Source organism: Streptomyces sp. NPDC005303 (genome assembly GCF_040607335.1).
In the GTDB taxonomy this organism is placed as follows: Bacteria; Actinomycetota; Actinomycetes; order Streptomycetales; family Streptomycetaceae; genus Streptomyces.
The window spans coordinates 1-53,056 of sequence record NZ_JBEXGM010000045.1; the positions used below are offsets into that span (position 1 = coordinate 1).

The window sequence follows — 53,056 nt, forward strand, 5'->3', positions numbered from 1 at the left end:
GCCCCGGCTCCCTCCAAGGGAGCCGGGGCCCACGTCATGCGGTTCAGCCCTTCCAGGCCCGCGCCACGCGGCCGTCCTTCACCTCGAAGTTCAGCCGGCCGGCGCGGTACTCCATCGTGATGATCGCCCCCGGCGGCAGCGATCGGACCGTCGACCAGCCCCGCTCACGCGCGAGCCGCTCGGCGGCGTCGGAGTCGAGTCCGACATAGGTGTCCGGGCTGTCCTGGGGTTCGGCGGGCGGTGTCGGAATGGGTGCCATACCGCCACGCTAGGCCCTGCCCGACGGCCGTGGAAGTCCGGATCCCGCACGCCTCCTGTCACACTTCTGCCACAGCGACCCGCCACCCGTTTCCCTCGCGCTCCGTCACACGAACGGGCGTTTCCCTAGCCCTTCAGCGCGTATTCGAACGTAATTCCCGTGTGTCGTACGGCTTCTCCGAATGACCCATGAGAAGGCTTGTCCGAGAACTGACTCGTGCCCCTTTGCCCGGCGGCGAATCGGACACGGCCAGGCAGCTGACACCACGTAGGAAATACACGGTTCCAGCACAGAATCCCCTTACGCCCCCTGTCGCCGCGCACGACGACGCGAGCATCATGGCGTGAGCCGAGCGAAGGGGCGAGCAATGGGGACGCAGACCGCGCAGGCGACGGCACGACCCGTGCGGACCAAGCGGCACGGGCGGCTGATCGTGGACTGGCTGACCACCACCGACCACAAGAAGATCGGTCACCTCTATCTGATCACGTCGTTCGCGTTCTTCCTGATCGGCGGGGTCATGGCCCTGCTGATGCGCGCGGAACTGGCCCGGCCGGGGCTGCAGATCATGGACAACCAGCAGTTCAACCAGTTGTTCACGATGCACGGCACGATCATGCTGCTGCTGTTCGCGACCCCGAGCTTCGCGGGCTTCGCCAACGAGCTGATGCCGCTGCAGATCGGCGCCCCGGACGTGGCCTTCCCGCGGCTGAACATGCTGTCGTACTGGTTCTTCCTGTTCGGCGGCCTGATCGTGCTGGGGTCGCTGTTCGTGCCGTCCGGACCGGCCGCCTTCGGCTGGTTCGCCTACGCACCGCTCAACAACTCCGCGCACTCCCCCGGCGTCGGCCCCGACCTGTGGATCATGGGCCTGGCGCTGGCCGGCTTCGGCACGATCCTCGGCGCGGTCAACTTCATCACCACGATCATCGGGATGCGCGCCCCCGGCATGACCATGTTCCGGATGCCGATCTTCACCTGGAACACGCTGTTCACGTCGATCCTGATCCTGATGGCGTTCCCGGTGCTGGCGGCCGCGCTGCTGGTCCTGGAGGCGGACCGGCGCTTCGGCTCCCAGGTCTTCGAGGCGGGCAACGGCGGGGCGCTGCTGTGGCAGCACCTGTTCTGGTTCTTCGGGCATCCCGAGGTGTACATCATCGCGCTGCCGTTCTTCGGGATCATCACGGAGATCCTGCCGGTCTTCAGCCGCAAGCCGCTCTTCGGCTATCTGACGCTGGTCGCGGCGACCATGGCGATCACCGGTCTGTCGATCGTGGTGTGGGCGCACCACATGTTCGTCACCGGCGCGGTGCTGCTGCCGTTCTTCTCGTTCATGACGTTCCTCATCGCCGTCCCGACGGGCGTGAAGTTCTTCAACTGGATCGGCACCATGATCAAGGGCTCGCTGTCCTTCGAGACGCCGATGCTGTGGGCGTGCGGCTTCCTTGTGACCTTCCTGTTCGGCGGCCTGACCGGGGTGATCCTGGCGTCGCCGCCGCTGGACTTCCACGTCTCGGACACCTACTTCGTGGTGGCGCACTTCCACTACGTCGTGTTCGGCACGGTGGTCTTCGCGATCTTCGGCGGGCTGTACTTCTGGTGGCCGAAGTTCACCGGGAAGATGCTCGACGAGCGGCTCGGCAAGATCCAGTTCTGGACGCTGTTCGTCGGCTTCCACACCACGTTCCTGGTGCAGCACTGGCTGGGGGCCGAGGGCATGCCCCGCCGTTACGCCGACTACCTCGCGGCCGACGGCTTCACGGCCCTGAACACCGTCTCGACGATCGGCGCGTTCCTGCTCGGCGCCTCGACGCTGCCGTTCCTCTACAACGTCTGGAAGACCGCCAAGTACGGCGTGAAGGTGGAGACGGACGACCCCTGGGGCTTCGGCCGCTCCCTGGAGTGGGCGACCTCCTGCCCGCCGCCGCGGCACAACTTCACGACCCTGCCCCGGATCCGCTCCGAGTCCCCGGCGTTCGACCTGCACCATCCGGAGTACGCGGCGCTGGCTCCGCAGCCCGAGCCGAAGAGCGAGCAAGCGAGCGAGCGAGGCGGTCATGAGCCGTCCTGATCGCCTCGGTCAGCTCGGCAGGCTCCAGCACCTCGAAGTCGAAGCCCGTCATCATCACGTGGATCACCATCACCTCCAGGCTCGACGCCCCGGTACGCAGGATGCAGCTGTCCGGTCCCTCGGCCTCCAGCACCCCCGCACTGGGTGAGATCCGCTCGGCGGCCCGCTCCTTGGAAACCAGCAGGCGCACCACCGCCTGCGAGGCGTACGCGCGCGTGGACACGCCTCGCGAGACATAGGCGGCGAGGTCCTCGGCGGGCGGGGTGCGCGGCGCGAACCGGGGGCCGTGCGGCGGCTTCGGGGTGATCCGATCGACGCGGAAGGTCCGCCAGTCGTCGCGATCCAGGTCCCAGGCGACCAGGTACCAGCGCCGCTCGCTGCACACCAGGCGGTGCGGTTCGACGGTACGGCGGCTGGCGGCGCCACCGTGGTCGCTGTACTCGAAGCGCAGGCGCTCGGCGTCCCGGCAGAGGTTGGCGAGCTCGGTGAGGACGCCGGGGTCGACGGCGTCCGGTTGCGGGCCGCGCAGCATGGGCACGGTGAAGGCGTTGAGGGCGCCCACCCGGCGGCGCAGCCGGCTCGGCAGGACCTGCTCCAGCTTGGCGAGGGCCCGCACCGAGGTCTCGCCGATGCCCTCGATGCCCTGTCCCGCGGCCGTGCGCAGGCCGACGGCGACCGCCACGGCCTCGTCGTCGTCCAGGAGCAGCGGGGGCAGCTCGGCGCCCGCGCCCAGCTGATAGCCGCCGCCGGTGCCGGGGCTGGCATTGACGGGGTAGCCCAGCTCGCGCAGCCGGTCCACGTCCCGGCGCACGGTGCGCGCGGTGACACCGAGGCGGTCGGCGAGGTCGGCGCCCGACCATTCGCGATGGGCCTGCAGGAGCGAGAGCAGGCGCAGGAGTCGTGCCGAGGTCTCCAACATGGGGTCGAGTCTGCCAGCCATTGCGGACAGTAGCTGTCCGCAAGTCTTCCTACCTTGGACTCATGGCAGACAACAGCGTGCACAGCTTCCGGATCGACGTCCCGCAGGCGCAGCTCGACGACCTGCACACCCGCCTCGACCTCACCCGCTGGCCGGACGAACTCCCGAACGCCGGCTGGGAGTACGGCGCCTCACTGCCGTATCTGCGCGATCTCGCCGCGTACTGGCGGGGCGCCTACGACTGGCGCAAGCACGAGGCCGCCCTGAACGAACTCCCGCAGTTCGTCACCGAGATCGACGGCGCCCAGGTGCACTTCCTGCACATCCGCTCCGCCCGCCCGGACGCGCTCCCGCTGATCCTGACCCATGGCTGGCCGGGCTCGGTCGTGGAGTTCCTCGGGGTGATCGGCTCGCTCAGCGAGGACTTCCACCTGGTGATCCCGTCGATCCCCGGCTTCGGCTTCTCCGGCCCCACCCGCGAGAAGGGCTGGAACGTCAACCGGGTCGCCCGCGCATGGGCGGAGCTGATGCGCAGGCTCGGCTACGAGCGCTACGGCGCCCAGGGCGGCGACATGGGCGCGCTGATCTCCCCCGCGCTCGCCCGGATCGCCCCCGAGTCCGTCGTCGGCGTCCATGTGAACGCCGCCTCGGTCGGCTTCATCCCGCTCGGCCCGGTGGACGAGGAGGCCCGGGAGGGACTGACCGACCGCGAGCTGAAGAGTCTCGCGAGCATCGCCGACTTCACCACCGACGGCTTCGGCTACAACGCCCTCCAGTCGACCCGCCCTCAGACCCTCTCCTACGGCCTCACCGACTCTCCGGTCGGCCAACTGGCATGGATCATGGAGAAGTTCCAGGCGTGGACGCACTCCTCGGCAACGCTGCCGGAGGACGCGATCGACCGGGACACCCTGCTGACGAACGTGATGCTGTACTGGCTGACCGGCACGGCCGGTTCCGCGGCCCGCATGTACTACGAGAACAGCCATGTGCCGGACTGGTTCCCCACGCGGACCTCCGGGGTGCCGACCGCGGTGGCCAACTTCGGCGAGGACGTGGCGATCCGCCGCTGGGCCGAGCAGGCCAACACCGTCGTCCGCTGGACGGAGTTCGACCGCGGCGGCCACTTCGCGGCGCTGGAGGCACCCGAACTGCTGGCCGGTGACGTGAGGGAGTTCTTCGCCTCACTGCGGTGACGGGCGGAGGCTCACTGCCGATACGGCAGTTGCGGGACGTCGAAGCACGTGCGGTTCATGTCGCCCTGGGAGACCCAGCCGTGGCCGTCCTGCCAGCGGGCCACCGAGAGGCAGGTTCTGCGGGACTCCGGCGGCTCGGCCAGGCGCTCGAACCGGACGGGAAGGAGCAGACCGTTCGCCGTGTAGTCCTGGCTGCGGTTCATGTAGGCGTCGACGCACGCGCGCGTGATGCCTGCTTGCGCCTTTGCGCAGGACTTCGCGGCGTCCGTGAACCACATCGCGGCCGCCCAGCCCTCCAGCTGCCACTGGGAGTGCGTCTCGAGGTCCTTCGTGGCGTCCCTGAACTCCCGTACGGCCGCGATGCCGGTGTCCTCGAAATTCCGGCTGGATCCGGTGGCCCACAGGGCGTTGCGGCAGCGCGGGGCGTCCTTGTAGTCGTCCTGGACGGTGGACGTCCAGTTCTGCACGTTGGTGACCTTGGCGGTGACCTCGACGCCGGCCGCGTCCATCGCCTCGCACAGCTGGGCGTTGCCATGGCTGTCGACGGCGTCGAAGACCAGGTCGGCGCCCTGCTCCTTCAGGTCGGCCGCCACGGCGCGGAAGTTGGGCAGCGCGAAGTCGACCTGCTCGGTGACGACCTGGTAGCCCTCGGCCTTGAGCCCCTGCTCGACGAGCCGGGCGTAGGCGGCGGAGGCGGCCTGGTTGTAGGAGACGACGGCGGCCGTGCGGGCCCCGTGCTCGCGCTTGAAGTAGCGATAGACCTCGGTGCCGCCGTACTGCTTCCCGCCCCAGCCGGTCGTGCCGTTCCGGGGCGCGAGGCTGCCGTAGATGCCGTAGAGGTGCGGCCAGGTGTCGTAGGCGGCGCCGATGGGCTGGCCTCCGATGTCGGGCACGCGCGCGTGGGAGACGCGGGAGGCTGCCGCGTAGTCGAGGGCGGTCGTCGCGACCAGGGCGACCACCTTGTCCTCGTCGATCAGCCGGTGCACACAGGTGTTGTCCCCGACCCCGCTGCCGCCGTCGTCGCACTCGCGCACCTCGATCCGGCGGCCGCCGACACCCCCGCGCCCGTTGAGCCGCTCGAAGTACGCCTTGGCCCCGTCCCGCGGGCCGGTGAAGGCGCTGCCGCCGACCGGGCTGGTGGCGCTGGTGACGATGCCGACGCGGATCGGGGTGTCGTCCCGGGCGGGGGTCGTCCGCTCCCGGTGCTCGAAGTCGCTCTCCGGCAGCCTGCTGCCGCACGCCGTGGCCGACGCGAGCAGCAGGACCGCGAGGGCGGCCTCAGCAGCCCGGAAGAGCCGACGCCGTGGCATTGCCGCTCAACTGGACCAGCGCGCACAGCGTGTTGACCGACACCTTCCAGGTGCCGTCCTCCTCGACGGCCGTACCCGAGGCGTCCGGCAGGGCGGTGGCGCCGTTCAGCATCAGGGTGTACGTCACGTCGGCCGCGGTCGGCTTTTTGAACACGACCTTGGTGACCGTGGCCTGCACCTGTCCGCCCCGCTGGTCACCGCTGAAGGCCTGGAGCACCGGACCCATCTCGTCGCCGCCCTCCAGGACGGCCTGCTTGTCCTTGGTGGAGGTCTTCGGGTCGAAGAACTTCTCCCAGTTCGCCTTGATCTCCCGCCGGGCGGCCGCCGCGTCGGCCGGTCCGCTCGGCGACGGCGTCGCGGAGGGCGTGGTCCGCTCCACGGAAGGCGTCGGCGGCGGGCTCTCGCTGCCGCCGCCGCTGTCGTCGCTGCACGCCGTGAGGGCCATGGCGAGGGCGAACCCCACCGCCACCAGCCCCCGGCTGCCGTTCCCCCACGTGCGGTCGCTCCCGAGAACCATCTGGCTCACCACCGGGTGTCGGTCCGGGCCACGTGCGCCCGGTGCTTTCAGGGTCAGCTTCCAGAAGGCATAGTGCAAGCGATTGGCTTACATGGACAGGCACACGACATGTGGGAGCCAGAGATGCGGACAGCCCGACTGCGGACCGTGCACCCCGTCCTGTGGGCCGGCTGGGCCGCGCTCGCCGCGGGCGCGGTGCTGTGCGTCCTCGGCTGGTACGGCGTCTCGGGCGAGCGGTACGCCGAGCGGCAGCTGCCCTACCTCGCCTCCTGCACGGTGCCCGGCGCCGCGCTGATCGTCGCCGGGGCGCTGCTCCTCACCCACGGCCGGGGCGCGCTCGCCGCCGCGCGCGTGGAGGAGCTGTACGGCCTCCTGGTCACCGCGGAGCCCGCCGGGGCCGAGGATTCCGGGGAGTCGTCCGGCACCGCGGCCGACGCGCCCCTGGCGGTCAGCGGTGACCTGCTGATGGTGCCCGGCGGCACGCTCTGGCACCGCGCGGACTGCCCGCTGGTGGCCGGAAAGCCGGAGTCGGTCCCGGTGGACGCCAAGCTCCTGGCGAGCGGCGAGCTGGGCCCCTGCCCGATCTGCGAGCCCGTCGAGGAAACCGACTGATGTCGTCGCTGACCTACGACCTCACCCTCGCCGGGTTGTCGGTCGGCAGCGCGGCCGCGCTCACTGGAGTCGGCCTGATCGTGACGTACCGCGCGACCGGCGTGCTGAACTTCGCGCACGGGGCGATCGCGATGGTGTGCGCGTACGTGCTGCGGAGTTGCGTGGTGGAGTGGGGCTGGCCGCTGTGGGCCGGTGCGGTGGTGACCCTGCTGGTCCTGGCACCGGCCCTGGGTGTGGTGCTGGAGCGTTTCGTCTTCCGGCCCCTGTCCGTCCTGGGCGGCGATCCGGCCCAGACCCTGGTGGCCTCCATCGGCGTCTTCGTACTGCTGGTGGGCGGGGCCGCGCTGCTGTGGGGCCAGGGCGCCCGGGACGACGCTCCGGAGCTGGTGCCCGCGGACCCGTGGGGGCAGCTGGCGGTCGTCCTGGTCCTGGCGGTCGGCGTGGGCGCGGTGATCCGCTGGACACGCTTCGGACGGGAGCTGCGGGCCGTCGTGGACGACCGTGAGCTGGCCGTGCTCGGGGGGATCGACGCCGACCGGGTAGCGGCGGCCGGCTGGGCGTTCGGGGCGTTCACGGCGGGCCTGACGGGCGTTCTGCTCGCCCCCTACGTCCGCCTGGACCCGTACGGGCTGCCGCTGCTCGTCATGGAGGTGGTGGCGGTCGCGGTGGCCGCGCGGATGCGGAGCCTGCCGGTGGCGGTGCTGACGGCGCTGACGATCGGAGTGGCCCAGAGTCAGCTGACGAGACTGCACCCGTCCGGCTGGGGCGAGCCGCTGCTCCAGGCGGTGGGGGCGAACCTGTTCGTCGTGGCCCTCCTCGTCACGGCCCTGGCGCTCCCCCGTATCGGCACCCGGGACGTACTCCCGCGCACGGCCACCGCGCGCGTGCCCACGCCGCCGGGCGCATGGATCGTCGCGGTGGTGCTGTTCCTGCTCCCTCTGGGCTTCGCGGGCTCCGACCTGCACACCTCGGTCCAGGTGCCGGCGCTGGGCGTGGTCCTGCTCTCCCTGGTGGTCGTGACGGGCAGGGGCGGCCAGATCTCCCTGGGCCAAGCGGCCTACGCGGGCCTGGGGGCCCTTTTCACGGCCCTGCTGGCGGCGGGCCGCTTCCCGGGCCTCCCCCGCCTGCCGGAACTGGCCGCGCTGGCGCTGGCGGTGGTCCTGGTGGCGCCCCTGGGTCTCCTCACCGGCTGGCCCGCGATCACCCGCCAGGGCCTGGCGCCGGCACTGGCGACCTTCGCGGTCGGCGTCGGCGTGAGCCGTTTCGTCTTCGCCCAGCCGTACGCCACCTCGGGCCTGACCCTGGACCGGCCCGAGGGCTTCGACGGCGACCGCGCGTACTACGTCCTTGAGCTGGCCCTGCTCGCGCTCGCCCTGATGGCGACCATCGCGCTGCGCAGAGGCCGCACGGGCCGGGCCCTGGCCGCGCTGCGTGACCACGAGTCGGGGGCCTCGGCGGCGGGCGTCCGGGTCCCCGCCCTGAAACTCCTCGCGTTCGTCGCGGGCGCCGCCCTGGCCGCGCTGGGCGGCGGAATGCTCGGCATGGGCCTGCGCGCCTTCGACCCGACCGCCTACGACCCCGTCCGCGGCCTGCTCTGGTTCGCCGCGGTGGTCGTCCTGGGCGGCGACAGCACCCTCGGCGCCCTGGGAGCGGCAGCCCTGCTGGTCGGTCTGGACGCGGGAGCGCGGGGAGGGGTGGCAGCAGCGCTGATCGGGGTGCTGGCGGTGCTGGTGGGCCGCTTTCCCGGAGGGCCGTACGAGGCGGTCCGGGTGGTGGCGGGGCGACTGCGGCCGACCAGGCCGGCGGCCCTCACCCCGCTGGGAGCCGAGGTGAAACAACGCCTGCGCCCATCCCTCGGCGCCCTCTCATCAACACCCGCGTCCACGCCCGCACCCGCGAACGACAGCGCACCCGACCACGCAAGTGGTGCGGGCGGTGCGGGTGGGAACACGAACCCGGCCCAGAGCCGGGCAGTCCTTGCCACCCACGACCTGCACGCCCGCTACGACGGCTTCACCGCCCTCGCCGGAGTGGACCTGACCGTCCCGCCCGGAAGAATCACCGCGCTCATCGGCCCCAACGGAGCCGGCAAATCCACCCTGTTCCACTGTCTGGCAGGCACAGTCCGCCCCTCCCGGGGCCAAGTCCGCTACGGCGACCGCGACATCACCCACCTCTCCCCTCACGCCCGCACCCGCCTCGGCATCGCCCGCACCTTCCAGCGACTCGCCGTCTTCCCGACCTTGACGGTCGCCGAGAACGTCCAGGTGGGCGCGGAACAAGGCCACCTCCCGGACCCGACGGCGACGGACCGCGCACTGAGACTGTTCGATCTGAACGGCCCCCTCCGCGATGCCCCCGCCGCCGACCTCCCCACCGGCACCCTCCGCCGGGTGGAACTCGCCAGAGCACTCGCCGGTAACCCGGGCGTCCTGCTCCTGGACGAACCCGCCGCCGGCCTGGACACGGCCGAGGTGACGGCGCTGGCCCGTGTCCTCAGGGCGCTCGCGGCGGACGGCACCGCCCTCCTCGTGATCGAGCACGACCTCGACCTGGTCGCCGACCTCGCGGACGTCGTGCACGTCATGACCGCCGGCCGCATCATCGCCTCCGGCCCCCCGGCCCACGTGCTGGACGCACTCGACGCCCGGGAGACCGCCGTATGACAGCCGTCACGGCCATCTCGCTACGGCACGCACGCGTGCGCTACGGCCCCCTGGAGGCCCTGCACGGCATCACCCTCACCGCCCCGGGCCCCGGTCTCACCGTCCTGCTGGGCCGCAACGGCTCCGGCCGTACGACGGCACTGCGCGCCCTGGCCGGAACGGTGCCGCTCACCGACGGCGGTGTGGTGTGGGACGGCATCGACGTGACCCGCGTGCCGGCGTACGAGCGGGCCCGGCGCGGTCTGTGTCTGGTCCCCGAGCGCCGAGCGGTGTTCGGTTCCCTCACCGTCCGCGAGAACCTCGAACTCGCCGCCCCCGACCACGGCCTGGCCCTGGACGCCTACCCGCAACTGGCCACCCTGCTCCCCCGCCGTGCCGGCACCCTCTCCGGCGGCGAGCAGCGCATGCTCGCCCTCTCCCGTGCCCTGCTGGCACGCGCGCGCGTGGTCCTCGTCGACGAACCCGCGCAAGGCATGTCCCCCGCGGTCGCGGCCCGCACGTACGAACTCCTCGCCACCCTGGACGCATGCGTGGTCGTGGCCGAGCAACGGCTGCCGCCCACGCTGCACGGCCGGACGGCGATCGTGTACGAACTGCGGCGCGGCGCGGTCGTGTTCAGCGGGGAGGCGGCGGAGCTGCGGCCGGGGCGGGCCTGACGGCCCGTATGCGTCGTCCACACGACCGGGGCCCGCCCGGTCGGGAGACCGGACGGGGCCCCGTGCCCGTGGCAGGGGGAGCTATCGGATGTCGAGGCGCTGCCCGGGCACGATCATGTCGGGGTCGGCGCCGATGACGGCCTCGTTGGCGGCGTAGAGCTTCTGCCAGGTGGTCCCGTGCCGGGCGGCCACCTTGCTCAGCGTGTCACCCGGGCGGACGGTGTAGTCGCCGCGGGAGGCGCTGCGGTCGGTGTGGTTCTCCGAACGGGTCGGCGTCTTCGTCGGCTTGGACGGAGCGGCCTTGGTCCCGGACGAGGCCCCCGCCGAGCCGGCGGAGGCCGCCGGCGCGCTGCCGTACGCCCCCGCGCGTGCCGAGCAGGTCGGCCAGGCGCCCCATCCCTGGGCGCTCTGGACCTTGGTGGCGACGGCGATCTGCTGGGACCTGGTGGCCTGGTCGGCGGTGGGCGCGAAGGCCGTACCGCCGTACGCGCGCCAGGTTCCGGCGGAGAACTGGAGTCCTCCGTAGTAGCCGTTTCCGGTGTTGATGTGCCAGTTCCCGCCGCTCTCGCACCGGGCGATGCGGTCCCACACCCCGGTGTCCGCCGCCACCGAGTTGCCGGCCGCGGCCAGCAGCCCGAGCGGGGCGAGCAGGGCGGCCCCGGCGAGGGCCGCGGTGGTTCGGGTCCTACGAGCGTTGTCGCGGGTGGTATCGGCACATTCGGACATGTGATTCCCTCTCGAACGACTCGGGGTCCCCCAAGGCGGAACACGCTCCCGGCACAGGGGCCGGGTGGTCGCGCTCCGCCCCGTCCGCCGGAAGGTGGTGCGAGGTGCTGGCTTCGTGCGTCGGCGGACGTTCCCGAGCGGTGCTCGCTGCACACGGCGGAGGAATGTAGAGAGCCTGTGGAGGCGTCAGCAACCAACTCGTTGTCATTCCAGGCCAGTTCGCCATTACCGCGGGTAGCGGCGTTTTCCGGTCACCCACTTCATTCGTTGATTTCCTGATTTGTCGACCAGCCCCTCTGTCGATCTGTGACCCACTTCACGCAACCAACTTCCTTTGTTATCCATCCACTTGACACTGAGTGCCCGATTCCGTACCCGAGGTGACCCTGCGCGGCGGTCGGTTCGATTCCGTTCGCCCAAGGGCGTGACTCCCGCCACAGTCACCCGTTGTCTTCTTCATGAGCCCGGGACCCACCCGGGCACCACATCCCGAGGGAGCCACCCGTGCCGCGCATGCTCGACGTCAGCGACGAGGTACGCGCTGAGATCGGCGACGAAGAAGCCGACCGGCTGCTCGCCGGAGAGAACGCCCCCGGCAGCTACGACTGCACGTCCTGTCGCACCCAGGGCGACTCCGAACAGGAGCGCACCAGCACCGTCCTGTTCATCGGCGACGAGACCGCCGTCCTGGCCTTCGCCCACGCCACCTGCCTGCCCTCCCAGGTCGTCCAGGTCACCGAGGAACAGCTCCAGGGCGCGGTGAAGTCCATCACCGGCGACTCCGTCGACCTGGACCCGGCCAAGGTCGTACCCGAGCAGGCGGTGCTCGGGGTGACCAGCGGACTCCTCCTGATCGCCGGGGAGCTGCACCCGGCGCTGGTCGTGGAGCCGACCGGGCCGATCGCACGGCCGGGCGCGACGGGAGGCGGCGACGACTTCCTGCCGCTGCTGATCGAGCAGGGGTTCATGCCGCTGACTGCGATCGAGTCGGTGCCGTCGGTGCTCCACGGATGGTCGGTGCTGCTGGCGGTGGGCCAGCTGCACGCCGTGCTCCAGCCGTCGCCGAACGGCGGGCAGCCGGTGGCCTGGTGGCAGGCGCACCAGCCGCTGCAGGTGACGGAGAGCTGGCGGGCCGCCGCCAACAAGCACCAGCAGGTGCTGATGTTCGCCGCGCCGGTGGGCTCCATCGGACGGCAGCCTCGCGAGGACCTGCTGCGCGACGCACTCGACAAGGCGGCGGCGAACGGCAAGCTCGTCGCGGCCGCGATGCCGCTCGCGGGGACGTGAGCACCGGCTGAAGGATCACGCCGAACCGCATCCCCGAGGTCTCGGTGTCGTTTGGACATACGTGCACCCATACGACGCTCCGCGCCGGTTTTCCGGCGGACCATCGGCCACGCCGATCTACGACGCGCTCTACTCCGAGTACGTCAAGACCTTCCGTTCGCCGCCGGGTGACCGCAGCGGCGAGGAGGAGCTGGGCTTCACCGCGTTCGGGAACGTCCCGCACGTCTCGGGCTCGTTCAGCAGCTCGTACAACGCCTACAGCGCGGGGGCGTTCAGCGCCCGCCAGCAGTCGCAGTGGCAGCGGGTGGGACACATCGGGCAGCAGCACACCGGGATGCACCACGTCCCGGCGGCGCTGCCACCCGGACCGCGCAGAGGGAACTGACACATGAGGAAGGGCGGCCCGCTGGGGCCGCCCTTCCTCATGTCTACGTCACTTCTTCTTCGCGCCGCGCTTCTCGCGCACCCGCACCGAGATGTGGATCGGGGTGCCCTCGAAGCCGAACTCCTCGCGCAGCCGGCGCTCGATGAAGCGCCGGTAGCCCGCCTCGATGAACCCGGAGGCGAAGAGCACGAACCGCGGCGGCTTGGTGCCCGCCTGGGTGCCGAAGAGGATGCGCGGCTGCTTGCCGCCCCTGACCGGGTGCGGGTGAGCGGCGACCAGCTCGCCGAGGAAGGCGTTCAGGCGGCCCGTCGGGACGCGCGTCTCCCAGCCCGCCAGAGCCGCCTCGATCGCGGGAACCAGCTTCTCCATGTGACGGCCGGTACGCGCGGAGACGTTGACGCGCGGCGCCCAGGCGACCTGGCCGAGCTCGGTCTCGATCTCCCGCTCCAGGTAGTAGCGGCGCTCCTCGTCGAGGGTGTCCCACTTGTTGTAGGCGAGGACGATCGCGCGGCCCGCGTCGACGGCCATGGTGACGATTCGCTGGTCCTGGACCGAGATGGACTCGGAGCCGTCGATCAGGATGACCGCCACCTCGGCCTTCTCGACGGCGGCGGCGGTGCGCAGCGAGGCGTAGTAGTCGGCGCCCTGCTGGAGGTGGACCCGCTTGCGGATGCCGGCGGTGTCGACGAACTTCCAGGTGACACCCCCGAGTTCGATCAGCTCGTCGACCGGGTCACGGGTGGTGCCGGCCATCTCGTTGACGACGACCCGCTCCTCGCCGGCCACCTTGTTCAGCAGCGAGGACTTTCCGACGTTCGGGCGGCCGATCAGCGCGATGCGTCGCGGGCCGCCGATCCCGGTACCGCCGAAGGTCTGCTCGGGCGCCTCCGGCAGCGCCTCCAGGACGGCGTCCAGCATGTCGCCGGTGCCCCGGCCGTGGAGCGCGGAGACGGGGTGCGGCTCGCCGAGGCCCAGGGACCACAGGTACGCCGCGTCGGACTCGCCGCTCAGGCCGTCGACCTTGTTGGCGGCCAGCACCACGGGCTTACCGGCCTTGCGCAGCAGTCGTACGACCGCCTCGTCGGTGTCGGTGGCGCCCACCTTGGCGTCCACGACGAACACGACGGCGTCGGCGGCCTCGATCGCGTACTCGGCCTGCGCGGCCACGGAGGCGTCGATGCCGAGGACGTCCTGCTCCCAGCCGCCGGTGTCGACGACCTTGAAGCGGCGGCCCGCCCACTCGGCCTCGTAGGTGACGCGGTCGCGGGTGACGCCGGGCTTGTCCTCCACGACGGCCTCACGGCGACCGATGATGCGGTTCACCAGAGTCGACTTGCCGACATTCGGGCGGCCGACGACGGCGAGCACCGGCAGCGGACCGTGACCGGCCGCCTCGATGGCACCCTCGACGTCCTCGAGATCGAAGCCCTCTTCCGCGGCGAGCTCCATGAACTCCGCGTACTCGGCATCGCCAAGCGCCCCGTGGTCGTGCTCCTCGCCCGAGCCCTCGGAGTGGATGTGGTCGTTCATGAAGTCCGTACCTCGTTCATCGTGGTGGTCGGTGGACCCTCCGGCCCTTTCGCCGGATTGATCCACTACTCAGTGTCGCCTAGCGCCCGGTCAGGCGCCTGGCGTTTTCCAGGTGGGTGCTGAGCTGCTTCTGGATGCGCTCGGTCGCCTCGTCGAGCGCCTTGCGGGTACGCCGTCCGCTGCCGTCGCCCGCCTCGAAGGGGTCGCCGAAGACGACGTCGACGCGGCTGCGCAGCGGAGGCAGCCCCTTTATCAACCGTCCCGGCGTCTCGGAGCTTCCCAGCACCGCGACCGGCACGACAGGCGCACCGCTGCGGACCGCGAAGTAGGCGAGACCGGCCCGCAGGGAGGCGAAGTCGCCCTCGCCCCGGGTGCCCTCCGGGAAGATACCGAGGACCCCGCCGGCCTTGAGGACGTCGAGCGCCCGGGTGATCGCCCCGCGGTCGGCGCCCGAGCGGTCCACCTTGACCTGCCCGATCGCGGTCAGGAAGGGGTCCAGCGGTCCGATGAACGCCTCCTTCTTGATCAGGAAGTGCGTCGGCCGGGGTGACACGCCCATGACCATCGGACCGTCGATGTTGTGCGAGTGGTTGACGGCGAGGATCGCGGGCCCGGTCGCGGGCATCCGCCAGGCGCCGAGCACCCGCGGCCTCCACAGCCCGTACATCAGCCCGACGCCGATCCGCCGCCCGACCTCGGCGCCCTTCTCCGACGGAACGCTCACTTCCCGGCCCGCTTCTCCTCGACGAGGGTGACGACGCACTCGATGACCTGCGCGAGGGTGAGCTCGGTGGTGTCCACCTCGACCGCGTCGTCCGCCTTGGCGAGCGGCGAGGTCTTCCGGCTGGAGTCGGCCGCGTCCCGCTTGACCAGGGCCTCGCGGGTGGCCTGGACGTCGGCGCTCTTCAGCTCTCCGCTGCGGCGGGCGGCCCGGGCCTCCGGCGAGGCGGTGAGAAAAACCTTGAGGTCGGCGTCGGGCAGCACGGTCGTACCGATGTCGCGGCCCTCGACGACGATCCCCTTCTCGGCGGAGGCCGCGATCGACCGCTGGAGCTCGGTGATCCGGGCCCGTACCTCGGGCACCGCGCTCACGGCGCTGACCTTGGAGGTGACCTCCTGGCTCCGGATCGGACCGGCCACATCGGTCCCCTCCACCGTGATCGTCGGGTTCTCCGGGTCGGTGCCGGAGACGATCTCCGCCTTCCCCGCCACGGCGGCGATCGCGGAGGGGTCGTCTATGTCGATCCCGTTGGTCACCATCCACCAGGTGATCGCCCGGTACTGGGCCCCGGTGTCCAGGTAGCTCAGCCCCAGTTGCGCGGCGACAGCCTTCGAGGTGCTCGACTTGCCCGTGCCGGAGGGGCCGTCGATGGCGACAATCACGGGCTGGGCGGCGCCGTTTTCCACGGGGGGACACCTTTCGGGTGCGGTCTGGCGGGTGGTGTGGGGGCGCGACTGTGCCCCGCACAAGGTTACTGGGTGCGCGTCACCCGTCCGGACGCCGTCGTCCCGACGCCGGTCCGGGCCGGGCCGGGGTCCCGACCGGGGCCCCTACTGCCGAATGGCCCAGCCCCGCTCCCGCAGCGACGCCGCCAGCACGGGCGCCGCCGACGGCTCCACCATCAGCTGCACCAGACCGGCCTGCTGCCCGGTCGCATGCTCGATCCGAACGTCCTCGATATTGACCCCGGCCCGCCCCGCGTCCGCGAAGATCCGGGCGAGCTGTCCGGGCTGGTCGTCGATGAGCACGGCCACGACCTCGTACACCCGGGGCGCGGACCCGTGCTTGCCGGGCACCCGCACCTGTCCGGCGTTCCCCCGCCGCAGCATGTCCTCGATCCCGGTCGCGCCCTCGCCCCGCTTGGACTCGTCGGCGGACTGGAGCGCCCGCAGCGCCCGCACGGTCTCCTCCAGGTCCCCGGCGACATCGGTGAGCAGATCGGCGACCGGCCCCGGGTTCGCGGAGAGGATGTCGATCCACATCCCGGGGTCGGAGGCGGCGATCCGGGTCACGTCCCGGATCCCCTGGCCACACAGCCGTACGGCGGCCTCCTCGGCATGCTCCAGGCGCGCGGCGACCATGCTGGACACCAGGTGGGGCATGTGTGAGACGAGCGCCACAGCACGGTCGTGGGCGTCGGCGTCCATGACCACCGGCACCGCGCGGCAGTGCGAGACCAGTTCCAGCGCGAGGTTCAGCACCTCGGTGTCCGTGTCCCGGGTCGGGGTCAGCACCCAGGGCCGCCCCTCGAAGAGGTCCCCGGAGGCGGCCAGCGGCCCGGACTTCTCCCGGCCGGACATGGGATGCGTACCGATGTACGAGGAGAGGTCGAGTCCGAGCCCTTCCAGTTCCCGTCGCGGCCCGCCCTTGACGCTGGCCACGTCGATGTAACCGCGAGCGACGCCGCGCCGCATGGCGTCGGCGAGCACCCCGGCCACGTGCGCGGGCGGCGCGGCGACGATCGCGAGGTCCACGGGCCCCTCGGGCGCCTCGTCCGTGCCCGCGCCGAGCGCGGCGGCCGTGCGGGCCTGCTCGGGGTCGTGGTCGGTGAGGTGGACGGTGACCCCGCGCCCGGCGAGCGCCAGCGCGGCGGACGTCCCGATCAGCCCGGTCCCGATGACGAGTGCGGTCCTCACTGGGCGATGTCCTTGCGCAGGGCGGCCGCGGCGCCGAGGTAGACGTGCGCGATGTCGGCGCGGGGCCGGTCGGACTCGATGTGCGCGAGGACGCGGACGACCCGGGGCATGGCGCCCTCGATGTCGAGTTCCTGCGCGCAGATCAGCGGTACGTCGACGATGCCGAGCTTGCGGGCCGCGGCCGCCGGGAAGTCGCTGTGCAGGTCGGGCGTGGCCGTGAACCAGACGCTGATCAGGTCGTCCGCGGTCAGTTCGTTCCGCTCCATGATGGCGGTGAGCAGAGCGCCGACCCGCTCGTCCATGTGGCCGGCCTCGTCCCGTTCGAGTTGGACGGCGCCCCGGACCGCTCGTACCGCCACGACATTGCTCCTTGCTGGTGTTCAACCCGGCTCTTGGTACAACCAGCCTAGTCAGCCCGTACGGGGCGGGTGCGCGGCGCCCGCCCCCTGAGATGGCTTCCCGGACCGTGTCAATGTCACCCGAACGTCGCAGTTCCGCTACTTGGGGTGAAAACACACCCGTGCGCCTCTGGACTCGGGACCCCGGGTCCGCTCTGATGGCAGGACACTCGCCTCGGGGGAGGCCCCTTTCATGAAGCGTTCCGGCCCGTTGCTGACATTGCTCGCGGGATTGCTGCTCGGCCTGTTCATGCTCTCGCTCAACGCCACCACGGGTGAGAAGTCCACGTCGTCGTACGAGAAGCCGTCGGCGTCCGTGAAGCCGTCACCCAGCACCAAGGCATCACCGAGCACCGCACCGGCATCGACGTCTGCGCCGCCCAGCCCGTCCCCGGCCCGGACCTCCGTGCCCAAGGGCGTCTACACGGGCCGTACCGACGACGACTCCTCCGCGGTCGCGATCACGGTGCGCGACGACAAGGCGATCGCGTACGTCTGCGACGGCCACAACATCGAGTCGTGGCTGCAGGGCGACGTGAAGGAGGACGGCAGCCTGCGGCTCACCGGAAAGGGCGGCGCGAGCCTGGACGGCAAGGCGAAGGGGACGAAGGAGATCCGCGGCACCGCCCACGTCGGCAGTGGGAGCTACGCCTTCACCATCGGCAGGACGAAGAAGTCGTCCGGGCTCTACCGGGCGAACAGCACGGTGGCCGGCGCGAAGATCGAGGGCGGCTGGATCGTCCTGCCGGACGGCGAGCAGGTCGGCATCCTCACGCGCGACGGCAAGCCCTCCCCGGCACCAGAGATCGACCCGGAGACCGGTGCGGTGACGGTCGACGGACAGCAGCTCACGGCCCGTCCGGTAACCCCCTGACCTCGCCCGAGGGAGCCGATCATGACCGTCGACCCTAACGCGGCCACCCAGAGCTGGCCCTCACCCGAACCCGAGCGCGGCCCCGGCCCGGCCCGCTATCTGATCCCGGCCCTGGTAGCCGCCGCGGTGGCGGTCGCCCTGGGCGCCTACGGCAAGGTCCACGACCCGACGGGGACGGCCTTCAACCTCGCCGGGTTCAGCAGCACGGGCGCGGTGAAGTCATGGCTCGCGACGGTCGCGTTCTTCTTCGCACTCGTGCAGCTCGTCTCGGCGCTGATGGTGTACGGCAAGCTGCCGGGGCCACGCTGGTCCGCCACCCTGCACCGCTGGTCCGGCCGCGCGGCCTTCCTGGTCGCGGTGCCGGTCGCGGTGCACTGTCTGTACGCGCTGGGCTTCCAGTCGTACGAATCACGCGTTCTGTGGCATTCCGTCCTGGGTTGCTTCTTCTTCGGGGTGTTCAGTGCCAAGATGCTGCTGCTCCGCTCGGAGCGACTTCCCGGGTGGCTGCTGCCGATCGTCGGCGGGCTCGTCTTCACCGCGCTCACCATCCTCTGGCTGACCTCCGCCCTCTGGTTCTTCCGCACCTTCGGAGTCACGACATGACACACAGCCCGGCGCGGCGCACGATCCTTCTCGCGACGGGCGCGGCCACGCTGGCCGTCGGCTGCGGCGAGTACGGCAACGACAACAGTGACTCCGGGTCCAGTTCGGTCAAGGCCGGCACCGAACTGGCGAAGACGAGCGACATCCCGGTCGGCGGCGGGAAGATCTTCAAGGACGAGAAGGTCGTCGTCACCCAGCCGAAGAAGGGCGAGTTCAAGGCCTTCTCCGACATCTGCACCCACCAGGGCTGTCAGGTGGCCAGCGTGTCCGGCGGCACCATCAACTGCCCCTGCCACGGAAGCAAGTTCAACATCACGGACGGCTCGGTGGCCCACCCGCCGGCCAACCAGCCGCTGCCCGAGAAGCAGATCAAGGTCAGCGGGGACTCGATCGAACTCGCCTAGCGCACCGACCCCCGCGTCAGAGAGCCGCGCCGACCCGCTCGCGGTCCACCGGCCGAGGCGTCAGGAGTCCCAGAGCGCCCCGAGCGTCACCAGCTCACTGCCGTACTCGATCCGGTCGGCCCACTCGACCGGCCACGCCTCCGCTCCCAGATGGGCGCCGGCGAAGGCGCCCGTCAGACAGGCGATCGAGTCGGAGTCGCCCGAGCTGCACGCGGCCCGCCGCAGGGCCGTCAGCGGCTCCTGCGGGAACTGGAGGAAGCACAACAGCCCGGTCGCCAGGGCCTCTTCGGCGATCCAGCCCGCCCCCGTGGCCAGGCACGGGTCCTCCTCCGGCGAGGCGCTGCGCACGGCCTCCTCGAGCCGGTCGAGGACCGCGAGGCACTCGTCCCAGCCGCGCGCCATGAACTGCCCGGCGGTCGGGTCCTGGCTCCTCGTCCACAGGTCGCCCAGCCAACGCTCGTGGTACTGGCCCCGGTTCACCAGCGCGTACGACCGCAGCAGCGCGACCAGTTCGCCCGGCTCGGTACCCAGCGTGAGCAGCCGTACGGCACGCGCGGTGAGGTCGGACGCGGCGAGCGCCGTCGGGTGCCCGTGGGTGAGCGCGGCCTGCAACTGTGCGGCACCCGCGCGCTGTTCGTCACTGAGGCCGGGGACGAGTCCGACGGGGGCGACGCGCATATTGGCGCCGCAGCCCTTGGAGCCGATCTGGCTCGCGTGCTGCCAGGGAAGGTCCGTGCGCTCCAGCAGGTCGCAGGCCCGCAGGCAGGTGTTGCCGGGGGCGCGGTTGTTCTCCGGGGAGCGGTTCCACGCGATGAACTCCCGCCGGACCGGCTCCGCCATCTCGGGCCCGAGCACTCCCCGGTCCATCGCCGCCCGCAGTCCTCTCCCCACCGCCAGCGTCATCTGCGTGTCGTCGCTGACGACGGCCGGCGTGCACAGCTCCATCTCCCGCCACGGCCCGCACTTGGCGAGGATCGACCGCACGTCGTTGAACTCGGTCGGGAAGCCGAGGGCGTCCCCGAGGGCGAGGCCGACGAGGGTGCCGGTGGCGGCGCGTTTGGTCAGGATCGTGGTCATGCGGGGCGTCCTTCCGGGGACGGTCGGAGGAGAGGGGGGTGCAGGGTGGTGGCCGGTCCGGCGCGGTAGAGCGCGGCCGGTTTGCCGCGTCCGCCGGTCAGACGCGCGGCGCCGGGGACGGCCTCGACGAAGCCGGGCGTGGCCAGCACCTTGCGGCGGAAATTGGGCCGGTCCAGGGCGGTGCCCCATACGGTCTCGTACACCTGCTGGAGCTCGCCGAGGGTGAACTCCGGCGGGCAGAAGGCGGTGGCGAGGCAGGTGTACTCCAGCTTGGCGCCGACGCGTTCATGGGCGTCGGCCAGGATGCGGTCGTGGTCGAAGGCGAGCGGTCCCGCCTTGTCGTACGGCACCCAGCGGGCTTCGGCCGCGTCGCTGCCGCCGTGCGGCTCTGGCGGGTCGGGCAGCAGCGCGGCGAACGCGACGGAGACGACCCGCATCCGGGGGTCGCGGTCGGGCGCGCTGTAGGTCCGCAGCTGCTCCAGATGCAGCCCGGAGAGGTCCGACAGCCCGGTCTCCTCGGCGAGTTCGCGCCGGGCCGCCGTCTCCGCGGACTCGTCCGGGTGCAGGAACCCGCCGGGCAGCGCCCAGTGTCCGGCGTACGGCTCCTGCCCCCGCTCCACGAGCAGCACGTGCAGGGCGCCCTCGGCGACGGTGAGGACGGCGAGGTCGACGGTGACGGCGAAGGGTTCGTGGGCGTACTTGTCGTAGTCGGGCGGAACGGACATGCTCGCTCACCCCCTTCATGGCCTGCTTTACGGTCAGCCTTTATGGTCAGCATGACTAATAGTCATTACGACTATAAAGAGGACGGGCGGGTTCGGCAAGCCCCTACGACCGCGTCGGACAAGCCCCTTGGGGACCGCGCCCCAGAAACCCCAGAAGCCGGACCTCGGGCCGCGCGCCGGAGGGCACGGAGACCGGTTCGGCGAACCGCACCCCCCTGTCCTCCTCCCTCACCACGCACTGGGCGACGGACAGGAGTTCGGCCGCGAGGCCCTCCGGAATGGGCCGCGGCCGACCGCAGGAGCGAGCCACGTCCCACCCGTGCACGGTGATCTCGACGGCGCCGACGGCGGCCATCACCCGCACGTCCAGCGGTCGTTCACCCACCAGCACGCCTTCGGGCGGCCCGGCGGCCCAGGCGCCGAGCACGGCACACGCGCGGGTGCGGAAGCCGCAGACCCGGTCGGCGTGCGGGAGCAGCCCGATCCGTCCGCCACTCAGCCCCTCGTACAGCGCGTCCAGCGAGTCGTCGAGATGCCCCAGCAGCTCGCCCAGATTCCACTCGGCACAGGGCGTGCCCCTGCCGGGGTCCACATGCTGCGCCCCCGCGACGCTGCCCAGCGTGTAGGCGAGCGAGCGCTCCAGCAACTCCCCCGCGCTCACGCCGGCACCCCCGTCAGGCCGCCACAGCAGCCCCTCAGCGGCCTCGCAGGCGAATCCTGGGCCCCGGGGAGCCCGACTGGCCTCGAAGGCCGCATATGACCCTCCAGCGCTGCCGGACACATCCCGCCTCGGTTTCCGTTCCTCGCGTCCATCCCCACTCCCTCCGTCACGGAGACAGACCGGGAGGAGGAGGAAAACGCATCGGCCGGCCCCGGAGGATTCCGGAACCGGCCGCACACACGCGTGGAGGGACTACAGGTCGACTTCGTTCATCAGCATGCCGACCTCGGTGTTGGACAGCCGCCGCAGCCAGCCCGACTTCTGGTCGCCCAGGGTGATGGGGCCGAAGGCGACGCGCACCAGTTTGTCGACCGGGAAGCCCGCCTCGGCGAGCATCCGGCGGACGATGTGCTTGCGCCCCTCGTGCAGGGTGACCTCGACGAGGTAGTTCTTGCCGGTCTGCTCGACGACCCGGAAGTGGTCCGCCTTCGCGTACCCGTCCTCCAGCTGGATCCCGTCCTTGAGCTGCTTGCCCAGGTCCCGCGGGATGGGGCCCACGATGTGCGCGAGGTAGACCTTCTTCACGCCGTACTTGGGGTGGGTCAGCCGGTGCGCCAGCTCGCCGTGGTTGGTGAGCAGGATGACGCCCTCGGTCTCGGTGTCCAGCCGTCCCACGTGGAAGAGCCGCGTCTCACGGTTGGTGACGTAGTCGCCGAGGCACTGCCGGCCCTCGTTGTCCTCCATCGTCGAGACCACACCGGCGGGCTTGTTCAGCGAGAAGAACTGGTACGACTGCGTCGCCACCGTGAGGCCGTCGACCTTGACCTCGTCCTTCTCCGGGTCGACCCGCTTGCCCTGCTCCAGCACGATCTCGCCGTTGACCTCGACCCGCGCCTGCTCGATGAGCTCCTCGCAGGACCGCCGCGAGCCGTAGCCCGCGCGCGCGAGGATCTTCTGGAGCCGCTCGCCCTCCTGCTCGGCGCCCGGGAAGGTCTTCGGCGGCTTCACGTCCTTCTTGCCGGCGTACCGCTCCCGGTTGCGCTCCTCGGCCCGGGCCTCGTACTCGCGGGAGGTCGCCGGCACCCAACGGCCCCGCCCGGTGCCCTGCCCCTGCTTGGGGCCGCCCTTGGCGCCGCCGCGCGCGGAGGCACCGCGCCCGGACTTCGGTCCGTCGTGGGTACCGCCGGGGCCCACGTCGTAGCGGCGCTCCTCGGGGCGGGGGTTCTTCGGCCGGCCGCCCTGCTTGTCGTCGCGGTCGTTCCCGGCACCGCGGTAGTTACCGCGACCGCCGGTACTCCCCCCGCGACCACCGCTGCTCCCGCCGCGGCCGCCGCTGTTGCCACCACGGCTCCCGCCGTTGTTTCCGCTGCTGTTCCTGCCGCTGCTGCTTCGCATCAAGTTTCCGTCTGGTTGTCGTCTGCGTCCTCGGGATCCGGGGCGTCCGGATCGAACGACGGTACGGCTTCCTGGGTCTCGGCCTCGATCGCCTCCGCCTCCGGGAGGAAGGGCGCGAGTTCCGGGAGCTCGTCCAGACCGCGCAGGCCCATCCGCTCCAGGAAGTAGTTCGTCGTCACGTACAGGATCGCACCTGTTTCGGGTTCCGTGCCCGCCTCTGCCACCAGACCCCGCTGGAGAAGGGTGCGCATCACACCGTCGCAGTTCACTCCGCGCACCGCGGAGACCCGGCTGCGGCTGACCGGCTGGCGGTAGGCCACCACCGCCAGAGTCTCCAGTGCGGCCTGGGTGAGCCGGGCCTGCTGCCCGTCCAGGACGAACCGCTCCACGGCCGGGGCGTACGCGGCCCGGGTGTAGAACCGCCACCCGTTCGCGACATGCCGCAGCTCGAAGCCGCGCCCCTGAGCGGCGTACTCGCCCGCCAGCTCCCTGAGCGCCCTGGTGATCTGCCGCTTGGGCCGCTCCAGGATCTTGGCCAGGTGCTCCTCGGTCGCGGGCTCGTCGACGACCATCAGGACGGCTTCTAGTGCCGGCTTCAGATCGAGGTCGGCGACGCTCGGCGACCCTGCCGGGGCCTCGATGGTGTCCTCGCTCACGCCTTGTCCTCCTTGGGCGGCTCGGGCGGTCGGTCGAACTCGTCGGTCACCGTCGGCTCGGCCTCTCCCTCACCGCCGGTCCACCGCACGATCAGCTCCCCGAGCGCGGTCTCCTGGTCCAGGGCCACGGCCTTCTCCCGGTACAGCTCCAGCAGTGCGAGAAACCGCGCTACGACGGTCAGGGTGCCGTCGGCATCCTCCACCAGCAGCCGGAAGCTGGCCTCGCCGAGCTCTCTGAGCCGTGCGACCACGATCCCCGCCTGCTCCTGGACGCTCACCAGGGGCGCGTGGATGTGGTCGACGTACACCTGCGGCTTGGGCTTGGGCTGCATCGCCTTCACGGCGAGCCTCGCGAACCCCTCGGGCCCGATGCTGATGACGACCTCGGGCAGCAGGTCGGCGTGGTGCGGTTCGAGTCCGACGGTACGGGGGTAGCGCCGGGCCTCCTCGTCGAGCCGCCGGTTGAAGATGTCGGCGATCTGCTTGTAGGCGCGGTACTGGAGCAGCCGCGCGAAGAGCAGATCCCGGGCTTCCAGGAGCGCCAGGTCGGCCTCGTCCTCCACCTGCGCGGCGGGCAGCAGCCGAGCCGCCTTGAGGTCGAGGAGGGTGGCGGCCACGACCAGGAACTCGGTCGTCTCGTCGAGGTCCCAGTCCGGTCCCATGGCCCGGATGTACACCATGAACTCGTCGGTGACCTTGGAGAGCGCGACCTCGGTGACGTCCAGCTTGTGCTTGGAGATCAGCTGGAGGAGCAGGTCGAAGGGGCCCTCGAAGTTGGCGAGCCGGACCTTGAAGACACCGTCGGAGGCCTCGTCCCGCTCGCCGGTCCCGGCCGGAGCCTCGGCCTCGGCGACCGGCTCGCGGTCCACCCCAGCCGACTCGCCATACGCCCGGACCGGCTCGCTGCCCACCTCAGCCGACTCGCTGCCCGCCCCGACCGGCTCGCTGTCCGCCCCGACCGGTGCGGCGACCGGATCGGCCCCGGGCCCCCGGCCGAGCACACGCCGACGGCCGGTGGAGCCGCCGGGTACGGGAACGTCGTTCGAGGTCATAGCCCCCGCAGGCTACCGCTACCGCCCACGCAGCCGGCGAACAAGGATGCTCGCGTCCCCGCGGGACTCCAGATCCGCCAGCACCACGGCGACCGCCTCGCGCACGATCCGCCCGCGGTCCACCGCCAGCCCGTGCTCACCCCGGAGCACCAGACGGGCGTGCTCCAGATCCATGAGTTCCTCGGCCGACACGTACACGGTGATCTTCTCGTCGTGCCGCTCGCGCCCACTGGGCCGCCGAGCCGGTGACCGGCCGCGCTTGCCGCGCGGCTGCGCACCGCCGACGGCCTGGGCAGAACCTTCCTGCGCCTCCTGACGTCGCGCGGTGCGCTCCGCGGCGGCCGCCCGGAGACGGGACTCGCCCGCCTCCGCCGACTCGGCGTCGACCGCCACGTGCTCGGCCCCGTCGCCGTCCCCGCCCTGTGCGGGCACGGACTGCGGCGCGTCCTCGGCCACCTCGGGCTCCCCCGCGGGGGCCGGTACCCTGGCCTCGCCGTTGGCCCCCCGCCGGGGAGTGGACGCCTGGAGCGCCATTCCCCCTGTCGTACGGAACAGTTCGTCGGCCCCCGGCAGACTCACTCGGCGTGACACCGGGCGAGCACCTCCCTGGCGAGCTGGCGATAGGCGGCGGCACCGACGGAGTTGGAGGCGTACGTGGTGATCGGCTCACCGGCGACCGTGGTCTCCGGGAAGCGGACCGTGCGCCCGATGACCGTGTGGTAGACGTGGTCGTCGAACGCCTCGACCACGCGGGCCAGCACCTCACGGCTGTGCACGGTGCGCGAGTCGTACATCGTGGCGAGGATCCCGTCGAGCTCCAGCTCCGGGTTGAGCCGTTCCTGGACCTTCTCGATGGTCTCCGTCAGCAGTGCGACACCACGCAGGGCGAAGAACTCGCACTCCAGAGGAACTATCACCTTGTGCGCGGCCGTCAGGGCGTTGACCGTGAGCAGGCCGAGCGAGGGCTGACAGTCGATCACGATGTAGTCGTAGTCGGCCATGAGCGGCTTCAGGGCCCGCTGCAATGTCGACTCGCGGGCGACCTCGGAGACCAGTTGGACCTCCGCCGCCGACAAGTCGATATTGCTCGGCAGCAGGTCCATGTTGGGGACCGCGGTCTTCAGCAGGACCTCGTCGGCCGCCATGCCCCGCTCCATGAGCAGGTTGTAGACCGTGAGGTCGAGCTCCATCGGGTTGACACCGAGACCCACCGACAGCGCGCCCTGCGGGTCGAAGTCCACGAGCAGCACGCGCCGGCCGTACTCCGCGAGCGCGGCACCCAGGTTGATGGTCGACGTGGTCTTGCCCACGCCGCCCTTCTGGTTGCACATCGCGATGATCTTCGCGGGGCCGTGGTCGGTCAGCGGGCCCGGGATCGGGAAGTACGGCAGCGGACGTCCGGTCGGACCCACCCGCTCACGGCGCTGGCGGGCAGCGTCGGGCGCGAGCGTGGCCGCGTACTCCGGATCGGGCTCGTACTCGGCGTCGGGGTCGTAGAAGTGCCCCTCGGGCAGTTCGTCGTAGTCGGCGAAGTGGTTGTGGGGCGCGCCACTTCCGTCGCCGGCCATGGCGTTCACGTGATGGCCATCCATGCTCTGGTGTGCTGTCCGCACGGTGCGCGGACTCTGGTGGGCTGCGAAGGTGCGCACCGCGACGGAGCCGACAGCCTCGAACCCTGCGGGGCTCTGGGCCCCGGCAGGCATTCCTGGTTGACCACCCCCGGGAGAAAATGTCGACTCATTCACAAGTCGTCTTACCTCCTTGGTGACCAGGAAACTTCTAGACAAGGTCAGCGTGGCACCATGCCGACGGTTGGCGACTCTATGGCGTGTCGGGTGTTCACAGCAACACAATCCGCCGGACCCGGCAGGATGTGTCGGCAATGAAACATCCCGCTGTCAAGGGCGTACGGCAGTCGCACGGCAGGTTTCGCCGGTGTACGAATCGGTTCAAGGGTTACGTTCGAGGCGAGTTGACCGAGAGTCGCAAAGTGACCATACACACATCCGGCCGGACCTTGTGGGGCAAGGTCCGGCCGCATGTGCCTCGTTGACGCGCCTTGTTGACGTATCGCCTTTACGAAAAGGTGACTTAGCTATCGGCCCAGGTCACGGACTCAGCCGAGCAGCGTCTCGAGCTCGGTGTGCTCCAGGCCGTGCGCCTCCGCGACCTCCCGGTAAGCGACCTTGCCGTCATGGGTGTTGAGGCCCTTCGCCAGGGCGGGATCGCGGCGCAGCGCCTCGACCCAGCCCCGGTTCGCGAGTTCGACGATGTAGGGCAGCGTCGCGTTGGTGAGCGCGTAGGTGGAGGTGTTGGGCACCGCGCCCGGCATGTTGGCGACGCAGTAGAAGACCGAGTTGTGCACCTGGAAGGTCGGCTCGGCGTGGGTGGTCGGCCGGGAGTCCTCGAAGCAGCCGCCCTGGTCGATCGCGATGTCGACAAGGACACTTCCGGGCTTCATCCGGGAGACGAGCTCGTTGGTGACCAGCTTCGGGGCCTTGGCGCCCGGGATGAGCACCGCGCCGATGACGAGGTCGGCGTCCAGGACGGCCTTCTCCAGCTCGAAGGCGTTGGACATGATCGCCCGGACCTTGGTGCCGAAGACCTTGTCGGCCTCGCGCAGCTTGTTGATGTCGCGGTCGAGCAGCGTGACGTGGAAGCCCATGCCGACGGCGATCTGGGTGGCGTTCCAGCCGGAGACACCGCCGCCGATGACGACGGCCCGCGCGGGCTGGGTGCCGGGGACGCCGCCGGGCAGGACACCGCGGCCACCGACCGAGCGCATGAGGTGGTAGGCGCCGACCTGCGGGGCGAGCCGGCCCGCGACCTCGGACATCGGGGCGAGCAGCGGGAGCGCCCGGGACGGCAGCTCGACGGTCTCGTAGGCGATCGCGGTGGTGCCGGACTCGATGAGCGCGTCGGTGCACTCCTTGGAGGCGGCCAGGTGCAGGTAGGTGAAGAGCGTCTGGTCCTTGCGCAGGCGGTGGTACTCCTCGGCGACCGGCTCCTTGACCTTCAGCAGCAGGTCGGCGGTGGCCCACACCTCGTCGGCGGCGTCCAGGATCCGGGCGCCCTCGGCGACGTACTCCTCGTCCGGGATGGAGGAGCCGACGCCGGCGCCGCGCTCGATGACGACCTGGTGGCCGTGGCGCACCAGCTCGTGCACACCGGCGGGGGTGATGGCCACCCGGAACTCGTTGTTCTTGACCTCGCGGGGGATGCCGACCTTCACGTGGATCACGGTCCTTGGCTCAGAGTGTGTGGGGCAATACAACACATACCCGGGCATGCGTGAGCACACCAGGAGACACCGCAGGAGAAGGTGCGGCAGAGCCAGTCTAATGAAGGTGTTCCCGCTGTCTAGCCTTTCATTGCATCAATCTTCTGCGGATGTACTACGGATTTCGCAGGCGTCAGCGTCTTGTTTCGGCTCCTCGACCTGCTCAGAGCCGGATTCCTCCTGGGAAAGCTCCTCGTCCAGCAGCCGCTCGGCGGCGCCGCGGTGCAGCTGGGCGGCCGCGGGATCGCCGAGGCGGTCCAGCGTGTCCGCGAGCCGCAGCTGGAGCGCGGCCTGCAGCCGGACGTCCTCGGCGCGCCGCGCCCACTCAACGGCCTCCTGGCAGGTGCGCAGCGACTCCTCGGGGTGCCCGGCGTACTCCTGGACCCGGGCGAGTTCGCTCAACGCCCGTGCGTGGGCCGCGACATCGCCCTCCTTGCGGTGCCCGGCGAGCGCGGCCCGCCAGTTCCTGACCGCCTCGCCGTAGCGGCCCGCGTAGGTGTGCGCGGTGGCGATACGGCCGTACAGCCGGGCGGCCTCCGCTCGCTCGTCGCGGGCCAGCCGCTGGGCGAGGGCCCGGCCGAACCAGTCGGCGGCCCGGTCGTAGTCCCCGAGCTCCAGATGCGCGCCGCCTACGGATTCCATCGCGCGGCCGGTCGCATACGGGTCGTTCGCCTCCCGTCCGGCGTCCAGGGCCGCCCGATAGCGCGCCAGTGCCTCCCGGGTGCGGCCGGTCTGGGCGTCCAGGTCGGCGAGGTTCAGCAGGGCGGCGGCCTTCTCGCGGGGCAGGGCGCGCCGCTCGGCCACATCCAGGACGAGGCCGTGGATGCCGTAGAGGTCGGGAGCGGCGGCCTTCATGCCGAAGTGGGCCACCATCGCGCGCACGAGCTGCGACATCAGGCGCCGGGCCAGGGTGTCCAGCTCCCCGTCGGCGACCGCGAGGCGGGCCGCGGCGAGCAGGGCCGGCCGGCGGATGCGCAGCCAGTCCTCGGCGGCCCGGGGGTTCGGGAAGCGCACCGAGTTCGGCATGCCCTGGAGCTTCTCGCGGGCGTCGGGACTGGCGGTCTCGGTGATCGTGCGGGAGGACTGCAGCAGCCGTACGGTCCGCTCCAGCATGCGGGCACGGGCCAGCTGGAGCTCGGCCGGGCGGTCCTGGGTGTCGGCAAGTGCCCTGAGCAGGGGGTACAGACAGCCGGGGACCTCGTACTGCGGCAGCGGTGAGTCCACGGCGTGCAGCAGACCGAGCCCGACGAAGTCGTCCAGGGTGGAGCGGGCGCCGCTCACCGAGCAGCCGGCGAGCGCGGAGGCGGTGTGCGGGTCGATGAGGCCGGCCGGGGCGAGGGAGAGCAGTCGCAGGGTCCTGGCGGCAGCGGCGGGCAGGGACGCGTAGACGAGCTTGAAGACCCGGCTGAGCGGACTCCCCTCGTCACTCTCCGTGTGCAGATGCTTGGCCAGATCGGCGACGGCCGCCTTGGGGCGGGCGGCGAGCCAGCCCCCGGCCAGCATCAGCGCGGCGGGGTGTCCCTGGCACTCCTCGACGAGCCCCTCGGCGGCACGGGGGTCGACGGTGATGCGGACCGACCCGGTGTGCCGGGACAGCAGATCCAGCGCGGACTTGGTGTCGAGCCCGCCGAGGGTGCACGGACGGACGTCCGCGATCCCGGTCAGTGGACCTCCTGACACGGCCACGACCAGGCACTCCGGGGTATCCGGAAGCAGGGCGTCCACGTGCTCCGCGGTCATCGCGTCGTCGAGCAGAACCAGCGCGCGGCGGTCGGCGAGGGCCTCGCGCAGCACCGCCGTGAGGTCGTCCTCGGCGGCTCCGGCGGGTGCCGCCACGCCGAGCGCGGTGAGCAGTTCCCGGGCGGCGTTCGCGATCGGTACGGGGGTGCCGTCGGGCTCGCTCAGCCGGGCGCGCAGCACCCCGTCGTAACGGTCAGCGACCGCCCGGACAAGTTCCTCGGCGAGTGCGGTACGGCCGGACCCGGGGCGCCCCGCGATGAGCAGCACGCGCGCGCGGGGTGCCTTCCTGCCCGAGAGCGTGTCGAGTCCCGCCCGTTCGATGTCGGCGCACAGTTCCTTCAACTCCCGCGTCCGCCCCAGGAACCGGCCCTCGCCGGACAGCCGTACGCCGCCTGCGTCCACCGCCTGATCCGTCACGGGCCACACTCCCGTCCCACGCACACGCAAAGCCCGCCGGTGACCCCGGTTCGGGCACCAAAAGCCTAGTTCACGCTGTGCAACGTTCCTGGCGGAGCGCGGCGGTGGGGGCCCGGGAGTCCCCCGATCGGATCAACGGATCATAGGAACTACGGCACCGCAGTACCGATAGGGGCGCGGGGAACTGCGCGACCAGCCACGTCGGACCCGCATCCCGCGACGATCCGACACAACTACGGCGCTACCCGCATCGGCTCAGCTCTCGAACGGCCGCGCGGGCCACTCCGCCTCAGCCGACCTCAACCCGTCCAACCCACCGGAGGCCCGCGCCGCAACCAACGAAAGCACCCCCACCGCCAGGCAGGTGTTGTGCAACTCCCCCGCCAGCACCCCCCGCACAAGCTCGGGCACGGCCACGCGCGCGTACTCCAGGTCGATCTCCTCGTGCTCGACCTCGAAGCGCTCACCGTCCGCCTCGGAGAGCCCCCGCGCCAGGAAGATCCGGATCGCCTCGTCGCAGCCCCCCGGCGAGGTGTAGACATCCGTCAGCACCCGCCAGTCCTCCGCCTTGACGTGCGCCTCCTCGTACAGCTCGCGCTGGGCCGCGTGCAGCGGATTCTCACCGGGCACGTCCAGCAGCCCGGCCGGGATCTCCCACAGCTTCTGCCGTACGGGATGCCGGTACTGGCGGATGAGCAGGACCCGGTCCTCGTCGTCGAGGGCGAGGACGCCCACGGAACCCGGGTGGACCTGGTAGTCGCGGCCGACCACGGACCCGTCGGGCATGACCACCTCGTCCGTGCGGACGGAGGTCTTGTTGCCCACGAAGGGGGTTTTCGTCGCCCGGATCTCCCACTCTTCCGGGGTGTCCTTGATCGTCATGCCCTGTCCTTCCCCACCTGCGCAAAAGAAGCCGGGACGCCCGCCCTTTGAATGCGTGCGCCCCGGCCACCGTACAACTGTCGTGCTACTTGGAACTCTGCCGCTCCACCGCCGCCTTCACCAGGCCGGCGAAGAGCGGGTGCGGCCTGGTCGGACGCGAGCGCAGCTCCGGGTGGGCCTGCGTGGCGACCAGGTACGGGTGGACGTCGCGCGGGTACTCGACGTACTCGACGAGCTTGCCGTCCGGCGAGGTGCCGGAAAACAGGATGCCCGCCTTCTTCTCGAGCTCCGCGCGGTAGGCGTTGTTCACCTCGTAACGGTGCCGGTGCCGCTCCTCGACGTACTCCTTGCCGTCGTACACCTCACGGACGATGGAGCCCTCGGCGAGCTTGGCCGGGTACATGCCGAGCCGCATGGTGCCGCCCATGTCGCCCTCACCGGCGACGATGTCGAGCTGCTCGGCCATGGTGGAGATGACCGGGTGGCCGGTGGCCGAGTCGAACTCGGTGGAGTTGGCGTCCGGGATGTCGGCGAGGTTGCGCGCGGCCTCGATCACGATGCACTGCAGGCCCAGGCACAGGCCCAGCAGCGGGATCCTGTTCTCGCGGGCGTACTTGATCGCGCCCACCTTGCCGAGCACACCCCGGTCGCCGAAGCCGCCCGGGATGCAGATGCCGTCGACGTCCTCGAGCTGCGCCTTGGCGCCGGCCGGGGTCTTGCAGTCGTCGGAGGTGACCCACTTGATCTTGACGCGGGCCTTGTTGGCGAAGCCGCCCGCGCGCAGCGCCTCGGTGACCGAGAGGTAGGCGTCGGGCAGGTCGATGTACTTGCCGACCAGGGCGAGGGTGATCTCGTGGTCGGGGTTGTGGACGCGGTCGAGCAGGTCGTCCCAGGTCGTCCAGTCCACGTCCCGGAACGGCAGGTCCAGCTTGCGGACGACATAGGCGTCCAGGCCCTCGCCGTGCACGGTCTTCGGGATGTCGTAGATGGAACGGGCGTCGGGGCAGGCCACCACGGCGGCCTCGTCGACGTCGCACATCAGCGAGATCTTGCGCTTGATCGCGGTCGGCACCTCGCGGTCGCAGCGAAGCACGATGGCGTCCGGCTGGATACCGATGTTGCGCAGGGCCGCAACCGAGTGCTGGGTCGGCTTCGTCTTCAGCTCTCCCGACGGGCCGATGTACGGCAGGAGGGAAATGTGGACGACGAAGACGTTGTCACGGCCGACCTCGTGACGGACCTGGCGGACCGTCTCCAGGAACGGCAGCGACTCGATGTCGCCGACGGTCCCGCCGACCTCGGTGATGACTACATCGACCTCGTCGGTCGCCATACGCCGGATGCGGTGCTTGATCTCGTTGGTGATGTGCGGGATGACCTGCACGGTGTCGCCCAGGTACTCACCGCGCCGCTCCTTGGCGATCACCGTGTTGTAGACCTGGCCGGTGGTGACGTTGGCGGAGCCGTCGAGGTCACGGTCGAGGAAGCGCTCGTAGTGGCCGATGTCCAGGTCGGTCTCGGCGCCGTCGTTGGTGACGAACACCTCACCGTGCTGGAAGGGGTTCATCGTGCCCGGGTCGACGTTGAGGTACGGGTCGAGCTTCTGCATCACGACGCGCAGGCCCCGCGCCTTGAGCAGCATGCCGAGGCTGGAGGCCGTCAGTCCCTTGCCGAGCGAGGAGGCGACACCCCCAGTGACGAAGATGTGCTTGGTCGTCGTGGCTGTGCTGTTTCGAAAAGCAGCGGTCATGGCCAAGAGGGGGCTCCCGTGGTCGCGATCTGGAGGTGCGGTTCGGGGGTCAGGCGCCCACCGGTCCACGGGCTACCAGGGTATCAGCGCCTCGGGGAGATGGCTTCCGGCCACGCTCCGCGCACAGTCCGACACGGACCCGCACCACCACACCTGTTTCTCACCCGTTGCTCACCCGTTCGGCCCAGCCGCGTTGCCCGGAGCGGCACACAGATCATCTACGTGCGTCGTATCCTGCTCGGACACTCACTGCCGAGCCCGGCCGGAAACGCGGGACCACCCCCACCCGTAGGACCCGGAACAACGAGCGCTCGTCAGTTCGTTGAGCAACAGTTGTCGTTTTGCCTCACAAGCAGCAGGACTGTTTTGCTTCACCGCTCAACGACGCATTACAACGACCCCCTTGACCGCACCAAGCGACAGCCCCCTCTTTCCTTGAGGGGGTGACGTGGCCGTTCGACTGGAGTTGCACGTGGCCGGGCGCATCGAAGACTACGCACTCATCGGAGACATGCAGACCGCAGCCCTGGTCTGCCGGGACGGCACGGTGGACTGGCTGTGCCTGCCCCGCTTCGACTCGCATGCCATCTTCGCCGGCCTGCTGGGCACCGAGGAACACGGCTTCTGGCGCCTCGGCCCCGCCCACGCGGCGGACGCCGAGCCCCCCACCGCGGCCCGGCGCACCTACCGGGGCGACTCCCTGATCCTGGAATCGGAGTGGGACACCTCACGCGGCACGGTCCGGGTGACCGATTTCATGCCCCCGCGTGACGGCGCTCCCCAGCTCATCCGGATCGTGGAGGGCGTCTCGGGCCGCGTGCCCATGCGCTCGGCCCTGCGGATGCGTTTCTCGTACGGCCGCGTGGTCCCGTGGGTCCACAAGCACGAGGGGCGCACGGTCGCCGTGGCGGGCCCGGACTCGGTGTGGTTCGACACCGACTGCGAGACGTACGGCAAGTCCCTGACGACGTACTCGGACTTCACGGTCGCCCCGGGTGACCGGATCGCCTTCACCATCTCCTGGGAGCCCTCGCACAAGCAGCCGCCACCGCTGCCCGAGCCGGAGCAGTCGCTGGAGGCCACCGAGGACTTCTGGCGCGAGTGGGTCGAGCACTGCACGTACCACGGCCCCTACCGCGAGGCCGTGATCCGCTCGCTGATCACCCTCAAGGCGCTGACGTACGCCCCCACCGGCGGCATCGTGGCGGCCCCGACGACCTCCCTCCCGGAGGACATCGGCGGCGTCCGCAACTGGGACTACCGCTACACCTGGCTGCGCGACGCGGCCATCACCCTCTCCTCGCTGCTGCGCACCGGCTACCGCGAGGAGGCCCGCGCCTGGCGTGAGTGGCTCCTGCGGGCCGTCGCCGGCGACCCCGAGAACCTGCAGATCATGTACGGCATCGCGGGCGAGCGGGAACTGGGCGAGGCCGAGCTGGACTGGCTGCCGGGATACGAGAACTCCGGCCCCGTCCGGGTCGGCAACGGCGCCGCGCACCAGCTCCAGCTCGACGTGTACGGCGAGGTCACCGAGGCCCTGCACCTGGCCCACATGACGGGCCTGTCCCGCAACGACTACGCCTCCCTGCTCCAGCTCAAGCTGATCCGCTACCTGGAGCAGCACTGGGACGAGCCCGACGAGGGCATCTGGGAGGTGCGCGGCCCGCGCCGCCACTTCGTGCACTCCAAGGTGATGGCCTGGGTCGCCGTGGACCGCACCATCAAGCTCATCGAGTCCGGAGACGCGGACGGCCCGCTGGAGAAGTGGCGCGAGCTGCGCGACGACATCCACCGGGACGTGTGCGAGAAGGGCTACGACAAGGAGCGCAACACCTTCACGCAGTCCTACGGCTCGAAGGAGCTGGACGCGAGTCTGCTGCTGATCCCGCAGATGGGCTTTCTGCCGCCGGACGACAAGCGCGTGATCGGCACCATCGAGGCGATCCAGCGCGAGCTGTCCACACCGGACGGCTTCATCCTGCGCTACCCGACCTCCAGCGGCGAGGAGAACGTCGACGGCCTCCCCGGCGACGAAGGGGCCTTCCTGGCCTGTTCGTTCTGGATGGCGGACGACCTCGCGATGATCGGCCGCGTGGACGAGGCCCGCAAGCTCTTCGAGAAGCTGCTGTCCCTGCGCAACGACCTCGGTCTGCTCGCCGAGGAGTGGGACCCGCGTCTCAAGCGCCAGGTCGGCAACTTCCCGCAGGCCTTCAGCCACGTCCCGCTCATCGACACGGCCCTGCGCCTGACGGCGTCGGGGGCGTACGGCGGCTGATCCCGCCGAGTTCTTACGAGGCCGTGACGGCCTGCGGCCGAACAGGACCGCGGGCCGCTGCCCGCCTAGGCTGGGACCCATCAGCCCCTGCACGAAAGGGGGCGCCTCATGGCTTCCCCGTCGAAGGCGGGCGCGGCTCTCGCCGCGCTGCGCGAGGATCTCACCGGCGACGTGTTCATCCCGGACGATCCGGGCTACGACGAGGCCCGGACCGTCTTCAACGCGATGATCGACCGCAGGCCCGCGGTGATCGCGCAGTGCGTGGACGAGGACGACGTCGCACGGGCCGTGCGCTTCGGCCGTGACCTGGACCTGCCGATCGCGGTGCGCGGCGGCGGGCACAGCGTGGCGGGCATGGCGGTCAACGACGGTGGTCTGGTCGTCGATCTGCGCCACATGCGCGCGGCCGTCGTCAATCCCGCGGACCGGGCGGCCCGGGTCGCGGGTGGCGCCACGATGAGCGACCTGGACCGCGCCTGCCAGCCGCACGGCCTCGCCACCACCGGCGGCCGGGCCTCGACCACCGGGGTCGGCGGCTTCGTCCTGGGCGGCGGCTCCGGCTGGCTGGACCGCTGGTGCGGGCTGGCCGTCGACAACTTGCTCGGCGTCGACCTGGTCACCGCGGACGGCGAGCGCGTCCACGCGAGCGCCGACGAGCACCCGGACCTGTTCTGGGCCCTGCACGGCGGCGGCGGCAACTTCGGCATCGCGACCGCGCTGACGCTGAAGCTGCACGAACTGCCCGAATTCTCCATCGCCCTGCTGCTGTACCTCCCGGAGTTCGGCCCCGAGGTCACGCGCACCTTCCGCGACGTCATCGCGGCAGGTCCGGACGAGGCATCGGGCGGCGTGCTCTACTTCACCGGGCCGCCCGAGGAGTTCGTACCGCCGCACCTGGTCGGCACCCTCCTGTGCGGCGCTCTGCTGACGTACGCCGGCGGGGAGGCGGAGCTGCGCAAGACGGCCGAGCCGCTGCTGGCACTGCCGCACGTGACGGAGATCGTCGGGGCGATGCCGTACGCCGATGTCCAGTGCATGATCGACGATCCGCCCGGGATGCGGAACTACTGGTCGGCGGAGTACCTCACCGGCGCGCCGGACGACTTCGTGGACGCGTTCTGCGCCCGCGCGGACGCCCTGCCGGTGCCGACCGGCACCCAGCACGTCCTCTTCCCGCTCGGTGGGGCGATCGCCGACGGGCCACGCGAATTCCCGGTGCCGTACCGGGACGCGCAGTGGGTCGTGCATCCCTTCGGGATCTGGGAGGAACCGACGGACGACGAGCGCTGCGTCCAGTGGGTCCGGGACGTACGCACCGAGGTCCAGCCGTGGAGCACCGGCGCGGTCTACCTCAACTTCATCGGCGACGAGGGCGCGGACCGGGTGGTGGCCGGTGTCGGCACCGAGAACACCCGGCGGTTGTCCGAGGTGAAGGGCCGGTACGACCCGGACAATGTGTTCCGCTTCAACCACAACATCACGCCGGCCTGAGCGCCGTCAGGGTGCGTTCGCCTCCCGGGTCCCCCGCCGTCGCCGGTACCAGAGCGATCTCGTCGAGCCCGGCCTCGGCATAGGCGTCGATACGTGCCCGTACGGCGTCCAGGTCGCCCACCAGCCCCACCGTGCCCGCGGCCGCGTCCGGCAGCGCCCGCACCAGGGTCTCCCGGTCCGCCCCGCTCGCGGCGAGCTCCACCGCGTCCCCGAAGCCCGCCTCGGCGAAGACCTCGCGGTAGCCCGGCACGGTCAGGTATCCGGCGAGGCTGCCCAGCACCTGCGCGAGCGAGAGCGGGTCGGGGTCGACGGCCGCGGGCAGCCAAGCGGCGAGCGAGGGCGGCGTACGGCCCGCCTCCCGGGCCGCCGCGTCCAGCTCCGCGCGCAAGGCCCGCACCTGCTCCGGGGAGACCACGTCCAGCAGCATGCGGTCGGCGTGCGCGGCGGCCGTGGCGATCGCGCGGGGCCCGAACGCGGCCACCGTGAGGGGCCCGCCGGGCGGCGGCAGACGGCGACGGAAGGGGCTGCCGGGCACGACCGGTTCGCCCGGAGAGGTGTGCAGGAGCCGTCGTAGGGCTGCCGCCTGCTCCTCCAGTACGGCGGCGGGCCGTGCCCGGGGCCGGTCGTGCACGCCCTCGACAACCCGCTTGCTGGACGTGCCCAGCGCCACCCCGATCGGGCGGCCGACGAGGGCCGCGACCGAGGCGGCACCCCGGGCCGAGGTGTACGCGTCGCGCACCGACACCGGGACCGGCCCCGCGGTCAGCGCGACCCGCTCGGTGGCACGGCCGATCGCGGTGGCGAGGACGAAGGAGTCCCACGTCGGGCCCTCCCCCGCCCACACCTCCCGGTACCCGAGCCGGTCGGCGGCCACCGCCACCCGTACCGGCTCCTCGATCGCGCTGTCGTCCTCCCGTGCCGCGGCCACCACGCTGAAGTCCATGCACCGGCCGCTACCCCGGGACCGCACCGGGCACGCCTCGGGTAGCGTCCGGCTCATGGACAGCGGCACGAACAGCGGTTTCGACACCCACGGCGCCGGGATCACCGTGCAGCGCGCGCTGGAGCTGCCCGGTCTGCGCAGCGGGCTCCCGGAGATCCTCGCGGGCGCGGACCGGCTCACCCGGACCGTGCGCTGGGTGCACGCGGGCGAGGTCCCGAACATCGCCTCCCTGCTCAAGGGCGGGGAGCTGCTGCTGACCACCGGCTACGGGCTCGGCACCCGCCCGGCCGACCAGCGCGCGTTCGTGCGCACCCTGGCCGAGCGCGGGATCGCCGCCCTGGTCGTGGAACTCGGCCCGCGCTTCACCCGGCTGCCCGCCGCCCTCGTCGACACGGCCCGCGCGACCGGCCTTCCGCTCGTCCAGCTGCACCGCGAGGTGCCGTTCGTGGCGGTCACCGAGGAGATCCACACCGAGATCGTCAACGGCCACTACGCGCTGCTCCAGCGGGCCGAGGAGGTGCACCGCCGCTGTACCGAGGCCCTGCTGGGCGGCGGCGGTGTCCCGCAGGTCCTCGGCATCCTGGCCGGCTTCAGCGGCAACCCGGTCTTCCTGGAGACGACGGACGGACAGCTCCTGTACGCCGCCGGCGAGGGCCCCGAGGGCGCCGACCCGCTCCAGGTGTGGGAGGGGCTGCGCGGGCAGCACAAGGACACCCCGCCGTCCGGCTCGGCTCTCGTGGACGTCCCCGGGGGCGGCCCCGGCGCGGGTTCGGTACGGGCCCGGCTGGTCCTGCTTCCCGTACGGGCCCCACTGGCCCCCGTGCACCGCATGGCGGCCGAACGCGCGGCGGGCATCCTGGCCGTCGTCCTGATGCAGGCCCGCCAGGAGGAGGAGCTGGCGGCACGCGGTCGCGGCGACTTCCTCACCGACCTCGCCGAGGGACGCATCACCGCCGAGGACGCGCCCGCGCAGGCGCGCGTGCTGGGCTTCCGGCCGGGCAGCGGCCCGCTGCTGCCCGTGGTCATGCACCTCGGCTCCTCGGGCGGCGGTTGGGCGGTACTGGCGCGGGCGGTCTCCGAGGAGCTGGCCGCGCTCGGAGTGCCCGTCCTGCTGGGCGTACGGCCCGTCGAGGGCCGCGTGCTCGTCCTGCTCGGTCTGCGCTCGGAGTCGGAGCGGCCGACGGTCGCGGACCGGGTCGCGGCGGCCCTGCGGGCGGGTGTGGAGCGGGCCGGGATGCGACGGCCCGGTGTCCAGCCGCCGGTCGTGGTGGTCGCGGCCGCCGGTGGCTGGGCGGCGGCCTCGGCGGGCCTGCGGCACGCGGCGGAGACGGCGACGGCGGCGCAGGGCCTGTCGGACCGGCCCTGGTACGACGCCCGCCGCCTCGACATCGACCTGCTGCTGTGGCGGCTGCGCGACCACCCGGACCTCGCCGCCTTCGTGGACCGCGCCATCGGCCCGCTGCGCGCCCACGACGACCGCTCCAAGCCGCCACTGCTGCCGACCCTGGAGACCTATCTGGCGCACGCGGGCCGCAAGGCGGAGACGGCCCGCGAACTCCACCTCAACCGGCAGACCCTCTACAACCGCCTCGCCCGCATCGGCGAGTTGCTGGGCACGGACCTCGACGATCCCCAGACGGTACTGGCGTTGAGCCTGGCGCTGCGGGCGCGTCGGCACGTGCCCTAGATGAGCGGTCGGGGCTGGGTCAACTCGTCGTAGACGCTGAGCACTTGCGCCACGGTCTCGTCCTCCGTGGGCCAGGTGGCCGCCTGCCGAACCCCCCGTTCCCTCAAGAGGTCCCGGCGCTCGGGATCGCCGAGCAGCCTGACGACGGCCTCGGCGAGGGCCTCCGGGTCTCCGTAGGGGACGAGTTCGGCCGCGTCGCCGACGAGTTCGGGGATACCGCCGACCTCGGTCGCGACGAGCGGCACGCGCGCGTGGAGGGCCTCCTGGGCGAGCACCGAGCGCGCCTCCCAACGGCTGGGCAGGAGCACGAGGTCGGCGGCGGCGAGCAGTTCGGAGACGTCGTCGCGCCGTCCGACCAGCCGAACCGGCAGCCCCTCTTCCTCGATACGGCTCTGCAGGACCGCCCGCAGCGGCCCCTCTCCCGCGACGACGACCAGCGGCACGGGGTCGAGAAGGCGCCACGCGCGTGTGGCGTCCAGCAGCGTCTCAAAACCCTTGTGCCGCTCCAGGGCGCCGACCGCCATCAGCAACGGCCGTTCGATGGCCCCGAGTTCGGCCCGCACCTTGGGGCGCAGCCGGTCGGGATCCTCCTGTTCCACGACTCCGCGCGGCCCGGGCAGGGCCACGGCGGCGAGCCGTGCGTCCCTGGCACCGGTCCTGCGGGCCCGGTCCACGAGCGCCGAAGTCGACCCGAGCACCACGGAAGCGGCCTTCACGACCCGGCGTTCCAGAAGGCGCACGAAGTGGGCCCGCGCCCCCTCGGCATACGCCCGGTCGTGCCAGGTGACGACGAGTGGGGTCCGTCGCCCGCTGAGCGCGAGCACGGCGCGGAACGAGGCATGCAGCCCGTGCGCGTGCACCAGGTCGGCGTCCGCGCACGCCGCCCGCAGCACGGCCACGGAGGTCGGATCGCTGCTGCGCGGCACGTGCACGTGTTCGGCACCGGCCCCGGAGAAGCCGTAGGAGCGATCCGCCTCGACGGGGGCGCACACCGTGACCCGCACGCCCCGCGCGACGAGCCCCGAGGTCAGGGAGCGCACATGCGCGCTGCTGACGGCATTGCCTCCGCCCAGCACCTGCACGGTGCGCAGCGGCGTCTGGCCGTGCGGTGAGTGGCTGCTCACGGGGGTCACGTGGCCGGGCTCCTGGTTCGGGTCGGGCGGTCACGAGGAAACGTACAGAAGGTGTCGAGCGGAGGGGGTGTACCGCGCGCTTCCTACGCGTGATGGGTTCTCTGCCAAGGATGCCAGGACGCACGGGTGTTCCGTGCATGCGGAGAACGGCGGAGGGCGTGTGCGGCGAGTCGGGGTCACTCACAAGAGTGAGAGCCCCCTTGTCGGACCTGAAGGTGTCCGCACCTGAAGGGGCGCGGGGCTGTGCTGAATTCGCGGCTACCGCCGCGTGGGCGCGAGAAGCCCCACCCGCCCGTTCCCGGCGACGACAGCGGCTCCCAAGGCCGCCCCAGCGCATGCGCCCCCACGTCCCCGATCATCACCCGCTCACCGAGGTCATCCGGCAAAAGTCGACGGCCCGCTCCTTCATGAGCGCCCCCGCGAGCAGCCCAGTGGCCGAGATCCCGAACAACTTGACGGCCCCGCTGGTGACTTCACCGTCCCGCAGGGCAACCCAGATGCGCCCGGAACCCCCGCCGACGGTCCCCCGCGAGGTCGTCGTACGCCCCGCAGAGCCCGATGACGGCGACGGCCACTGCGGCGACGGGCCGGATCCGCCCCGCCCCCAGGGCCGCCGCAAGGGCGGACGCGGGCCCGGTGTACAACTCGACCGTCCGCCCGGCGTAGTTCGTCCGCTCCCATCGCTCCCGGCCGCCCGGCGCCCTGGCGCGCAGGACGGCCGTACCGGCGCGCGTCAGGGCAGCGGTGAGCCCAGCGACGCACCCCTCACGCGTCCGCCCGCGCCGTGGCCAGCAACTCCTCCGCGTGCGCCCGGGCCGTCTCCGAGTCCTCCTGGCCGGCGAGCATCCGGGACAGCTCCCGCACCCGGTCCTCACCCTCCAGCACCTTCACACCGGACCGGGTGACGGACCCGTCGTTGGTCTTCTCGACCAGCAACTGCCGGTCGGCGAAGGCCGCGACCTGGGGCAGGTGGGTCACCACCACGACCTGCGCGGTCTTCGCGAGCCGAGCGAGGCGCCGCCCGATCTCGACCGCCGCCTTGCCGCCGACCCCGGCGTCGACCTCGTCGAAGAGGTACGTCGGCACCGGGTCGGTCCCGGCGAAGACGACCTCGACGGCCAGCATCACGCGCGAGAGCTCACCACCGGACGCGCCCTTCGCGATGGGCCGCGGCGGGGCACCCGGATGCGGGGCGAGCAGCAGCTCGACCTCGTCGACACCGGCCGGCCCGTACGCGACCGCGCGCCCGCCGACCTCCACGCCGTCCGGGTCCTCGGTCTGCCGGATGGCGAAGGACACGCGCGCGTGGGGCATCGCGAGCGAAGCCAGCTCTGCCGTCACCGCCGCCGCAAACCTGTCCGCGGCCTCGGTTCGCGCGTCCGACAAGGCCTGCGCGAGTCCGCCCAGTTCGGCCCTGAGCGCGTCCCGCTCGGCGGTCAGCTCGTCGATCCGCTCGTCGTCGCCGTCGAGCTCGGTGAGCCGCCCGGCGCTCTGCTCGGCCCAGGTCAGGACAGCGGCCACGTCCTCGCCGTACTTCCGCGTGAGCGCGGTGAGCGCGGCCCGCCGCTCCTCGACGGCCGACAGCCGCAGCGGATCGGCGTCCAGGTCGTCGGCGTACCCCGCGAGCTCCCCGGCGACATCGCCCAACAGGATCCCGATCTCCCCGATCCGGTCGGCGAGCGCGGCCAGGGAGGGATCGTAGGACCGTACGGCCTCCAGAGCCCGCTGCGCGCCCGCCACGAGCGTCGCGGCGTCGATGCCCTCCGGGTCCTCGGGGTTCCCCGCGAGGGCGGCGTGTGCGGCTGTCGCGGCCGAGGACAGGGCCTCGGCATGCCCGAGCCGCTCCGCCTCCTCCGCCAGCTCGACGTCCTCACCGGCCCGCGGCTCCACTCCGGCGATCTCGTCGAGCCCGTACCGCAGCATGTCGGCTTCCTGGGCCCGCTCACGCGCGCGCGTGACGATCTCGTCCAGCTCGACGGAGACGGCTCGCAGCCGCCGGTAGGCCTCGGTGTACTTGGCCAACGGCACGGCGACGGCGTCGCCCGCGTACCGGTCGAGCGCCTGGCGCTGCCGGGTCAGCTTGAGCAGCCCCTGCTGATCGGTCTGCCCATGCACGGCGACCAGCTCGTCGGCCAGCTCGGCGAGCACCCCGACCGGCACGGACCGCCCGCCCAGATGCGCCCGGGACCGCCCTTCGGCGGAAACGGTACGGCTGATCAACAGCGCCCCGTCGTCGAGCTCCGCCCCCGCTTCCTCGGCCCGTACGACGACGGAGTCGCCGGCGGACACGGTGATCCGCCCCTCCACGACCGCCTTCTCGGCCCCGATCCGCACGAGCGCCGCGTCCGCCCGCCCACCGAGCAACAGCCCCAGGCTGGTGACCACCATGGTCTTGCCCGCACCCGTCTCACCGGTGACAGCGGTGAACCCGGGCGACAGCTCGACGACAGCGTCATCGATGACTCCGAGCGACCGTATCCGCATCTCTTCCAGCACGGTGAAGACCTTACGAGGTCGGGGCGGGCGAGTGCGAGGTGCCCTTGTCACTCGGGCGAGTGTCAGGCCTTTGGGGGCGCGGGGCTGTATCGATGTGCGGCTCCGCCGCGCGGGCGCGATCAGCCACTGACGGCCGGTGGTCGCGCAACTTCCCGAACCACCCCTGACAGAGCGCTAGTGAGGCGCCCCCCGCCACCCGGAAACCGGCAACGCGAACTTCGCCACAAGCCGATCCGTGAACGACGCATGATGCAGCCGAGCCAGCCGCACCGGCACAGCCCCCCGCCGCACCTCCACCCGCGCCCCCGGCGGCAGCTCAAAGGTCCGCCGCCCGTCACACCACAGCACCCCCGGCGGGATGTGCGGCAACAACTCCACCGCCAACACGGAGTTCGGCGAGGTCACCAACGGCTTCGCGAACAGCGCGTGCGCCGAGATCGGTACCATCAACAGCGCCTCCACCTCGGGCCAGACCACCGGCCCACCCGCCGAGAAGGCGTACGCCGTGGACCCGGTGGGCGTGGACAGCACGATCCCGTCACACCCGAACCCCGTCACCGGCCGCCCGTCGATCTCCAGTACGACCTCGAGGAGCTTCTCGGCGCCCGCCTTCTGCACGGCCGCCTCGTTCAGGGCCCAGTCCGTGTGGACGATGTCCCCGTTCCGGTGAACGACGACATCGACGGTCATTCGCTCCTCGACCTCGTACGACTTGGTCACCACCCGGTCGACGACCTTGTCGAGATCGTCCCGCTCGGCCTCCGCCAGGAAGCCGACACTGCCCAGGTTGACGCCCAGCATCGGCACCCCGGACGCGCGGGCGAACTCGGCGCCGCGCAGCAGCGTCCCGTCACCGCCGAGCACGATGAGCAGCTCGCACCCTTCGAGGCACTGCGGAGTCGCCTCCTTGACGAGCTGCACCTCGGGCGGCAGCGGCAGGTCGGCAGCCTCGTACTCCAGGACGCGCACGCCGATGTCGGAGCGCAGCAGCCCCTTCACGACCAGCTCGGCACTGCGAATGGCCGCGGGCCGCCCGGTGTGGGCGAGCAGGAAAACAGTACGAGCTCGGTTCTGGCTCAACGCGGCCCCTCCGCCACTGCACGGTCGACATCGGCCGGGTCCAGGGCGGGCGCCCCGGCACGCAGCCACAGAAAGTATTCGACATTGCCCGAGGGCCCGGGCAACGGACTGGCCGTGACGCCCTTCACCCCGAGCCCGAGTTCCCCCGCCTTCTCGGCCACTCCCCGCACGGCCTCCGCCCGCAGCTGCGTGCTCCGTACGACTCCCCCGCTGCCCAGCCGTTCCTTCCCCACCTCGAACTGCGGCTTCACCATCATCACCAGATCGGCGTCCGGCTTCACGCACCGCACCAGGGCGGGCAGTACCAGTCCGAGCGGGATGAAGGACAGGTCCCCCACGACAAGATCCACTGGTTCCCCATCAATCGCTTCGAGCGTCAACTCGCGTACGTTCGTACGGTCCTTGACGGTGACGCGTTCATCGCTCTGGAGAGACCACGCGAGTTGGCCGTAGCCGACGTCGACGGCGACCACGTGCGCGACCCCGGCCCGCAGCAGCACATCGGTGAAACCGCCGGTCGAGGCTCCGGCGTCCAGCGCCCGCCGCCCCTCGACCGCCAGCCCCTGCGGCACGAACACCTGAAGCGCGCCCGCCAGCTTGTGCCCGCCCCGGGACACGTAGTCGGGATCGCTGTCGTCGCTCTGCACCACGATCGCGGCCGCGGTCTCCACCTGGGTGGCGGACTTGGTCGCGACGGTCTTGCCGACGGTGACCCGCCCGGCAGCGATCAGCTGGCCGGCATGCTCACGCGAGCGCGCGAGCTTCCGCCGGACCAGCTCCGCGTCCAGCCGACGGCGTGCGACTCCTGCCACGTTCGGTTCAGCTCCTAGTGCCATACGAGGGTGAGGGCGCCCTCTGGTCATACGACGGTGAGGGCGCCGGAGGTCCCGGGCGCGCGTCCAGCGCGGTGAGCGCGTCGCGCAGCCCCCGGTGTACATCCTCGTACACCTCGATATGTCCGTCCGTGGCGAGGTGGTCGGCATCGCCGAGCCGCTCCAGCCACTCGTCCACCTCGGCGTTGCCGGTGGGGGTGCGGGGCACGTTCAGAGGGGCGGGGCCGGCCGGATCGTACTCGGTTTCGGCCGGGCCCTCTGGTGAAGGCTCCGGAACTGCGTCGCTCATGCCCAGACGCTACCTCGAACCGCTGAGGTACCGTCGATCGCGATGGCCACGATCGAGGAGTGCCGCGCCGCACTCGAGAAGCTCTCCGACAACATGGGCAACGCCGAGGGGGATGCCGCCGCGGCGGCGTCCATGGACCGCTCGGTGAGCTGCCGTATCACCGATCTCGACGTCACCTTCGTCGGCCGGATGACGGGCGGCCGGATCGTGGTGCGGGACACCATCCAGGGCCCTCCGAAGGAGAAGGCCCAGATCAGACTCACCATGGCGGGCGACGACCTGGTGGCACTGGTGAACGGCGAGCTGAACTTCGCCAAGGCCTGGGGTTCGGGCCGGGTGAAGCTGGAGGCGGGTCTGCGCGACCTGCTCCAGCTCAGGAAGCTTCTGTAGCGACCACGCGTGCGCGTGCCTTGCGCGCGGCCGGCACCACCAGCGGGGTCCCCGTCTCCGGGTCGTCGATGACCTGGCAGCGCAGCCCGAAGACCTCCTCGACCAGGTCGGCCGTGACGATGTCGTTCGGGGACCCCTCGGCGATGATCTTCCCGCTCTTGAGCGCGATGAGATGCGTGGCGTACCGGGCCGCGTGGTTGAGGTCGTGCAGGACGGCGACCAGGGTGCGGCCCTGCTCCTCGTGCAGTTCGGCGCAGAGGTCCAGGACGTCGATCTGGTGCTGGATGTCGAGGTAGGTCGTCGGCTCGTCCAGGAGCAGCAGCGGCGTCTGCTGGGCGAGCGCCATCGCGATCCACACCCGCTGCCGCTGACCGCCGGACAACTCGTCGACGTACCGCTCGGCGAGTTCCGCGACCCCGGTCTGCCGCATGGACTCCTGTACGACCCGCTCGTCCTCGGCGGACCACTGGCGCAGGATGCCCTGGTGCGGGTAGCGGCCGCGGCCGACCAGGTCGGCGACGGTGATCCCGTCGGGCGCGATCGACGACTGCGGCAGCAGGCCGAGGGTGCGGGCGACCTTCTTCGCCGGCATCGACTGGATGACCTGCCCGTCGAGCAGCACCTTGCCCTGACTGGGCTTGAGCATGCGAGAGAGGGCCCGCAGGAGGGTGGACTTGCCGCACGCGTTCGGGCCGACGATCACCGTGAAGGAGTGGTCGGGGATCTCCACCGACAGCTGCTCGGCGATGACCCGCTGGTCGTAGGCGAGGGTGACGGTGTCGGCGGACAGGCGGTTCACGGTGCTCCTTGTACTCCTTGGGGTGTTCATATCCGGCCCGCCCTGCGCTCGGTGACCAGGAGCCACAGCAGGTAGAGGCCGCCGAGGACTCCGGTGACCACGCCGACGGGCAGTTGGTCCGCGCCGAAGACCTTCTGCGAGACCCAGTCGGCGGTGACCAGGAGGGTGGCGCCCATGCACAGGGACGGCAGCAGGTTGGGGCCGGGCGAGCGGGTGAGGCGGCGGGCCAACTGCGGGGCGGTGAGCGCGACGAAGCTGACCGGTCCGGCCGCCGCGGTGGCGGCGGCGGTGAGCAGGACGGCGGCGACCAGGAGCAGCAGCCGTACGCGCTCGACGCGTACCCCAAGCGCGTTGGAGACGTCGTCGCCCATCTCCATCATCCTGAGGCCGCGTCCGTTGGCGAGGACGAGCGGGACGAGGACGGCGCACAGCCACAGCAGCGGCCACACCTGCGTCCAGTCCCGGCCGCTGAGCGAGCCGGTCATCCACACGACGGCCTGGGCCGCCTCGGTGAGCGTGGACCTGGTCAGCAGGTAGCCGTTGACCGCCGTGACGATCGCGGAGACGCCGATGCCGACCAGGACCAGCCGGTATCCGTGCACCCCCTGCTTCCAGGCGAGCAGATAGATGGCCAGCCCGGTCACGAGCCCGCCCACGAGCGCGCCCAGGGTGATCTGGGTCGCGCTCCCGGAGAACAGCACGATCATCGTGAGCGCCCCGGCCGTGGCCCCCTGACTGAGGCCGAGCACGTCCGGACTGCCCAGCGGGTTGCGGGAGACGGCCTGGAACAGCGCGCCCCCGAGCCCGAGCGAGGCACCCACGAGAAGGCCGACGAGGACCCTGGGAAGCCGCAGCTCGTTGACGATGAACTCCTGCCCGGCGTTACCGTTCCCGAGCAGCGTCTTGAGCACGTCCCCAGCGGGGATCGGGAAGTCGCCGGTGCCGATCAGCACCACGCTCGCGGTGAGCGCGGCGAGGAGAATCAGGGCGACGGCGACGGTGGCCCTCACATCCAGCCGGACGGAGAACCCCCCGGACGTCCTGATGGCACGGTTGGTCCTCACAGCTGCGCCGTCCTTCGCCGTCGTACGAGAAAGATGAAGACCGGCCCGCCGATGATCGCGGTGACGATGCCGACCTGGAGCTCCGCGGGCCGGGCCACGACCCGGCCGATGACGTCGGAGCCCAGCAGCAGCACGGGCGACAGGATGGTCGCGTAGGGCAGGATCCAGCGCAGGTCGGGGCCGGTGAAGGAGCGCACGATGTGCGGCACCATCAGGCCGACGAACACGATCGGACCGCACGCGGCGGTCGCGGCCCCGCACAGCACGGTCGCGGAGAGCATGGCCAGCGCCCGGGTGCGGTTGAGGTTGGCGCCGAGGGCCTTGGCGGTGTCGTCGCCCATCTCCATCGCGTTGAGCGGGCGGGCCAGGGCGAGGGCGAGGAGTGAGCCGATCGCGAGGAACGGCAGCACCTGCAGGATCGTCGAGTTGTCCGCCGAGGACAGCGAACCGACCGTCCAGAAGCGCATCTTGTTGAGCGCCTGGTCGTCGGTGATCATCACGGCCTGGAGATAGCCGTACAGGGCCGCGCTGATCGCCGTACCGGCCAGCGCGAGCCGCACCGGGGTGGCCCCCCGGCTGCCGCCGAGGAACCAGACCAGGGCGCCGACCGCTGCCGCGCCGAGAAAGGCGAACCACACATAGCCGCTCAGCGAGGTGACGCCGAAGAAGGTGATCGCGGTGACGACCGCGGCGGACGCGCCGGCGTTGATGCCGAGCAGCCCGGGGTCGGCCAGCGGATTGCGGGTGAGCGCCTGGAGCACCGCCCCGGACAGGCCGAGCGCGGCGCCGGCGAGCAGCCCGAGGACGGTCCGCGACAGCCGGTCGGCCACCACGACGTCGCCGTAAGTCCCCGTGTCCTGGAACAGTCCGTGCCAGACCTGGTCCACGGACAGCCCTTTCGCCCCGACCGCGATGCTCGCCGTCGCGACGAGCACCAGGATCACGACGGACACCAGGAGCCCAAGGACTCGTATCGCCCGGCGGGTTGGGGGCGCGGGGGCGGTCTCCGCGCGCTGTTCGGGAGGACTGTCGACCAACACGCAGTTAGGTTAGCCTACCCTGGCAACGAGTCACGATCCCGAGGTCCTGCCGCTCCCGGACTCACAGAAAGCTCTTCGGGCCCAGCGGCTCACAGCCCCAGCCTGGCCAGTGCCTTATCCGCGTCCAGCTCGCACACACCCTCCCCGGCCGCCGTCCAGGCCGCCGCGCACAGCGCCCGCAGCCCGTCCAGGGCCTCGCCGTCGCCGTCGAGTTCCAGCCGCTCCTTGCCGGCCTTCGCGGTCCAGCCACCGCGCCGGAAGCCCTCCCCCTCCTCGGTGACCTCGGGCTGTCCGGTGAGCATCCCCCGCAGATCCGCGTCCACATAGGTCGGCCGGTGCTGCGGTGGCGCGGCCAGCAGCTGGGCGCCGTCGGTGACGCCGGTGAGCACGAGCAGCGAGTCCACCTCGCCGTTGAACGCGCCCTCGATGTCGGTGTCCAGGCGGTCCCCGACCACCAACGGCCGCTCGGCGCCGGTCCGCAGGATGGTCTCCCGGTGCATGGGAGGCAGCGGCTTGCCCGCGACCTGCGGATCCGCTCCGGTCGCTATCCGCACGACCTCCACCCCGGCCCCGTTGCCCGGCGCGATCCCGCGCCCGCTCGGAATCGTCAGGTCGGTGTTGGACGCGAACCAGGGCACCCCGCGCGCGACGGCGTAACTGGCCTCGGCGAACCGCCCCCAGGGCAGATCCGGCCCGCCGAATCCCTGCACGACCGCAGCCGGATCGTCATCGGCCGACTCCACGGGCTCGAGCCCCCGCTCGCGCAGAGCCACCCGCAGCCCCTCACCACCGATGACAAGGACCCGGGAACCGGCCGGCACCTGCTCGCTGATCAGCCGCGCGACCGCCTGGGCGGAGGTGATGACGTCATCGGGCCCCGTCGGAATGCCCAGCTCGGTGAGATGCTCGGCCACGGCGTCGGGCGTGCGCAGGGCGTTGTTGGTGACATAGGCGAGATGCATCCCACCCTCGCGCGCGGTGGCGAGCGAGTCGACGGCGTGCGCGATCGCGTTCCCGCCCGCGTACACCACCCCGTCGAGGTCGAGCAGCGCGGTGTCGTACGCCTCGCTCAGGGCCTGCTCACTGCCCTCGGGCCTCGTCCTTGCGCGCTGGCTCATTCCGCATCGCTCCTCGTTCGACGGCTTTCCCCCGATCATCCCCCATGCCACTGACACCCGTACGATGCCGGGATGAACACAGCAGGTCACCCGGAAGCAACGGCGCGCCGAGGCCTGGAACTCACCCCGTTCCGAGGCCTGCGCTACAACCCCGACCGGGTCGGCAGCCTGGCCGCCGTGACATCACCGCCGTACGACGTCGTGGTCCGTCCCGACGGCCTGCACCAGCTCCAGTCCAACGACCCGTACAACATCGTCCGGCTGATCCTCCCGCAGGCGACGACACCGGCCGAACGCAACGAACAGGCGGCCCGCACCCTGCGCGGCTGGCTCTCCGAGGGCATCCTGGCCGCCGATCCCGAGCCCGGCCTGTACGTCTACGAACAGCAGGACGGCACCGGCCTGCTCCAGCGCGGAATCATCGGCACCCTGCGCCTGTCGGAGCCGTCCGAGGGCGTGGTCCTGCCCCACGAGGACGTCATGCCGCACGTCGTCGCCGACCGAGCGGCCCTCATGCGCGCCACCTCCGCGAACCTGGAACCCCTGCTCCTCACCTACCGCGGCAACGGCTCGGAGTCCGTCACGACGACCGCGATCGAACACACGGCGGAGCAGCCCCCGCTCCTCGCCACCACCACCGAGGACGGCTACAGGCACCGCCTGTGGTCGATCACCGACCCCGCCGAAGTGGCGCGCATCCAGTCGGACCTGACCCGGCACCAGGCCCTCATCGCCGACGGCCACCATCGCTGGGCGACCTACCGCCGTCTACGCGCGGAGCACCCGTCCCCCAGTCCCTGGGACCACGGCCTGGTCCTGCTCGTCGACACGGCCCGCTACCCCCTCCGCGTCCGCGCCATCCACCGCCTCCTGCACGACGTCCCGGTGTCCCGGTCCCTGGCCCTCCTCGACGGCCTCTTCCGCGTACGACACCTGGACGTGCCCCTCGCCGAGGCCCTGGACGTCCTCGCCGACGCGGCCTGCGCGGGCAACGCCTTCCTCCTCGCCGACGACGGCGCCTTCCACCTCGTGGACCGACCCGACCCGGACCTCCTGTCCCGCACGGTCCCGGCGGACCGCCCCGCCGCCTGGCGCACCCTCGACGCCACGGTCCTGCACGCGACACTCCTCGCCCACGTCTGGCACATCCCCGAGGACGACCCCGCCCGCATCGCCTACATCCACGACACGGCCGCCACGGTCGAGAAGGCGGAACGCGACGGCGGTACGGCGGTCCTGATGCACCCGGTCCGCGAGGACGTCGTCCGCGAACTCGCCCGCCAGGGCGTCACAATGCCCCGCAAGTCGACGTCGTTCGGCCCGAAACCGGCGTCGGGCCTGGTGCTGCGCGCACTGGACGTATGACGCACCAAGGGGGCGGGATCCCGGGATCCCGCCCCCTTGGTTCACCGACGACGCAGGTCAGTCCTTGAGGTCGTCTTCCTCAACGTCCTCGTCGTCCTCGTCGTCCTCGTCGTCCTCTTCTTCCACGACCGCCTCGGCTGTCGCGGCCTCGCCGTCACCCTCGTCCTCCTCGTCGGCGAAGGCATCGACGAACTCGACCCCGTCCAGCTCGGCGAGCCGGTCAGAGGCGTCGGTGCTGCCGTCCTTGTCGGACTCCACGGCCTTGGCGAACCACTCCCGCGCCTCGTCCTCCCGACCGGCCGCGAGCAGTGCGTCGGCGTACGCGTACCGCAGTCGCGCGGTCCACGGCTGCACCGAGTTGGAGGCCAGCTCGGGGCTCTGCAGCGTCACGATCGCCGCGTCCAGCTGCCCGATGTCACGCCGGGCACCGGCGGCGACGAGTCGCATCTCCACCTGCCCGGCCTTGTCGAGCTTGTGCACCTCGGGCGCCCCGGCCATGTCCAGCGCCTTCTCCGGCCGCCCGAGCCCCCGCTCGCAGTCGGCCATGACGGGCCACAGCTCCACGTTCCCGGTCATCCGCCGCGCGGCCCGGAACTCGGCGAGCGCCTCGCTGTACTTCTGGTTGGCGTACGCCGCGAACCCGGCCGCCTCCCGTACGGCGGCGACGCGCGACGCGAGCCGCAGGGCCACCTTGGAGTAGCCGTACGCGCCCTCGGGGTCCTCGTCGATGAGCCGGGCAACCATCACCAGGTTCTTCGCGACATCCTCCGCGAGCCCCTTCGGCAGGCTCTGCAGCTCCTGCCGTACGTCCTTGTCGATCTCCTCGCCCGTGACGTCCTCGGGGATCGGCAGCCGCTTGATCGGCTCACGATCGCGGTCCCGCTCGTCACGGAAGCGCCCGGCGCCGCCACGCCGGTCGTCACCACCGCGCCGGTCGTCCCGCCCACGGAACCCACCGGGCCGCCCGCCACGGTCGTCACGACGGGGCCCACCGCTTCCACCACGATCGTCACGGCGGAAGCCACCGCGATCCCCACCACGGTTGTCACCGCGGTCGTCGCGGCGGAAGCCACCACGATCGCCACCACCGCTGCGGTTGTCGTCGCGGCGGAAGCCACCGCGGTCACCGCGGTCGTCGCTGCGCCGGTCATCACGGCGGTCATCGCGACGGTCGTCACGGCGCGGCGCGTAGCTGCTGCCGCGGTTGTCGTCCCGGCGGAAGCCGCCACGGTCGTCGCGACGCTCTACGCGCTCGCCACGGTTGCCGCCACGGTCGTCACGGTTGCCGCCGCGGTCGTCACGGTCGTCACGGCGGAAGGCAGGCCGGTCACCGTCACGCCGGAAACCACGGTCACGGTCGTCGCGGCGAGGCCCAGCCGGCCGGTCATCACGACGGAACGGAGGACGCGCCCCACGATCCCCACCACGGTTGTCACCACCACGATCATCACGCCGGAAGCCACCACGGTCACCGCCGCCACCGCGGTTGTCATCACGGCGGAAGCCACCGCGATCCCCACCACGGTTGTCACCGCGGTCGTCGCGGCGGAAGCCACCACGATCGCCACCACCGCTGCGGTTGTCGTCGCGGCGGAAGCCACCGCGGTCACCGCGGTCGTCGCTGCGCCGGTCATCACGGCGGTCATCGCGACGGTCGTCACGGCGCGGCGCGTAGCTGCTGCCGCGGTTGTCGTCCCGGCGGAAGCCGCCACGGTCGTCGCGACGCTCTACGCGCTCGCCACGGTTGCCGCCACGGTCGTCACGGTTGCCGCCGCGGTCGTCACGGTCGTCACGGCGGAAGGCAGGCCGGTCACCGTCACGCCGGAAACCACGGTCACGGTCGTCGCGGCGAGGCCCAGCCGGCCGGTCATCACGACGGAACGGAGGACGCGCCCCACGATCCCCACCACGGTTGTCACCACCACGATCATCACGCCGGAAGCCACCACGGTCACCGCCGCCACCGCGGTTGTCATCACGGCGGAAGCCGCCGCGGTCGTCGCTGCGTGCGTAACCACCACCGCGATTGCCACCACGGTCATTGCCGCCACGGTCGTTCCCACCGCGGTCGTTGTCGCGACGGAAGCCGCCGCGGTCCCCCCGGTAGCCTCGATCGCCACGGTCACCACTGTCCCGTCGTTGCTGATCGCGCTCCGGTCGGTCGTCGGGAGAGTTGGTGGACATGGTGACTCCTGTCTTCGGCACTGCAAGCATTCTAAAAACAAAAGGACCCCTGGTCCCAGCTGAACGCTGGGACCAGGGGTCCTCCAAATATTGTTCGGCGGTGTCCTACTCTCCCACAGGGTCCCCCCTGCAGTACCATCGGCGCTGTAAGGCTTAGCTTCCGGGTTCGAAATGTAACCGGGCG

The 53,056-nt window shown here is 71.4% G+C and carries 49 protein-coding genes, 1 rRNA gene and 2 pseudogenes; 15 read left to right on the forward strand and 37 right to left on the reverse strand.

The features are described 5' to 3' along the window. Positions 1-43: 43 nt before the first annotated feature. On the reverse strand, positions 44-259 hold the full coding sequence (locus ABZT93_RS36730) for an I78 family peptidase inhibitor (RefSeq protein ID WP_356112847.1): 216 nt from the start codon (positions 257-259) through the stop codon (positions 44-46). Positions 260-626: 367 nt separating this feature from the next. Between ABZT93_RS36730 and ctaD the strand changes: the two are divergent. Further along, a pseudogene (gene ctaD / locus ABZT93_RS36735) lies at positions 627-2,300 on the forward strand (cytochrome c oxidase subunit I); the annotation flags it as partial. Here the strand turns inward: ctaD and ABZT93_RS36740 are convergent. Then, positions 2,197-3,249 (reverse strand): YafY family protein, encoded by a 1,053-nt coding sequence (locus ABZT93_RS36740; protein WP_356112849.1) that lies wholly within the window; start codon positions 3,247-3,249, stop codon positions 2,197-2,199. The pseudogene ctaD and the gene ABZT93_RS36740 overlap by 104 nt on opposite strands. A 62-nt stretch (positions 3,250-3,311) precedes the next feature. Between ABZT93_RS36740 and ABZT93_RS36745 the strand changes: the two genes are divergently transcribed. Then, complete coding sequence (locus tag ABZT93_RS36745; protein ID WP_356112850.1) at positions 3,312-4,445, forward strand: epoxide hydrolase family protein; 1,134 nt, start codon at positions 3,312-3,314, stop codon at positions 4,443-4,445. A gap of 11 nt (positions 4,446-4,456) precedes the next feature. On the opposite strand, the gene ABZT93_RS36750 is transcribed toward ABZT93_RS36745, so the two are convergent. Together ABZT93_RS36750 and ABZT93_RS36755 are read right to left on the reverse strand one after the other, a co-directional pair. Continuing rightward, positions 4,457-5,755, reverse strand: a complete 1,299-nt coding sequence (locus ABZT93_RS36750) for an ABC transporter substrate-binding protein (RefSeq protein WP_356112852.1) — start codon at positions 5,753-5,755, stop codon at positions 4,457-4,459. Further along, entirely contained in the window at positions 5,724-6,284 is a 561-nt protein-coding gene (locus ABZT93_RS36755; RefSeq protein WP_356112854.1) for a hypothetical protein, read from the reverse strand. The genes ABZT93_RS36750 and ABZT93_RS36755 overlap by 32 nt, the downstream gene beginning before the upstream one ends. A gap of 111 nt (positions 6,285-6,395) precedes the next feature. On the opposite strand from ABZT93_RS36755, the gene ABZT93_RS36760 reads away from it, so the two are divergent. The 3 genes from ABZT93_RS36760 to ABZT93_RS36770 are packed head-to-tail and all read left to right on the forward strand — an operon-like array spanning position 6,396 to position 10,206. Continuing rightward, positions 6,396-6,884 (forward strand): hypothetical protein, encoded by a 489-nt coding sequence (locus ABZT93_RS36760; RefSeq protein WP_356112856.1) that lies wholly within the window; start codon positions 6,396-6,398, stop codon positions 6,882-6,884. Beyond that, a complete protein-coding gene (locus ABZT93_RS36765; protein ID WP_356112858.1) occupies positions 6,884-9,550 on the forward strand; it encodes an ATP-binding cassette domain-containing protein in 2,667 nt (888 codons plus the stop codon). The genes ABZT93_RS36760 and ABZT93_RS36765 overlap by 1 nt, the downstream gene beginning before the upstream one ends. Beyond that, positions 9,547-10,206 (forward strand): ATP-binding cassette domain-containing protein, encoded by a 660-nt coding sequence (locus tag ABZT93_RS36770; RefSeq protein ID WP_356112859.1) that lies wholly within the window; start codon positions 9,547-9,549, stop codon positions 10,204-10,206. Before ABZT93_RS36765 ends, ABZT93_RS36770 begins: the two co-directional genes overlap by 4 nt. Positions 10,207-10,287: 81 nt before the next feature. Here the strand turns inward: ABZT93_RS36770 and ABZT93_RS36775 are convergent, their stop codons facing one another. After that, entirely contained in the window at positions 10,288-10,932 is a 645-nt protein-coding gene (locus ABZT93_RS36775) for a transglycosylase family protein (RefSeq protein WP_356112862.1), read from the reverse strand. A gap of 504 nt (positions 10,933-11,436) precedes the next feature. Between ABZT93_RS36775 and ABZT93_RS36780 the strand changes: the two genes are divergently transcribed. Both ABZT93_RS36780 and ABZT93_RS36785 read left to right on the forward strand, forming a co-directional pair. Next, positions 11,437-12,219: a hypothetical protein gene (locus tag ABZT93_RS36780; protein WP_356112864.1), complete on the forward strand. Its 783-nt coding sequence runs from the start codon at positions 11,437-11,439 to the stop codon at positions 12,217-12,219. Positions 12,220-12,280: 61 nt separating this feature from the next. Further along, positions 12,281-12,604, forward strand: a complete 324-nt coding sequence (locus tag ABZT93_RS36785) for a hypothetical protein (protein ID WP_356112866.1) — start codon at positions 12,281-12,283, stop codon at positions 12,602-12,604. Positions 12,605-12,652: 48 nt separating this feature from the next. Here ABZT93_RS36785 and der read toward each other — a convergent pair whose 3' ends face one another. The 5 genes from der to aroH all read right to left on the reverse strand — a co-directional run bounded on the left by der (position 12,653) and on the right by aroH (position 17,130). Next, the gene (gene der / locus ABZT93_RS36790; protein WP_356112868.1) at positions 12,653-14,134 is read right to left on the reverse strand and encodes a ribosome biogenesis GTPase Der; all 1,482 of its coding nucleotides are present in this window, start codon (positions 14,132-14,134) and stop codon (positions 12,653-12,655) included. A 79-nt stretch (positions 14,135-14,213) separates the two neighbouring features. Continuing rightward, positions 14,214-14,801 (reverse strand): lysophospholipid acyltransferase family protein, encoded by a 588-nt coding sequence (locus ABZT93_RS36795; RefSeq protein WP_356112921.1) that lies wholly within the window; start codon positions 14,799-14,801, stop codon positions 14,214-14,216. A 53-nt stretch (positions 14,802-14,854) separates the two neighbouring features. Continuing rightward, positions 14,855-15,541, reverse strand: coding sequence for a (d)CMP kinase (gene cmk / locus ABZT93_RS36800; protein ID WP_356112870.1), 687 nt, complete (start codon positions 15,539-15,541; stop codon positions 14,855-14,857). Between the two features lie 144 nt (positions 15,542-15,685). Continuing rightward, positions 15,686-16,771, reverse strand: a complete 1,086-nt coding sequence (locus ABZT93_RS36805) for a prephenate dehydrogenase (RefSeq protein WP_356112871.1) — start codon at positions 16,769-16,771, stop codon at positions 15,686-15,688. Next, complete coding sequence (gene aroH, locus ABZT93_RS36810) at positions 16,768-17,130, reverse strand: chorismate mutase (RefSeq protein ID WP_356112873.1); 363 nt, start codon at positions 17,128-17,130, stop codon at positions 16,768-16,770. The genes ABZT93_RS36805 and aroH overlap by 4 nt, the downstream gene beginning before the upstream one ends. A gap of 232 nt (positions 17,131-17,362) precedes the next feature. On the opposite strand from aroH, the gene ABZT93_RS36815 reads away from it, so the two are divergent. The 3 genes from ABZT93_RS36815 to ABZT93_RS36825 are packed head-to-tail and all read left to right on the forward strand — an operon-like array spanning position 17,363 to position 19,050. Next, the gene (locus tag ABZT93_RS36815) at positions 17,363-18,043 is read left to right on the forward strand and encodes a hypothetical protein (protein WP_356112875.1); all 681 of its coding nucleotides are present in this window, start codon (positions 17,363-17,365) and stop codon (positions 18,041-18,043) included. A gap of 21 nt (positions 18,044-18,064) precedes the next feature. Continuing rightward, positions 18,065-18,646 carry a DUF6529 family protein gene (locus ABZT93_RS36820; protein ID WP_356112877.1) on the forward strand — a complete coding sequence of 194 codons (582 nt, stop codon included), beginning with the start codon at positions 18,065-18,067 and terminating at the stop codon, positions 18,644-18,646. After that, positions 18,643-19,050, forward strand: a complete 408-nt coding sequence (locus tag ABZT93_RS36825) for a Rieske (2Fe-2S) protein (RefSeq protein ID WP_356112878.1) — start codon at positions 18,643-18,645, stop codon at positions 19,048-19,050. The genes ABZT93_RS36820 and ABZT93_RS36825 overlap by 4 nt, the downstream gene beginning before the upstream one ends. Positions 19,051-19,110: 60 nt before the next feature. Here the strand turns inward: ABZT93_RS36825 and ABZT93_RS36830 are convergent, their stop codons facing one another. The 12 genes from ABZT93_RS36830 to ABZT93_RS36885 all read right to left on the reverse strand — a co-directional run bounded on the left by ABZT93_RS36830 (position 19,111) and on the right by ABZT93_RS36885 (position 32,685). After that, positions 19,111-20,127, reverse strand: coding sequence for an ADP-ribosylglycohydrolase family protein (locus ABZT93_RS36830; RefSeq protein WP_356112880.1), 1,017 nt, complete (start codon positions 20,125-20,127; stop codon positions 19,111-19,113). Beyond that, positions 20,124-20,852, reverse strand: a complete 729-nt coding sequence (locus tag ABZT93_RS36835) for an NUDIX domain-containing protein (RefSeq protein WP_356112882.1) — start codon at positions 20,850-20,852, stop codon at positions 20,124-20,126. Before ABZT93_RS36835 ends, ABZT93_RS36830 begins: the two co-directional genes overlap by 4 nt. A 103-nt stretch (positions 20,853-20,955) precedes the next feature. Beyond that, the gene (locus ABZT93_RS36840; RefSeq protein ID WP_356112883.1) at positions 20,956-21,513 is read right to left on the reverse strand and encodes a maleylpyruvate isomerase family mycothiol-dependent enzyme; all 558 of its coding nucleotides are present in this window, start codon (positions 21,511-21,513) and stop codon (positions 20,956-20,958) included. A 252-nt stretch (positions 21,514-21,765) separates the two neighbouring features. Beyond that, on the reverse strand, positions 21,766-22,908 hold the full coding sequence (locus ABZT93_RS36845) for a pseudouridine synthase (RefSeq protein ID WP_356112884.1): 1,143 nt from the start codon (positions 22,906-22,908) through the stop codon (positions 21,766-21,768). Continuing rightward, positions 22,908-23,564, reverse strand: a complete 657-nt coding sequence (gene scpB / locus ABZT93_RS36850; protein WP_356112886.1) for an SMC-Scp complex subunit ScpB — start codon at positions 23,562-23,564, stop codon at positions 22,908-22,910. Before scpB ends, ABZT93_RS36845 begins: the two co-directional genes overlap by 1 nt. Next, a complete protein-coding gene (locus ABZT93_RS36855) occupies positions 23,561-24,616 on the reverse strand; it encodes a segregation/condensation protein A (protein WP_356112887.1) in 1,056 nt (351 codons plus the stop codon). Before ABZT93_RS36855 ends, scpB begins: the two co-directional genes overlap by 4 nt. 18 nt (positions 24,617-24,634) lie before the next feature. Then, positions 24,635-25,207 (reverse strand): hypothetical protein, encoded by a 573-nt coding sequence (locus ABZT93_RS36860; protein ID WP_356112889.1) that lies wholly within the window; start codon positions 25,205-25,207, stop codon positions 24,635-24,637. After that, positions 25,192-26,319: a ParA family protein gene (locus ABZT93_RS36865; protein ID WP_356112891.1), complete on the reverse strand. Its 1,128-nt coding sequence runs from the start codon at positions 26,317-26,319 to the stop codon at positions 25,192-25,194. Before ABZT93_RS36865 ends, ABZT93_RS36860 begins: the two co-directional genes overlap by 16 nt. A 413-nt stretch (positions 26,320-26,732) precedes the next feature. Continuing rightward, complete coding sequence (gene ald, locus ABZT93_RS36870) at positions 26,733-27,848, reverse strand: alanine dehydrogenase (RefSeq protein ID WP_356112893.1); 1,116 nt, start codon at positions 27,846-27,848, stop codon at positions 26,733-26,735. Between the two features lie 144 nt (positions 27,849-27,992). Beyond that, the gene (locus ABZT93_RS36875) at positions 27,993-30,053 is read right to left on the reverse strand and encodes a tetratricopeptide repeat protein (protein ID WP_356112895.1); all 2,061 of its coding nucleotides are present in this window, start codon (positions 30,051-30,053) and stop codon (positions 27,993-27,995) included. Between the two features lie 255 nt (positions 30,054-30,308). Then, entirely contained in the window at positions 30,309-30,935 is a 627-nt protein-coding gene (locus ABZT93_RS36880; RefSeq protein WP_356112896.1) for an NUDIX hydrolase, read from the reverse strand. Between the two features lie 85 nt (positions 30,936-31,020). After that, positions 31,021-32,685: a CTP synthase gene (locus tag ABZT93_RS36885; RefSeq protein ID WP_356112899.1), complete on the reverse strand. Its 1,665-nt coding sequence runs from the start codon at positions 32,683-32,685 to the stop codon at positions 31,021-31,023. 472 nt (positions 32,686-33,157) lie between these two features. On the opposite strand from ABZT93_RS36885, the gene ABZT93_RS36890 reads away from it, so the two are divergent. Then, on the forward strand, positions 33,158-34,960 hold the full coding sequence (locus ABZT93_RS36890) for a glycoside hydrolase family 15 protein (protein WP_356112923.1): 1,803 nt from the start codon (positions 33,158-33,160) through the stop codon (positions 34,958-34,960). Between the two features lie 108 nt (positions 34,961-35,068). Next, a complete protein-coding gene (locus tag ABZT93_RS36895) occupies positions 35,069-36,451 on the forward strand; it encodes an FAD-binding oxidoreductase (RefSeq protein ID WP_356112900.1) in 1,383 nt (460 codons plus the stop codon). Here ABZT93_RS36895 and ABZT93_RS36900 read toward each other — a convergent pair. Beyond that, positions 36,438-37,394: an LLM class F420-dependent oxidoreductase gene (locus tag ABZT93_RS36900; RefSeq protein WP_356112902.1), complete on the reverse strand. Its 957-nt coding sequence runs from the start codon at positions 37,392-37,394 to the stop codon at positions 36,438-36,440. The two genes, ABZT93_RS36895 and ABZT93_RS36900, sit on opposite strands and share 14 nt — an antisense overlap. A 55-nt stretch (positions 37,395-37,449) precedes the next feature. Here ABZT93_RS36900 and ABZT93_RS36905 point away from each other — a divergent pair, with 55 nt between their 5' ends. Continuing rightward, positions 37,450-39,081 carry a PucR family transcriptional regulator ligand-binding domain-containing protein gene (locus ABZT93_RS36905; RefSeq protein ID WP_356112904.1) on the forward strand — a complete coding sequence of 544 codons (1,632 nt, stop codon included), beginning with the start codon at positions 37,450-37,452 and terminating at the stop codon, positions 39,079-39,081. Here ABZT93_RS36905 and ABZT93_RS36910 read toward each other — a convergent pair. The 6 genes and pseudogenes from ABZT93_RS36910 to ABZT93_RS36935 form a co-directional block, all read right to left on the reverse strand. Continuing rightward, positions 39,078-40,214: a glycosyltransferase family 4 protein gene (locus tag ABZT93_RS36910; RefSeq protein ID WP_356112906.1), complete on the reverse strand. Its 1,137-nt coding sequence runs from the start codon at positions 40,212-40,214 to the stop codon at positions 39,078-39,080. The genes ABZT93_RS36905 and ABZT93_RS36910 overlap by 4 nt on opposite strands. Before the next feature lie 273 nt (positions 40,215-40,487). Further along, a pseudogene (locus ABZT93_RS36915) lies at positions 40,488-40,951 on the reverse strand (hypothetical protein); the annotation flags it as partial. A gap of 28 nt (positions 40,952-40,979) precedes the next feature. Continuing rightward, positions 40,980-42,698 carry a DNA repair protein RecN gene (gene recN, locus ABZT93_RS36920; RefSeq protein WP_356112924.1) on the reverse strand — a complete coding sequence of 573 codons (1,719 nt, stop codon included), beginning with the start codon at positions 42,696-42,698 and terminating at the stop codon, positions 40,980-40,982. A 186-nt stretch (positions 42,699-42,884) separates the two neighbouring features. Next, entirely contained in the window at positions 42,885-43,790 is a 906-nt protein-coding gene (locus tag ABZT93_RS36925; protein ID WP_356019676.1) for an NAD kinase, read from the reverse strand. Further along, complete coding sequence (locus ABZT93_RS36930) at positions 43,787-44,602, reverse strand: TlyA family RNA methyltransferase (RefSeq protein ID WP_356112908.1); 816 nt, start codon at positions 44,600-44,602, stop codon at positions 43,787-43,789. Before ABZT93_RS36930 ends, ABZT93_RS36925 begins: the two co-directional genes overlap by 4 nt. A 7-nt stretch (positions 44,603-44,609) precedes the next feature. After that, on the reverse strand, positions 44,610-44,912 hold the full coding sequence (locus tag ABZT93_RS36935) for a hypothetical protein (RefSeq protein ID WP_356112909.1): 303 nt from the start codon (positions 44,910-44,912) through the stop codon (positions 44,610-44,612). 42 nt (positions 44,913-44,954) lie between these two features. Between ABZT93_RS36935 and ABZT93_RS36940 the strand changes: the two genes are divergently transcribed. Further along, positions 44,955-45,302 (forward strand): SCP2 sterol-binding domain-containing protein, encoded by a 348-nt coding sequence (locus tag ABZT93_RS36940; protein ID WP_356112910.1) that lies wholly within the window; start codon positions 44,955-44,957, stop codon positions 45,300-45,302. Here ABZT93_RS36940 and ABZT93_RS36945 read toward each other — a convergent pair. The 4 genes from ABZT93_RS36945 to ABZT93_RS36960 form a co-directional block, all read right to left on the reverse strand. After that, positions 45,286-46,131, reverse strand: a complete 846-nt coding sequence (locus ABZT93_RS36945) for an ABC transporter ATP-binding protein (protein WP_356112912.1) — start codon at positions 46,129-46,131, stop codon at positions 45,286-45,288. The genes ABZT93_RS36940 and ABZT93_RS36945 overlap by 17 nt on opposite strands. Then, positions 46,128-47,165 carry an iron chelate uptake ABC transporter family permease subunit gene (locus tag ABZT93_RS36950; protein WP_356112914.1) on the reverse strand — a complete coding sequence of 346 codons (1,038 nt, stop codon included), beginning with the start codon at positions 47,163-47,165 and terminating at the stop codon, positions 46,128-46,130. Before ABZT93_RS36950 ends, ABZT93_RS36945 begins: the two co-directional genes overlap by 4 nt. Further along, entirely contained in the window at positions 47,162-48,205 is a 1,044-nt protein-coding gene (locus ABZT93_RS36955) for an iron chelate uptake ABC transporter family permease subunit (RefSeq protein ID WP_356112916.1), read from the reverse strand. Before ABZT93_RS36955 ends, ABZT93_RS36950 begins: the two co-directional genes overlap by 4 nt. Before the next feature lie 89 nt (positions 48,206-48,294). Next, positions 48,295-49,323: an HAD hydrolase-like protein gene (locus tag ABZT93_RS36960; protein WP_356112917.1), complete on the reverse strand. Its 1,029-nt coding sequence runs from the start codon at positions 49,321-49,323 to the stop codon at positions 48,295-48,297. A 72-nt stretch (positions 49,324-49,395) separates the two neighbouring features. Between ABZT93_RS36960 and ABZT93_RS36965 the strand changes: the two genes are divergently transcribed. After that, positions 49,396-50,688, forward strand: a complete 1,293-nt coding sequence (locus ABZT93_RS36965) for a DUF1015 domain-containing protein (RefSeq protein WP_356112919.1) — start codon at positions 49,396-49,398, stop codon at positions 50,686-50,688. Positions 50,689-50,745: 57 nt separating this feature from the next. On the opposite strand, the gene ABZT93_RS36970 is transcribed toward ABZT93_RS36965, so the two are convergent. The 4 genes from ABZT93_RS36970 to rrf all read right to left on the reverse strand — a co-directional run. Further along, entirely contained in the window at positions 50,746-51,540 is a 795-nt protein-coding gene (locus ABZT93_RS36970) for a hypothetical protein (protein WP_356112926.1), read from the reverse strand. A 392-nt stretch (positions 51,541-51,932) separates the two neighbouring features. After that, complete coding sequence (locus ABZT93_RS36975) at positions 51,933-52,349, reverse strand: hypothetical protein (RefSeq protein WP_356112928.1); 417 nt, start codon at positions 52,347-52,349, stop codon at positions 51,933-51,935. 66 nt (positions 52,350-52,415) lie between these two features. Beyond that, positions 52,416-52,808, reverse strand: coding sequence for a hypothetical protein (locus ABZT93_RS36980; RefSeq protein ID WP_356112929.1), 393 nt, complete (start codon positions 52,806-52,808; stop codon positions 52,416-52,418). Positions 52,809-52,964: 156 nt separating this feature from the next. Continuing rightward, positions 52,965-53,056 (reverse strand): 5S ribosomal RNA (gene rrf, locus ABZT93_RS36985); the annotation flags it as partial.

Coding starts and splice junctions, on each gene's coding strand:
- ABZT93_RS36730 (WP_356112847.1), bottom strand. CDS start 259: ATGGCACCCATTCCGACACCGCCCGCCGAACCCCAGGACAGCCCGGAC.
- ABZT93_RS36740 (WP_356112849.1), bottom strand. CDS start 3,249: ATGTTGGAGACCTCGGCACGACTCCTGCGCCTGCTCTCGCTCCTGCAG.
- ABZT93_RS36745 (WP_356112850.1), top strand. CDS start 3,312: ATGGCAGACAACAGCGTGCACAGCTTCCGGATCGACGTCCCGCAGGCG.
- ABZT93_RS36750 (WP_356112852.1), bottom strand. CDS start 5,755: ATGCCACGGCGTCGGCTCTTCCGGGCTGCTGAGGCCGCCCTCGCGGTC.
- ABZT93_RS36760 (WP_356112856.1), top strand. CDS start 6,396: ATGCGGACAGCCCGACTGCGGACCGTGCACCCCGTCCTGTGGGCCGGC.
- ABZT93_RS36765 (WP_356112858.1), top strand. CDS start 6,884: ATGTCGTCGCTGACCTACGACCTCACCCTCGCCGGGTTGTCGGTCGGC.
- ABZT93_RS36770 (WP_356112859.1), top strand. CDS start 9,547: ATGACAGCCGTCACGGCCATCTCGCTACGGCACGCACGCGTGCGCTAC.
- ABZT93_RS36775 (WP_356112862.1), bottom strand. CDS start 10,932: ATGTCCGAATGTGCCGATACCACCCGCGACAACGCTCGTAGGACCCGA.
- der (WP_356112868.1), bottom strand. CDS start 14,134: ATGAACGACCACATCCACTCCGAGGGCTCGGGCGAGGAGCACGACCAC.
- ABZT93_RS36795 (WP_356112921.1), bottom strand. CDS start 14,801: ATGTACGGGCTGTGGAGGCCGCGGGTGCTCGGCGCCTGGCGGATGCCC.
- ABZT93_RS36815 (WP_356112875.1), top strand. CDS start 17,363: ATGAAGCGTTCCGGCCCGTTGCTGACATTGCTCGCGGGATTGCTGCTC.
- ABZT93_RS36820 (WP_356112877.1), top strand. CDS start 18,065: ATGACCGTCGACCCTAACGCGGCCACCCAGAGCTGGCCCTCACCCGAA.
- ABZT93_RS36825 (WP_356112878.1), top strand. CDS start 18,643: ATGACACACAGCCCGGCGCGGCGCACGATCCTTCTCGCGACGGGCGCG.
- ABZT93_RS36830 (WP_356112880.1), bottom strand. CDS start 20,127: ATGACCACGATCCTGACCAAACGCGCCGCCACCGGCACCCTCGTCGGC.
- ABZT93_RS36835 (WP_356112882.1), bottom strand. CDS start 20,852: ATGTCCGTTCCGCCCGACTACGACAAGTACGCCCACGAACCCTTCGCC.
- ABZT93_RS36845 (WP_356112884.1), bottom strand. CDS start 22,908: ATGCGAAGCAGCAGCGGCAGGAACAGCAGCGGAAACAACGGCGGGAGC.
- ABZT93_RS36855 (WP_356112887.1), bottom strand. CDS start 24,616: ATGACCTCGAACGACGTTCCCGTACCCGGCGGCTCCACCGGCCGTCGG.
- ABZT93_RS36865 (WP_356112891.1), bottom strand. CDS start 26,319: ATGCCTGCCGGGGCCCAGAGCCCCGCAGGGTTCGAGGCTGTCGGCTCC.
- ABZT93_RS36880 (WP_356112896.1), bottom strand. CDS start 30,935: ATGACGATCAAGGACACCCCGGAAGAGTGGGAGATCCGGGCGACGAAA.
- ABZT93_RS36885 (WP_356112899.1), bottom strand. CDS start 32,685: ATGACCGCTGCTTTTCGAAACAGCACAGCCACGACGACCAAGCACATC.
- ABZT93_RS36895 (WP_356112900.1), top strand. CDS start 35,069: ATGGCTTCCCCGTCGAAGGCGGGCGCGGCTCTCGCCGCGCTGCGCGAG.
- ABZT93_RS36900 (WP_356112902.1), bottom strand. CDS start 37,394: ATGGACTTCAGCGTGGTGGCCGCGGCACGGGAGGACGACAGCGCGATC.
- ABZT93_RS36905 (WP_356112904.1), top strand. CDS start 37,450: ATGGACAGCGGCACGAACAGCGGTTTCGACACCCACGGCGCCGGGATC.
- recN (WP_356112924.1), bottom strand. CDS start 42,698: ATGCGGATACGGTCGCTCGGAGTCATCGATGACGCTGTCGTCGAGCTG.
- ABZT93_RS36935 (WP_356112909.1), bottom strand. CDS start 44,912: ATGAGCGACGCAGTTCCGGAGCCTTCACCAGAGGGCCCGGCCGAAACC.
- ABZT93_RS36940 (WP_356112910.1), top strand. CDS start 44,955: ATGGCCACGATCGAGGAGTGCCGCGCCGCACTCGAGAAGCTCTCCGAC.
- ABZT93_RS36945 (WP_356112912.1), bottom strand. CDS start 46,131: ATGAACACCCCAAGGAGTACAAGGAGCACCGTGAACCGCCTGTCCGCC.
- ABZT93_RS36960 (WP_356112917.1), bottom strand. CDS start 49,323: ATGAGCCAGCGCGCAAGGACGAGGCCCGAGGGCAGTGAGCAGGCCCTG.
- ABZT93_RS36965 (WP_356112919.1), top strand. CDS start 49,396: ATGAACACAGCAGGTCACCCGGAAGCAACGGCGCGCCGAGGCCTGGAA.